Origin of the sequence: Pseudomonas sp. MWU12-2345, assembly GCF_023242385.1 — a bacterium.
Lineage (GTDB): Bacteria > Pseudomonadota > Gammaproteobacteria > Pseudomonadales > Pseudomonadaceae > Aquipseudomonas > Aquipseudomonas gingeri_D.
Window position 1 is genome coordinate 1 of sequence record NZ_JALLJA010000022.1, and the last position, 56,458, is coordinate 56,458.

At 61.9% G+C, this 56,458-nt stretch carries 51 protein-coding genes (1 of these 51 cut by a window edge); 30 read left to right on the plus strand and 21 right to left on the minus strand.

The window, feature by feature from the left end; translation table 11 throughout:
* Positions 1-136: 136 nt before the first annotated feature.
* From mgrA to M5C71_RS29375, 3 genes are read right to left on the minus strand one after another with little or no spacing between them, the layout of a single operon-like run.
* A complete protein-coding gene (gene mgrA, locus M5C71_RS29365; RefSeq protein WP_152741700.1) occupies positions 137-1,174 on the minus strand; it encodes an L-glyceraldehyde 3-phosphate reductase in 1,038 nt (345 codons plus the stop codon).
* A gap of 38 nt (positions 1,175-1,212) precedes the next feature.
* Positions 1,213-2,541 (minus strand): LLM class flavin-dependent oxidoreductase, encoded by a 1,329-nt coding sequence (locus M5C71_RS29370; RefSeq protein WP_103499047.1) that lies wholly within the window; start codon positions 2,539-2,541, stop codon positions 1,213-1,215.
* A 45-nt stretch (positions 2,542-2,586) separates the two neighbouring features.
* Positions 2,587-4,836, minus strand: a complete 2,250-nt coding sequence (locus M5C71_RS29375; protein ID WP_248769372.1) for a TonB-dependent receptor — start codon at positions 4,834-4,836, stop codon at positions 2,587-2,589.
* Positions 4,837-5,044: 208 nt separating this feature from the next.
* Between M5C71_RS29375 and M5C71_RS29380 the strand changes: the two genes are divergently transcribed.
* Positions 5,045-6,088 carry a LacI family DNA-binding transcriptional regulator gene (locus tag M5C71_RS29380; protein ID WP_248769373.1) on the plus strand — a complete coding sequence of 348 codons (1,044 nt, stop codon included), beginning with the start codon at positions 5,045-5,047 and terminating at the stop codon, positions 6,086-6,088.
* A 2-nt stretch (positions 6,089-6,090) separates the two neighbouring features.
* Here the strand turns inward: M5C71_RS29380 and M5C71_RS29385 are convergent, their stop codons facing one another.
* The gene (locus M5C71_RS29385; RefSeq protein ID WP_103499050.1) at positions 6,091-6,981 is read right to left on the minus strand and encodes a LysR family transcriptional regulator; all 891 of its coding nucleotides are present in this window, start codon (positions 6,979-6,981) and stop codon (positions 6,091-6,093) included.
* A 125-nt stretch (positions 6,982-7,106) separates the two neighbouring features.
* On the opposite strand from M5C71_RS29385, the gene M5C71_RS29390 reads away from it, so the two are divergent.
* Complete coding sequence (locus tag M5C71_RS29390; protein WP_248769374.1) at positions 7,107-7,847, plus strand: SDR family oxidoreductase; 741 nt, start codon at positions 7,107-7,109, stop codon at positions 7,845-7,847.
* Between the two features lie 428 nt (positions 7,848-8,275).
* Complete coding sequence (locus tag M5C71_RS29395; RefSeq protein WP_103499052.1) at positions 8,276-8,533, plus strand: hypothetical protein; 258 nt, start codon at positions 8,276-8,278, stop codon at positions 8,531-8,533.
* Positions 8,534-8,542: 9 nt separating this feature from the next.
* Here the strand turns inward: M5C71_RS29395 and betT are convergent, their stop codons facing one another.
* Together betT and epsC are read right to left on the minus strand one after the other, a co-directional pair.
* Positions 8,543-10,498 (minus strand): choline transporter BetT, encoded by a 1,956-nt coding sequence (gene betT, locus M5C71_RS29400; RefSeq protein ID WP_178129987.1) that lies wholly within the window; start codon positions 10,496-10,498, stop codon positions 8,543-8,545.
* A 390-nt stretch (positions 10,499-10,888) separates the two neighbouring features.
* Complete coding sequence (gene epsC / locus M5C71_RS29405) at positions 10,889-11,818, minus strand: serine O-acetyltransferase EpsC (RefSeq protein ID WP_103499054.1); 930 nt, start codon at positions 11,816-11,818, stop codon at positions 10,889-10,891.
* 190 nt (positions 11,819-12,008) lie between these two features.
* Between epsC and M5C71_RS29410 the strand changes: the two genes are divergently transcribed.
* The 13 genes from M5C71_RS29410 (at position 12,009) to M5C71_RS29470 (ending at position 25,676) form a co-directional block, all read left to right on the plus strand.
* Positions 12,009-13,001 carry a D-cysteine desulfhydrase gene (locus tag M5C71_RS29410; protein WP_103499055.1) on the plus strand — a complete coding sequence of 331 codons (993 nt, stop codon included), beginning with the start codon at positions 12,009-12,011 and terminating at the stop codon, positions 12,999-13,001.
* A 447-nt stretch (positions 13,002-13,448) separates the two neighbouring features.
* The gene (gene tcyJ, locus M5C71_RS29415) at positions 13,449-14,246 is read left to right on the plus strand and encodes a cystine ABC transporter substrate-binding protein (RefSeq protein WP_103498503.1); all 798 of its coding nucleotides are present in this window, start codon (positions 13,449-13,451) and stop codon (positions 14,244-14,246) included.
* Positions 14,246-14,911 carry a cystine ABC transporter permease gene (gene tcyL, locus M5C71_RS29420; RefSeq protein WP_103498504.1) on the plus strand — a complete coding sequence of 222 codons (666 nt, stop codon included), beginning with the start codon at positions 14,246-14,248 and terminating at the stop codon, positions 14,909-14,911. Before tcyJ ends, tcyL begins: the two co-directional genes overlap by 1 nt.
* 4 nt (positions 14,912-14,915) lie before the next feature.
* Complete coding sequence (gene tcyN / locus M5C71_RS29425) at positions 14,916-15,665, plus strand: L-cystine ABC transporter ATP-binding protein TcyN (protein ID WP_248769375.1); 750 nt, start codon at positions 14,916-14,918, stop codon at positions 15,663-15,665.
* A 411-nt stretch (positions 15,666-16,076) separates the two neighbouring features.
* On the plus strand, positions 16,077-16,832 hold the full coding sequence (locus tag M5C71_RS29430; protein ID WP_248769376.1) for a hypothetical protein: 756 nt from the start codon (positions 16,077-16,079) through the stop codon (positions 16,830-16,832).
* A gap of 211 nt (positions 16,833-17,043) precedes the next feature.
* Complete coding sequence (locus tag M5C71_RS29435) at positions 17,044-18,285, plus strand: SfnB family sulfur acquisition oxidoreductase (RefSeq protein ID WP_248769377.1); 1,242 nt, start codon at positions 17,044-17,046, stop codon at positions 18,283-18,285.
* 23 nt (positions 18,286-18,308) lie between these two features.
* On the plus strand, positions 18,309-19,502 hold the full coding sequence (locus M5C71_RS29440) for an SfnB family sulfur acquisition oxidoreductase (RefSeq protein WP_248769378.1): 1,194 nt from the start codon (positions 18,309-18,311) through the stop codon (positions 19,500-19,502).
* The gene (locus tag M5C71_RS29445; protein WP_177104339.1) at positions 19,502-20,857 is read left to right on the plus strand and encodes an LLM class flavin-dependent oxidoreductase; all 1,356 of its coding nucleotides are present in this window, start codon (positions 19,502-19,504) and stop codon (positions 20,855-20,857) included. Before M5C71_RS29440 ends, M5C71_RS29445 begins: the two co-directional genes overlap by 1 nt.
* Positions 20,858-21,034: 177 nt before the next feature.
* Positions 21,035-21,844 (plus strand): MetQ/NlpA family ABC transporter substrate-binding protein, encoded by an 810-nt coding sequence (locus M5C71_RS29450; RefSeq protein ID WP_248769379.1) that lies wholly within the window; start codon positions 21,035-21,037, stop codon positions 21,842-21,844.
* A 1-nt stretch (position 21,845) separates the two neighbouring features.
* A complete protein-coding gene (locus M5C71_RS29455; protein WP_248769380.1) occupies positions 21,846-22,967 on the plus strand; it encodes an ATP-binding cassette domain-containing protein in 1,122 nt (373 codons plus the stop codon).
* On the plus strand, positions 22,957-23,601 hold the full coding sequence (locus tag M5C71_RS29460; RefSeq protein ID WP_103498512.1) for a methionine ABC transporter permease: 645 nt from the start codon (positions 22,957-22,959) through the stop codon (positions 23,599-23,601). Before M5C71_RS29455 ends, M5C71_RS29460 begins: the two co-directional genes overlap by 11 nt.
* 109 nt (positions 23,602-23,710) lie before the next feature.
* Complete coding sequence (locus tag M5C71_RS29465; RefSeq protein ID WP_103498513.1) at positions 23,711-24,910, plus strand: ABC transporter permease; 1,200 nt, start codon at positions 23,711-23,713, stop codon at positions 24,908-24,910.
* Positions 24,911-25,049: 139 nt separating this feature from the next.
* Positions 25,050-25,676: a class I SAM-dependent methyltransferase gene (locus tag M5C71_RS29470; RefSeq protein ID WP_248769381.1), complete on the plus strand. Its 627-nt coding sequence runs from the start codon at positions 25,050-25,052 to the stop codon at positions 25,674-25,676.
* A 212-nt stretch (positions 25,677-25,888) separates the two neighbouring features.
* On the opposite strand, the gene M5C71_RS29475 is transcribed toward M5C71_RS29470, so the two are convergent.
* The 9 genes from M5C71_RS29475 to M5C71_RS29515 form a co-directional block, all read right to left on the minus strand.
* Positions 25,889-26,194, minus strand: coding sequence for a hypothetical protein (locus M5C71_RS29475; RefSeq protein WP_248769382.1), 306 nt, complete (start codon positions 26,192-26,194; stop codon positions 25,889-25,891).
* 577 nt (positions 26,195-26,771) lie between these two features.
* On the minus strand, positions 26,772-26,987 hold the full coding sequence (locus M5C71_RS29480; RefSeq protein WP_017125347.1) for a TOBE domain-containing protein: 216 nt from the start codon (positions 26,985-26,987) through the stop codon (positions 26,772-26,774).
* 41 nt (positions 26,988-27,028) lie between these two features.
* Positions 27,029-27,835: an aliphatic sulfonates ABC transporter ATP-binding protein gene (ssuB, locus tag M5C71_RS29485; protein WP_100942595.1), complete on the minus strand. Its 807-nt coding sequence runs from the start codon at positions 27,833-27,835 to the stop codon at positions 27,029-27,031.
* On the minus strand, positions 27,832-28,623 hold the full coding sequence (gene ssuC, locus M5C71_RS29490; RefSeq protein WP_248769383.1) for an aliphatic sulfonate ABC transporter permease SsuC: 792 nt from the start codon (positions 28,621-28,623) through the stop codon (positions 27,832-27,834). The genes ssuB and ssuC overlap by 4 nt, the downstream gene beginning before the upstream one ends.
* 8 nt (positions 28,624-28,631) lie before the next feature.
* Positions 28,632-29,780, minus strand: coding sequence for an FMNH2-dependent alkanesulfonate monooxygenase (ssuD, locus tag M5C71_RS29495; RefSeq protein ID WP_248769384.1), 1,149 nt, complete (start codon positions 29,778-29,780; stop codon positions 28,632-28,634).
* Between the two features lie 25 nt (positions 29,781-29,805).
* Positions 29,806-30,771, minus strand: a complete 966-nt coding sequence (locus M5C71_RS29500) for a sulfonate ABC transporter substrate-binding protein (RefSeq protein ID WP_103498915.1) — start codon at positions 30,769-30,771, stop codon at positions 29,806-29,808.
* A gap of 93 nt (positions 30,772-30,864) precedes the next feature.
* A complete protein-coding gene (gene ssuE, locus M5C71_RS29505) occupies positions 30,865-31,458 on the minus strand; it encodes an NADPH-dependent FMN reductase (RefSeq protein ID WP_248769385.1) in 594 nt (197 codons plus the stop codon).
* A 211-nt stretch (positions 31,459-31,669) separates the two neighbouring features.
* The gene (locus M5C71_RS29510; protein WP_103498913.1) at positions 31,670-32,308 is read right to left on the minus strand and encodes a peroxiredoxin; all 639 of its coding nucleotides are present in this window, start codon (positions 32,306-32,308) and stop codon (positions 31,670-31,672) included.
* A 317-nt stretch (positions 32,309-32,625) separates the two neighbouring features.
* Complete coding sequence (locus M5C71_RS29515) at positions 32,626-34,056, minus strand: OprD family porin (protein WP_248769386.1); 1,431 nt, start codon at positions 34,054-34,056, stop codon at positions 32,626-32,628.
* Between the two features lie 705 nt (positions 34,057-34,761).
* Between M5C71_RS29515 and tauA the strand changes: the two genes are divergently transcribed.
* Genes tauA through tauD form a run of 4 tightly spaced genes read left to right on the plus strand, consistent with a single transcriptional unit; the run spans position 34,762 to position 38,273 of the window.
* Positions 34,762-35,739: a taurine ABC transporter substrate-binding protein gene (gene tauA / locus M5C71_RS29520; RefSeq protein ID WP_248769387.1), complete on the plus strand. Its 978-nt coding sequence runs from the start codon at positions 34,762-34,764 to the stop codon at positions 35,737-35,739.
* A 21-nt stretch (positions 35,740-35,760) separates the two neighbouring features.
* Complete coding sequence (tauB, locus tag M5C71_RS29525; RefSeq protein WP_152741677.1) at positions 35,761-36,555, plus strand: taurine ABC transporter ATP-binding subunit; 795 nt, start codon at positions 35,761-35,763, stop codon at positions 36,553-36,555.
* Positions 36,552-37,382, plus strand: a complete 831-nt coding sequence (tauC, locus tag M5C71_RS29530) for a taurine ABC transporter permease TauC (protein WP_248769388.1) — start codon at positions 36,552-36,554, stop codon at positions 37,380-37,382. Before tauB ends, tauC begins: the two co-directional genes overlap by 4 nt.
* A 57-nt stretch (positions 37,383-37,439) precedes the next feature.
* On the plus strand, positions 37,440-38,273 hold the full coding sequence (tauD, locus tag M5C71_RS29535; RefSeq protein ID WP_248769389.1) for a taurine dioxygenase: 834 nt from the start codon (positions 37,440-37,442) through the stop codon (positions 38,271-38,273).
* 176 nt (positions 38,274-38,449) lie between these two features.
* Here the strand turns inward: tauD and M5C71_RS29540 are convergent, their stop codons facing one another.
* Together M5C71_RS29540 and M5C71_RS29545 are read right to left on the minus strand one after the other, a co-directional pair.
* Entirely contained in the window at positions 38,450-39,088 is a 639-nt protein-coding gene (locus M5C71_RS29540) for a TetR/AcrR family transcriptional regulator (protein WP_103495448.1), read from the minus strand.
* A gap of 140 nt (positions 39,089-39,228) precedes the next feature.
* Positions 39,229-40,605, minus strand: coding sequence for a glutamine synthetase family protein (locus M5C71_RS29545; RefSeq protein WP_103495447.1), 1,377 nt, complete (start codon positions 40,603-40,605; stop codon positions 39,229-39,231).
* Positions 40,606-40,883: 278 nt separating this feature from the next.
* Between M5C71_RS29545 and M5C71_RS29550 the strand changes: the two genes are divergently transcribed.
* From M5C71_RS29550 to M5C71_RS29585, 8 genes are all read left to right on the plus strand, one after another.
* A complete protein-coding gene (locus M5C71_RS29550) occupies positions 40,884-41,660 on the plus strand; it encodes a gamma-glutamyl-gamma-aminobutyrate hydrolase family protein (protein WP_248745444.1) in 777 nt (258 codons plus the stop codon).
* A 39-nt stretch (positions 41,661-41,699) separates the two neighbouring features.
* Positions 41,700-43,058 (plus strand): glutamine synthetase family protein, encoded by a 1,359-nt coding sequence (locus M5C71_RS29555; RefSeq protein WP_103495445.1) that lies wholly within the window; start codon positions 41,700-41,702, stop codon positions 43,056-43,058.
* Between the two features lie 54 nt (positions 43,059-43,112).
* Entirely contained in the window at positions 43,113-44,477 is a 1,365-nt protein-coding gene (locus tag M5C71_RS29560) for an aspartate aminotransferase family protein (protein ID WP_100942580.1), read from the plus strand.
* Between the two features lie 176 nt (positions 44,478-44,653).
* Positions 44,654-45,763: a polyamine ABC transporter substrate-binding protein gene (locus M5C71_RS29565; RefSeq protein ID WP_248769390.1), complete on the plus strand. Its 1,110-nt coding sequence runs from the start codon at positions 44,654-44,656 to the stop codon at positions 45,761-45,763.
* 71 nt (positions 45,764-45,834) lie between these two features.
* Positions 45,835-46,929, plus strand: a complete 1,095-nt coding sequence (locus M5C71_RS29570) for a polyamine ABC transporter substrate-binding protein (protein ID WP_103495442.1) — start codon at positions 45,835-45,837, stop codon at positions 46,927-46,929.
* Positions 46,930-47,001: 72 nt separating this feature from the next.
* A complete protein-coding gene (gene potA, locus M5C71_RS29575; protein ID WP_103495441.1) occupies positions 47,002-48,144 on the plus strand; it encodes a polyamine ABC transporter ATP-binding protein in 1,143 nt (380 codons plus the stop codon).
* Complete coding sequence (locus M5C71_RS29580; protein ID WP_103495440.1) at positions 48,141-49,052, plus strand: ABC transporter permease subunit; 912 nt, start codon at positions 48,141-48,143, stop codon at positions 49,050-49,052. Before potA ends, M5C71_RS29580 begins: the two co-directional genes overlap by 4 nt.
* Positions 49,049-49,939 carry an ABC transporter permease subunit gene (locus M5C71_RS29585; protein WP_248769391.1) on the plus strand — a complete coding sequence of 297 codons (891 nt, stop codon included), beginning with the start codon at positions 49,049-49,051 and terminating at the stop codon, positions 49,937-49,939. The genes M5C71_RS29580 and M5C71_RS29585 overlap by 4 nt, the downstream gene beginning before the upstream one ends.
* Before the next feature lie 155 nt (positions 49,940-50,094).
* On the opposite strand, the gene M5C71_RS29590 is transcribed toward M5C71_RS29585, so the two are convergent.
* Positions 50,095-50,736 (minus strand): HD domain-containing protein, encoded by a 642-nt coding sequence (locus tag M5C71_RS29590; RefSeq protein WP_103495438.1) that lies wholly within the window; start codon positions 50,734-50,736, stop codon positions 50,095-50,097.
* A gap of 204 nt (positions 50,737-50,940) precedes the next feature.
* Between M5C71_RS29590 and M5C71_RS29595 the strand changes: the two genes are divergently transcribed.
* On the plus strand, positions 50,941-51,906 hold the full coding sequence (locus tag M5C71_RS29595; protein WP_248769392.1) for a helix-turn-helix domain-containing protein: 966 nt from the start codon (positions 50,941-50,943) through the stop codon (positions 51,904-51,906).
* Positions 51,907-52,067: 161 nt separating this feature from the next.
* Here M5C71_RS29595 and M5C71_RS29600 read toward each other — a convergent pair whose 3' ends face one another.
* Positions 52,068-52,409 (minus strand): carboxymuconolactone decarboxylase family protein, encoded by a 342-nt coding sequence (locus tag M5C71_RS29600; RefSeq protein ID WP_100944057.1) that lies wholly within the window; start codon positions 52,407-52,409, stop codon positions 52,068-52,070.
* Between the two features lie 114 nt (positions 52,410-52,523).
* Between M5C71_RS29600 and M5C71_RS29605 the strand changes: the two genes are divergently transcribed.
* On the plus strand, positions 52,524-53,432 hold the full coding sequence (locus M5C71_RS29605; protein WP_248769393.1) for an AraC family transcriptional regulator: 909 nt from the start codon (positions 52,524-52,526) through the stop codon (positions 53,430-53,432).
* Between the two features lie 4 nt (positions 53,433-53,436).
* On the opposite strand, the gene M5C71_RS29610 is transcribed toward M5C71_RS29605, so the two are convergent.
* Positions 53,437-55,803 carry a penicillin acylase family protein gene (locus M5C71_RS29610; RefSeq protein WP_248769394.1) on the minus strand — a complete coding sequence of 789 codons (2,367 nt, stop codon included), beginning with the start codon at positions 55,801-55,803 and terminating at the stop codon, positions 53,437-53,439.
* 106 nt (positions 55,804-55,909) lie between these two features.
* On the minus strand, positions 55,910-56,458 hold the 3' portion of the coding sequence (locus M5C71_RS29615) for a DUF6436 domain-containing protein (protein WP_247263352.1). The gene runs 27 nt beyond the window's last position; 549 of the gene's 576 nt are visible here — the last part of the coding sequence; the start codon falls outside the window, past its right edge; it ends in the stop codon at positions 55,910-55,912.

A 56,458-nucleotide genomic window follows, 5' to 3' on the forward strand; every position in this document is an offset into this window, starting at 1 on the left:
AGGCCAGTGAGCCTTGCATCGCCTGACCGGACGCCATCGCCAGCAAGCCGGCTCCCACAGGTTTTGCGCCGTACTCAAGATTTGAGTACGACTCGAACATTGTGGGAGCGGAGCTTGCCCGCGAAGGGGCCAGTGATCACTCCGCCGTCGACGGCTTCTCCCACAAATTGATCCCGCCTTCCTGGGCAAAGCGATCGATCTCCGCCAGTTCTTCCTGGGTGAAACTCAGGTTCTTCAGCGCACCGACGTTCTCGATGATCTGCTCCGGCCGGCTGGCGCCGATCAGGGCCGAGGTCACCCGTGGATCGCGCAAGGTCCAGGCCAAGGCCAATTGCGCCAGGCTCTGACCACGACGCTGGGCGATCTCGTTCAACGCCCGCACGTGGGCGATATTCGCCTCGGACAAGTGCGAGGCCTGCAACGAACCACCGCCCGGACGGTTGACCCGCGCATCCTTCGGCACGCCATTGAGGTATTTATCGGTCAGCAGACCTTGCGCCAATGGGGTAAAGGCAATCACCCCTGTACCCAGCTCGTCGACGGTGTCCAGCAGGTCCTTTTCCACCCAGCGATTGAGCAGGTTATAGGCCGGTTGGTGAATCAGCAGCGGGACTTTCCATTCTTTCAGCAGCGCGGCGATCTCGCGGGTTTTCACCCCGGAATACGACGAGATGCCGATATACAGCGCCTTGCCCTGCTGCACGGCGGTAGCCAGTGCGCTGGCGGTTTCTTCCAGCGGGGTGTCCGGGTCGAAGCGGTGCGAATAGAAGATATCCACATAGTCCAGGCCCAGGCGTTGCAGGCTCTGGTCGAGGCTGGCGAGTACGTATTTGCGCGAGCCGCCACCCTGGCCGTAAGGGCCGGGCCACATGTCCCAGCCAGCTTTGCTGGAGATGATCAGCTCGTCGCGGTACTGCTTGAAGTCTTCGCGCAGCAGGCGGCCGAAGTTGATCTCGGCGCTGCCGTAGGGCGGGCCGTAGTTGTTCGCCAGGTCGAAGTGGTTGATGCCCAGGTCGAAGGCGGTGCGCAACAGGGCGCGCTGGGTGTCGATCGGCGTGCTGTCGCCGAAGTTGTGCCACAGTCCCAGGGACAGCGCCGGCAGCACCAGCCCGCTGCGTCCGACGCGGCGGTAGGGAATGGAGTCGTAGCGGTTTTCGGCAGCTTGGTAAGTCATCGAATCCTCTCTCGTTTGGCAGTCAATACAAGTTGTCGCTATAAAAATCGGTTGGCCGGCCGCGCCAGCCCCAGGTGCTCGCGCAGCGTCTTGCCTTGGTACTCTGTTCTGAACAGCCCGCGGCGTTGCAGTTCCGGAACGACGCCAGCGGCAAAGTCTTCCAGCCCGCCCGGCAGATGCGGCACCAGCACGTTGAAGCCGTCCGCCGCCCCGTGTTCGAACCAGGCCTGCAGCTCGTCGGCAATCTGCGTCGGCGTGCCGATCAGGCTGTAGTGCCCACGTCCGCCAGCGATGCGCCGTCCCAGTTGCGCCAGCGTCAGGTTTTCCGCGCCGGCCAGTTCGGTCAACAGTTGCTGACGGCTTTGCTGGCCGCTGTCGGTCAACGGCAGCTCCGGCAGTGGCCCGTCCAGCGGGTATCCAGACAGATCGAAGTTGCCCAGCATACGCCCAAGTAGCGCGACGCCAACTTCGGGTTCGACCCATTGCTGAAACGATTCATATTTTTCCTGGGCCTCGGCCTCGCTCTGGCCGACCACGACAAAGACCCCCGGCATGATTTTCAGTGAGTCGGTCGAACGTCCGAACTTTGCCAGGCGGCCTTTGAGATCGGCATAAAACGCCTGGGCCTTGCTCAACGACGTCTGCGCGGTGAACACCACTTCGGCGGTTTGCGCCGCCAGATCACGGCCGAGCTCCGAGGCGCCGGCCTGGACGATCACCGGCTGGCCCTGGGGCGAGCGGGCGACGTTCAGCGGGCCCTTGACCTTGAAGTGTTCGCCGCTGTGATTCAACACATGCAACCGGGCCGGGTCGTAGTACTGGCCGCTGGATTTGTCGCGGGTAAAGGCGTCGTCTTCCCAGCTGTCCCACAGCCCTGTGACCACCTGGTGAAATTCCCGCGCCCGGCTGTAGCGTTCGGCGTGGCCGATATGTTCGGCGCGCCCGAAGTTCAGGGCCTCGGCGGCGTTGTCCGAGGTCACCAGGTTCCAGCCGGCGCGCCCGCCGGACAGATGATCCAGCGAAGCGAACTTGCGGGCCACATGGTACGGCTCGTTGTAGCTGGTGGTGGCGGTGGCGATCAGGCCTATGTGATCGGTCACCGCGCTTAACGCCGACAGCAAGGTCAGCGGTTCGAAGTGTTCCGAGCGGGCCATGCGGCTGGCGATTTCAGCGCTGGGCGCGGCGACGCTGTCAGCGACGAACAGGGCATCGAATTTCGCCGCCTCGGCGACGCGGGCCAGGTGTTTGTAGTGGGCGAAATCCAGCCCGGCATTGGCCGGCACATCCGGGTGGCGCCAGGCTGCGACGTGGTGCCCGGTGGCCATCAGGAAGGCGCCGAGTTTCAGCTGGCGCGGGGTGTGGGTCATGACAGAGTCCTTGGCGATCTATTGAGGGTTGGTGCACGCAACGGCTCAAAAATCCTTGCGCAACTGGATGCCGAAGTAGCGCTGGTCATCCCGTGGCACGGCGCGGTAGATGTAGTTGCCGCCGCTGGCCAGCAAGGGTGAATAGGATTTGTCGGCGAGGTTTTTCCCCAGCAGAGCGACCCGCCAGCCCTGGCTGTAATCGGCCAGGGCAATGCTCGCGTTCCAGATCCCATAGGCGCCTTGCACGGTGTCGGGGTTCTGGCTGATGTCGTACTGCACCTGGCTCTGCCAACTGAAGTCGGTACCCAGTTCGACATCCAGGCCGTTGTCCAGGGGGATGCTGTAGTCGGCGCGCACGTAGCTCTTCCAGTCCGGGCTGAACGGCAGCGGCTTGCCGTTGACGTTGCAGCTGGCCGCCGCCCCCGGCGGGCAGGAGAATTCGTCGATCCGCGCCTTGGTGTAGGCCAGTGCACCGGAGAACTTGAGGTTACGGGTGGCCTGCAAGGCGTAATCGGCTTCCACGCCTTCGGTGCTGACGCTGCCGGCGTTGATCAGGCGCGTCACCACTTGCCCGGCGACGGTGTCGAAGAAGTTCGCCTGGTAGTTGCTGTAGTCGCTGTGGAACACCGCCAGGTTGGTGGTCAGGCGATTGTTCCAGCTGGTGGCCTTGATCCCGGCTTCCCAGGTGTTGGAGGTTTCCGGTTTCAGCGCGTCGGTGTCCCGTGGCTGCATATTGAAGAACACGTTGTAGGCCGGGCCTTTGTAGCCGCGCGAATAGGTCAGGTAGGTGGTCACCGCATCGCTCAGGTCGTACTGCACGCCGAGACGCCCGGACCAACCGTCTTCGGCCACCGAACCGCTGCTGCTGGTGGCGGGCTGGATGCCGCTGACGGTGGTGGCGGAGGTGGAGACCCGACGATGGTCGTAGGACAGGTCGTCGTGGGTCCAGCGCAGGCCGGCGATGCCGCGAAATGCCGAAGTGAAGTTGAGGGTGGTTTCGCCGAACGCCGAGTAGCTGTCGCTGGTGGTGCCGTAGTGGGCGACGCCGCGATTGACGCTGCCGGGCGCGGTCAGGGTGCGTTGATAGGTTTCTTCGTCCTTGCCATGCAGGTAGAACAGGCCGCCGACGTATTCCAGGAATTGGCCCTTGGGCGAGGCCAGGCGCAGTTCCTGGGAGTACTGGTTGAAGTCCAGCGCGCCCTGGTCGGCGGTGCCGGGGAAGGCGGCCGTGATGGTGCTCAGGCGATCGGCGTCCTGGCTCTGGTGGTTGCTCCAGCCGCGCCAGGCGGTGATCGAGGTCAGGGTGTAGTCGCCCAGGTTCCAGTCCAGCTGGCCGGACAGGCCCTTGTTGATATCGTCGACCTCGGTGCGGGTATCGGTGTTGATATCGCGGTTGTCGCTGGAGGCCCGGACCGGGTTCAACGCATTGGCGAAGGCCGGGGTCTGGGACTTGCTGACCACGCCGTTGGGCGCGTTGTCGTGGGACTCCATGTAGTCGGCGGCGAAGGTGAATTTCACGTCCTCGTTGGGGGTGAACTCCAGCTTGCCGCGTACGCCCTTGTGGTTGTAGCCGTTGACTTCCTGGCCGTTGGCCTTGTTCTCGACGTTGCCGTCATAGCTGCCGAACAGGGTGGTCAGCGAGCCTTTCAGGGTCTCGGGGATCAGGCTGCCGCCGATGCCGAAACGGGTACGGCTTTCGTTGCCGCTGTAGTACGACTGGTCGATATAGCCGTGGGTCTCGGCGGTCGGGGCCTTGGTGACGATGTTCAGCACGCCGGCCGAGGCATTCTTGCCGAACAGCGTGCCTTGCGGGCCGCGCAGCACTTCGATGCGGTCGAGGTCGAGCAGGTCGAGGGTGGCTTGGCCTGGACGGCTGTAGACCACGCCGTCGATCACTGTGGCCACGGTGGGCTCGACCCCCGGCGAGGTGGAAATGGTGCCCACGCCACGGATGAACAGCGAGGTGTCCTTGTTCGAGGCGCCGGTGCGGAAGTTCAGCGTCGGCACTTGCTGGACGATGCTGGCGACGCCGTTGCGACTGTCGCGCTCCAGCTGTTCGCCCTCGACCACCGAGACCGCCACCGGGACTTTCTGCAACGATTCCTCGCGCCGCGTGGCGGTGACGGTGACGGGCTTCAGTGTCGGCTCCTGGTCGCTGCCGGTGTCGGCGGCAAACACCGCGGATGACGGCAGGGCGGCGAGCCCGGCGAGCAGCCAGCCCAGGTGTGGACGACGTGGTGTGGTGGCGCGAATCGACTGCGCCAGTGTGCGTTGAACCCCAAGTGTGTTGTGCATGTGTTGCCCGCTCGAAAAATGGCCCTGAACTGCTGTCGCTCTGCGTCGACGGCGCCTGAAATTTGTCTTGGGGCATTCGCTCGAGCGAGTAGCAGACAAAGCACTTTGTTAGCGCTAACATCACCAGTATCGGAAAGGTCGACATAGACCGTCCAATACTGAAAAATTACTTTTATATTCCTTTTGGTTTTTTTAGACGGGCCGCACTTTGACTGCTGAAAAATCGCCAGGCCGCAAACGTCGGGGCGCCGGACGCGTCACCCTGAGCACGGTGGCCCAGGAGGCCGGGGTCTCGGCGATCACCGTGTCGCGGTATTTCAACAACCCGGAGCAGGTCTCGCCCGAGCGTCGTGAGCGGATCGCGGCGGTGGTCGCGGCCCTCGGTTATGTACCGAATCTGGTGGCCGGCGGCCTGGCCTCGGCGCGGGGGCGGATCGTGGCGATGGTGATCCCGAATATCTCCGGGCCGATTTTCGCCAATACCATTCAGGGTTTCAGTGACACCCTCAGTCGGCATGGCTATCAGTTGCTGCTGGCGTCGAGCTACTTCTCGGCGGAGCAGGAGGAGAGTGCGGTCCGCGCCTTTCTCGGCTGGTCACCGGCGGCCCTGGTACTGACCAGTCATTTCCATAGTGCGGGCACGGAAAAAATGCTCGCCGAGGCGGATATCCCGGTGATCGAGACCTGGGATTACCAGCCGCAGCGCGAACCGATGCAGATCGGTTTTTCCCACCATGAGGTCGGCGTGACCGCTGCGCGTTACCTGCATGGCAAGGGTTATCGACGGATCGCCTTTGTGCAGAACAGCGCCCCGGGGGACTTCAGCGCCCTGGAGCGTCGAGACGGTTATGCAGCGACCGTTCGGGAGCTGGGGCTGGAGCCCTGGGTGTTTGCCCCGGATGCTGACCTCGCACCGTTCGAGGCCGGCAAGCAGGCGATGCAGGCGCTGATGAGTGGCGCGTCGAAACCGGATGCGATCATCTTCGCCAATGACAACCTGGCCGCCGGTGGCCTGCTGGCCGGGCAGCGGGCGGGGTTGACGATCCCCGAGGACTGCGCGGTACTGGGCTTCGGCGACTATCCGTTTGCCGAAATGCTCCTGCCGAGCCTGAGCACCATCAAACCGCCGGCCCTGGAGATTGGCGTGCTGGCGGCGACCCGAGTGTTGGAGAGCCTCGGGGTGTTGCCGGTGGACGAGGTGCAACGCTTGAACCTGCTGACCTGCCAGTTGATCGAGCGGGAAAGTGCCTGACTTCAAACGGCCTTGGCGAAAACCTCGCTGATCCAGTCGACGAATACCCGCACCCGTGGCGACATATGCCGGTTCTGCGGGTAGAGCACCGACACCGGCATGGGCGGCGGCGGATGGTTCGGCAGGACTTCCTTGAGCAAGCCCTGGCCGATCTGCTCCGCCACCCGGTAATGCGGCACCTGGATCAGTCCCAGTCCAGAGACGGCCGAAGCGGCATAGATCTCGGCGCCGAACACCGACACCCGGCCCGCCAGGGGCACTTCCCGTAGCTCGCCGGCTTCGGTGAACTCGAACGGGAAGAGTTTGCCGGTGACCCTGGAAACATAGTTCACGCCCTGGTGTTGGCTCAGGTCCGAGAGACTTTGCGGTTCACCGTATTTGCGCAGGTAGGCCGGGCTGGCGCAGGTCACCTGGCGCAGGTTGGCAACGCGCCGGCCGACCAGCGAGGAGTCGCCGAGATTGCCCGAACGCAGCACGCAGTCCACGCCCTCGGCGATCAGGTCGATAAAGTGGCTGGCCTCGCTCATCGAGATCTCGATATCCGGGTAGCGCTCGAGAAACGCCGGCAGCGCCGGGACCACGAAGTACCTGGCCAGCGTCCCCTGCAAATCCACCCGCAAACGCCCCTTGGGCGCCACCGAACGGAAGGCCAGTTCGGCTTCTTCCAGCTCCGCCAGCAACTGCACGCAACGGCGGTAATAAGCCTCGCCATCCAGGGTCGGGCGCACGCGTCGGGTACTACGCTCCAACAGCCGGGTGCCGAGCCAGGCCTCGAACTGATTCAGGGTGTGGGTCAGGGTCGCGCGGGGCAGGTTCAGGTCTTCGGCGGCCAGGGTGAAGCTGCTGCGCTCGTAGATCCGTACAAAAGCCTTCATGGCCTTGACCTGGTCCATGGGCGCTCCGTTGCGATTGATTGTTGGCGATTATTGAATAGTAAAGCCAACTATCGAGTATTTATCACCCTGGGTAAACATGTGAAATTGGCGCCACACCCAACCCACGCCCCAGGAGATTCGACATGACTACCCAGACTCGGAAAGTGGCCATCGTTACCGGCGCTTCACGCGGCATCGGCGCGGTTATCGCCCGTCAGCTCGCTTCGGAAGGTTTTGCCGTCGCCATCAACTACGCCAATAGCGCCAACGAGGCTTCGGCACTGGTGGTGGAACTGCGCCAGGCCGGCCACCAGGCCATCGCGATCAAGGCCGATGTCGCCAGCTCCGCCGACGTTGCCCGCCTGTTCGATGAGACCGAGCAGCAACTGGGCAAGGTCGATGTGCTGGTCAACAACGCCGGGATTCTCAAGGTCTTGCCGTTGGCCCAGCACAGCGACGAGCTGTTCGAGCAGACCTTCGCCATCAACACCCGTGGCACCTTCAACACCCTGCGCGAGGCCGCGACGCGGATGAATGACGGCGGTCGTATCGTCAACTTCTCCAGCAGCACCGTGGGCCTGAACCTGCCGGGTTACGCGGTGTATATCGCCAGCAAGGCGGCGGTGGAGTCCTTGACCCACGTTTTCTCCAAGGAGCTGCGCGGCCGCCAGATCACCGTCAACGCGGTGGCCCCGGGTCCGGTGGCGACTGAACTGTTCCTCCACGGCAAGAGCGAAGAGCAGATCCAGACCTTCGCCAAGATGCCACCGCTGGAGCGTCTCGGTCAGCCGGAAGATATCGCCAGCGTGGTGTCCTTCCTGGTCAGCCCGGCTGCCGCCTGGGTCAACGGCCAGATCCTGCGGGCCAATGGTGGCCTGGTCTGATCAGCACATCACCTTCTGAATGATCACCCGGTTCGCGGGCGGTCAGGCGCGTGCGCTTGAATACACCGAGGGGCCCTACGTAGGAGTGGTGCATCAGGCACTGCAAGGCCTTGTGGTGCTGGAGCCGGCGGATGCGGATGTCGCCGAGGTGGTCAATGCCATGGCCGATCGGGGTAGGGGATTTGTTATGGGTCAGTGGCCAGTGAGAGGGCGGGTTTCGATCTACAGTGTTTAGTAAGGGATGAGCGTCTGAATTAAGTCATGTGCGGCGTTCAAAATGGCTTTCGCGGGCAAGCTCCGCTCCCACGGGTTCCGAGTCGTGTCCAAACTTGGCGTACGACAGGGGACCTGTGGGAGCGGAGCTTGTCGGGACGCCGCACCGCCGCGAAGGCGGAATCACAGGCAACACAGCTCCCGGAGGCCAACCCATGCACACCGCCATCATCCTCGCCATCGGCCTGATCCTGCTCGGCTGCACGCTGTTCTTCGGTCAGCGCCTGGGCATCAGCCGGCAGATCCTCGGCGCCGGCTTTCTCGGTATGTGGCTGCTGGCGACCATCGTCAACGGCGCCATCGGCGTGATCACCGCCCACCAGAGCCTCCTTTCGGAGTTGATGATCGGGCTGGCGGTGTTCGGCCTGCCGGCCATCGCCATGGCCTTGTTCATGGTGCTGGACCAGACCTGATCCCAGGCTTCAACGGACCAGATGCAGGAACTGCATATGCCGTTCGTACTGGTCGAGGATGTCGTTGATGATCTGCTCCTTGCTGTAGCCCATCAGGTCATAGTCCTGGCTGCCTTCGCGCAGGTGCACTTCGGCGCGGTAGTAGCGGCGGTTGCGCAGTTCCTTGGGGCCCATGCCGCCACGGGCGAAGGACGGCGTGAAGTAGCCGCGCATCTGCACCTGGTAGATGAACGGATGCTGGTCGTCATGGCCGATTTCCAGGCTGACGCTGTCATTCGCCGGGTCCGGCTGCGTGACCACGTTCAGGCCCTTCTCGACAAAAACCGCACTGACTTCCTCGATGGCCGGACGCACCGTCTGGTCGAGGAAGCGATACACCTCGTCCCGCGACGGAAAGTGCACCGCCTGGCTCAGGCGCTGGCGCCAGCCGCTGCGTCGTGAGCTGGATAGCGGCGCGAGGGAGTGCAATTGGGCGATCTGCTTCTGCGACTCCAGGTAGAACGCCTTGTGCAATCCCCACATCATCAACAGCAGGATCAACGAGAACGGCAGCGAGGTCAGCACCACCGCCGACTTCAGCGCATCGATGCTGCCGGAGAACAGCAGCGCACTGGTGATCAGCGCGGTCATCGCGCCCCAGAACACCCGCAGCCATTTCGGCCCGTCTTCGTCGGCGCTGCCGCCACGGGCGGACAAGGTCGAGAGCACCACGGTGCCGGAGTCGGCCGAGGTGACGAAGAACACGAAACTGATAAACACCGTGATCGCAATCACGGTCCTGCTCCAGGGATAGGTTTCCAGTAGCAGGTACAGGGTCCGCGACGGGTCGTCGATGGCCGACTGGCCGAGGGCGCTCATGCCGTGGTTGAGCACCTGGTCGATGGCGCTGTTGCCGAAGATCGACATCCACGCCAGGGTGAAACCCAGCGGAATCAGCAGCACGCCGAAGACGAACTCGCGAATGGTCCGACCGCGGGAAATCCGCGCGATAAACAGGCCCACGAACGGCGACCAGGCAATCCACCAGGCCCAGTAGAACACCGTCCAGCCACCCAGCCAGTCACTCGGTTTGTCATAGGCGTAGAGATCGAAACTCTTGGTCGGCAGGGCCCCGAGGTAGTCGCCGACGTTCTGGATCAGGGTGTTGAGCAGGTGCTGGGTGGGCCCGGCGAACAGCACGAACAGCAGCAGCGCGCAGGCCAGCAGCATGTTGATGTCGGACATCACCCGCACGCCCTTGTCGACACCGGCGACCGCGACGGCGATGGCCGCGCCCATCATCAGGGTGATCAGCCCGACCTGGATCCACTGGGTATGGGGCACGTGGAACAGGTAGTCCAGGCCCGAGTTCAGGTGCAACACGCCAAAGCCCATGTCGGCGCCGAGGCCGAACACCGTGGCGATAATGCCGAAGCCATCCACGGCATAACCGATGGGCCCGTTGATGCGTTTGCCGATCAGCGGGTAGAGCGCCGAGCGCAGGGCCAGCGGCAGGTTATGCCGGTAGGCGAAATAGGCCAGGGCCATGCCGACGAAGGCGAACACGCCCCAGCCGTGCAGGCCCCAGTGCAGAAACAGGATCTGCATGGCCTGGCGCGCGGCGGCCTGGGTCCCGGCCTCGCCCTGGGGCGGTTGCAGCAGGTGGGTCAGGGGTTCGGAGACGCAGAAGAAGAACAGCGTGATGCTGATCCCGGCGGCGAACAGCATGCCGGCCCAGGACAGATAACTGAACTCGGGTTCGTCGTGGTCGGCACCGAGCTTGATCTTGCCGTAGCCGGACAAGGCGGTGACCACCACGAAGACCAGGTACAGGGTCATCGCCAGCATGTAGTACCAGCCGACCGTATTGGCCGCCCAGTTCTGCGCCGCCAGCAGCCATTGGCCGGCCGCTTCGGGCAGGGCCATGACCACCAGGCCGAACAGCAGGATAAAGCTCGCGGCGAAGTAGAACACCGGCGGGTTCATGCGGATCAGGCCGCTGGTGGGGAGTGGGGAAGTGCTCATGAAACGGGCACCTCAATGATATGAAACGTGGCTGGACATCTCGGACTCAGCAAAGGCAAGCCTCCTGTTGTGAGCGGGCAGCGAACCGCCGGTTTAACTTGAACGAACGGTCAAGTTAAACACGGATAGGGCGTTCAGGACTAATCGCAGGGCTCGGTGGTGCTTTTCTTACGTGGGCTTTAGGCGGGATGTATGACGCTTGTTATGAGGAAATCGTTCGGGCCTCTTCGCTGGCAAGCCAAGCTCCTACAGGTTTGTTGTCGTACGCGAAATCTAGGTACGACGCAAAACCTGTAGGAGCTTGGCTTGCCAGCGAAGGCGGCCTGACAGGCGATAAAGTTGTGCCTGGACTCAGCGCTGCGTCCCTTCCTCATGCTGCTGCAGATTCGCCTGGGTCAGGTTGCAGCCCGCCGGCACGCTGCGGGTCAGCCAGACATTGCCGCCGATGGTGGCGCCGCGGCCGATGGTGATCCGCCCGAGGATGGTCGCCCCGGCATAGATCACCACGTCGTCCTCGACAATCGGGTGACGCGGATGGCCCTTCTGCAACTGCCCATCCTCGTCCGCCGGGAAGCGCTTGGCACCCAGGGTCACCGCCTGGTAGATGCGCACCCGTTCGCCGATGATCGCGGTTTCGCCGATCACCACGCCCGTCCCATGGTCGATAAAGAAACTGCCGCCGATCTGCGCCCCGGGATGAATGTCGATGCCGGTGGCCGAGTGGGCAATCTCCGAGCTGATCCGCGCCAGCAACGGCAATCCGGCGCGGTACAGGTGATGGGCCAGGCGATGGTGGATCACCGCGAGAATCCCCGGGTAGCACAGCAACACTTCGTCGACGCTGCGCGCCGCCGGGTCGCCGTGGTAGGCCGCGAGGACATCGGTGTCGAGCAACCGGCGCAGCTCCGGCAGGGCCATGGCGAAGTCCTGGATCAGTTGTACGGCTTTGCTCTGGACCTCGGCGTCCGACTCGCCGCCATGTCGCGCCACGTAACGCAACTCCAGGCGGGCCTGGGCCAGCAAGGCATTGAGGGCGGCATCGAGGGTATGGCCGACGTAGAAGTCCTCGCTTTCCTCACGCAGGTCCACCGGCCCCAGGCGCATGGGAAACAGCGCGCCGCAGAGCGATTCGAGAATCTCGACCATGGCCTGGCGCGACGGCAGCTCGCGGCCGCCCTGTTCATCGCTGACCCGGCCATTACGGCTGCGCCACTCATCCCGGGCGCTACGCAACTGGCCGACGATGGTCTGTAGTTGCCAATGGCTGGAACGCTCGCTCACGATCAAATCTCCGACGGGACGACCGGCCCATCGGGTCGCCTTAATGACTTCCACTTTACGGCACCGACACAAACGGTAATTAAGAACGAATGGTGCTTTCCTCAGAACTTTCCGACATAAGCGAATGACAGTTGCCTGGGGAAAAGCCGCTGCCTATAGTCCAGGCATCTCCTACAGCCAGCTCGGACCCATGATCAAACAACAGCTTGCCCGTTTTAACCGCCTGGAACTTTTGGCCCAGGCCACTCCCCTGGAAAAGCTCGAACGCCTGTCGGCGTGGGTGGGCCGCGATATCTACATCAAGCGCGATGACCTGACGCCCCTGGCCCTGGGCGGCAACAAGCTGCGCAAGCTGGAATACCTGGGGGCCGATGCCCTCGCGGTCGGCGCCGACACGCTGATCACCGCCGGCGCCATCCAGTCCAACCATGTGCGCCAGACCGCGGCCCTGGCGGCCCGCCTCGGGTTGGGCTGCGTGGCCTTGTTGGAAAACCCCATCGGCACCAGGGACGCCAACTACCTGGGCAACGGCAACCGCCTGTTGCTCGACCTGTTCGACGCCCGGGTCGAGCTGGTGGACAACCTGGACAATGCCGACGAGCAGTTGCAGGCCCTGGCCGAGCGCCTGCGCAGCAACGGCAAGAAGCCGTATCTGGTGCCGATCGGTGGCTCCAATGCATTGGGCGCGCTGGGTTATGTGCGGGCCGGCTTCGAGCTGGCGGCGCAGATCGAAGACAGCGGACTGGAATTTGCCGCGGTGGTGCTGGCCTCCGGCAGTGCCGGGACCCACAGCGGCCTGGGCCTGGCCTTGAGCGAAGCGCTGCCGGGGTTGCCGGTGGTCGGCGTGACGGTGTCCCGTAGCGACGAGGCGCAGCGGCCGAAGGTGCAGGGCTTGGCTGAACGTACGGCCGAGTTGCTCGGTGTACCGCTGCCGGCCAGTTTCAAGGTCGAGTTGTGGGACGAGTATTTCGCTCCCCGTTATGGCGAGCCGAACGCCGGGACCCTGGCGGCGGTCAAGCTGCTGGCCAGCCAGGAAGGCATCCTGCTCGACCCGGTCTACACCGGCAAGGCCATGGCCGGGCTGCTCGACGGCATCGGCCGCCAGCGCTTCGAGGACGGTCCGATCATCTTCCTGCACACCGGCGGGGCGCCAGCATTGTTCGCCTACAACGCTATGCTGTAACCCGATCCTGAGCGTGAGGCGAGTACGGCCTCTGTAGGAGTCCGGCTTGCCGGCGATGAGGTCCGCGAGACCGCTAAAAGCTTCGCGGGCAAGCCCTGCTCCTACAGCTTTGCGTCGAGCACAAAATAGGTGAACGACAGAAGACTGTAGGAGCAGGGCTTGCCCGCGAAGAGGCCCGTGAGCCTTGCATCGCCTGATCGGCCTCATCGCTGGCAAGCCAGGCTCCTACAAGAGGCGGGCAGCCCGGCATCAATTGGGGACCAATGGGTAATAAAATAGAATATACAAATAGTTTTTTATTATTTTATAGAATATTAAGCGCTCGCTATAGTCGCGGCGCAGGCGATTTGGCGCGAGACGCCGGCGCCGCTTTAAGGCAGGATTGACGCTGCTCTCCAGAGCGTCAGTTTCGCGTTCCTTCCCATAAGAAAACACACGGGGCTCGTCATGAATATTTCCGCATTTCGCAAGCGTCTGCTGGTCGGCAGCCTGGGATTGGTACTCGGTGCCGGACTGCTCGGCCAGGCCTTTGCCGGTGAGCAACTGGACAAAATCAAGAAAGACGGCGTTATCAACGTCGGCCTGGAAGGCACCTACCCGCCGTTCAGCTTTATCGGTGCCGACGGCAAGCTGGCCGGTTTCGAGGTCGAGTTCTCCGAAGCCCTGGCGAAAAAACTGGGGGTGAAGGTCAAGCTGCAACCGACCAAGTGGGACGGGATTCTCGCCGCCCTGGAGTCCAAGCGCCTGGACGCTGTGATCAACCAGGTGACCATCTCCGAAGAGCGCAAGAAGAAGTATGACTTCTCCGAGCCTTATACCGTTTCCGGTATCCAGGCCCTGGTGCAGAAGAAGGACGCCGACAAGTTCAAGACCGCCCAGGATCTGGCGGGCCACAAGGTCGGTGTCGGCCTGGGCACCAACTATGAACAGTGGCTCAAGGACAATGTGCCGAAAGCCGTCATCAAGACCTACGACGATGATCCGACCAAGTACCAGGACCTGCGCGTAGGCCGTATCGACGCGATTCTGGTGGACCGTCTGGCAGCCTTTGAACTGATCAATAAAACCAACGGCACCCTGGCCGTTTCCGGTGAGCCGTTCTCCCGTCAGGAAGCCGGTATCGCCCTGCGTAAAGGCGAACCCGAGTTGCTGGCCGCGGTAAACAAGGCCATCGACGAACTGCGCGCTGATGGCACCTTGAAAAAGCTGTCGGAAAAATACTTCAACGCTGACGTCACTCAATAATGGAAGCAGCTTTTCAGCTTGCGTTGGACTCCGCGCCCTTTCTGCTCCAGGGCGCGTACTACACGGTCATCCTCAGCCTGGGTGGAATGTTCTTCGGTTTGCTGCTGGGTTTCGGCCTGGCCTTGATGCGCCTGTCGCGCTTCAAGACGGTGAGCTGGATCGCCAGGGTCTATGTGTCGTTCTTTCGCGGCACACCCCTGCTGGTCCAGCTGTTCGTGATCTATTACGGACTGCCGCAGATGGGCATCGAGCTGGATCCGCTGCCCGCCGCGTTGATCGGTTTCTCGCTGAACATGGCGGCCTACGCCTGTGAAATCCTGCGGGCCGCCATCAGCTCCATCGAGCGCGGCCAGTGGGAAGCGGCGGCGAGCATCGGCATGTCGCGGGCGCAGACCCTGCGCCGGGCGATCCTGCCGCAAGCCGCGCGCACGGCTTTGCCGCCGTTGGGCAACAGTTTCATTTCCCTGGTCAAGGACACGGCATTGGCCGCGACCATCCAGGTGCCGGAACTGTTCCGCCAGGCCCAGCTGATTACCGCCCGGACCTTTGAAATTTTCACCATGTATCTTGCCGCCGCCCTGATCTACTGGGTCCTTGCCAGCCTGCTCGCGCACTTGCAGAACCGTCTGGAAGAGCGGGTCAATCGGCATGACCAGGAGTCTTGACAGCATGATTGTGGTTGAAAAACTGACCAAGCAATTCAAGGGGCAGACCGTGCTCAACGGTATCGACCTGACGGTCGAGGCCGGTGAGGTGATCGCTATCATCGGCCCCAGCGGTTCCGGCAAGACCACCTTCCTGCGTTGCCTGAACTTCCTCGAGGAACCCACCAGCGGCCGGATCAAGGTCGGCGACATCGAAATCGATGGCAGTCGTCCGTTGAACCAGCAGTTGGGCCTGGTGCGCAAGCTGCGCCAGCAGGTCGGCTTCGTGTTCCAGAACTTCAACCTGTTTCCCCACCGCACGGCGCTGGAGAACGTTGTCGAAGGCCCGCTGGTGGTCAAGAAGATGCCGCGCGACCAGGCCCTCGTCCTGGGCCGCAAGCTGCTGGCCAAGGTTGGTCTGGCGGGCAAGGAAGACGCCTATCCGCGCAGGCTTTCCGGTGGTCAGCAACAACGGGTGGCCATTGCCCGGGCGCTGGCGATGGAGCCGCAGGTGATCCTGTTCGACGAGCCGACTTCGGCCCTTGATCCGGAACTGGTGGGTGAAGTGCTGGCAACCATTCGTGGCCTGGCCGAAGAAAAACGCACCATGGTCATCGTCACCCACGAAATGAGCTTTGCCCGGGATGTGGCCAATCGGGTGATCTTTTTCGACAAGGGCGTGATCGTCGAACAGGGTGAAGCCAAGGCGCTGTTTGCCAATCCCAAGGAAGAACGCACCCGGCAGTTTCTCAGCAAGTTTCTCGGTAATACGTAGGACACTTCTTGACTGAATAAGGCGTACTCAGGGAATGAGTACGACGGTTTCGAAAAGTTGCTTTCCCGCCTATCCGGCAATAATTGTTTACTACCGCCTTTCCCCGGCTTCTTCTTTCACACGAACGACTGCGAAAGTAGGAAGTGTCCGAATTCCCGAGCGATCCCCGCCCTGACGGCTTAATGGCTTGACACCTTCCCGGCAAAACTCTTAGCTGCACTTCACAACCTGCACGACGTTATCAGGACTGTATGCACCTTTCGGCCAACTGTTCGCCGGACTGCGCGTGCGCCTTCCAGAATGTTCGACGGTAAGGACGCCTATTAAGGTTCAAGGACAACGGTTGTTTATGCGGCCCAGGCCTGCGCCTGCACGTTGGACTTTTCGTTACCCTACAAAAAGGATTTTTGCATGACTCATTTTCAGGAAACCCTGCGGCTGGCTCCGCCTGTCGTCCCCCAGGCCCATGGACGTGGTATTGGCCTGTTGGCCGCCGCGCAGTTGTCGATTGTCATCCGGCCCTATGTCGGCATGGATGAGGGCGACCTGATCGAGTTGTTCTGGGACGATTGTTATGTGACGGCGCGGCAGGTGTCGGCCGATGACGTGGGCCAGTCGCTGAGTTTGCGGGTGCCGGAAAGCTTCGTCCTGGACGGGCTGGCGCGGGTTCACTATCGGGTGCTGCGGGTGGGCAGCGCCGGCACCTGTTCGCGTCGGCTCGAGGTGCCGGTCAAGCTCGCTTGCCCGGGTGGCCAGCCCTTCGGTGAGGAAAACCAGGGCTTGGCGCCGCTGATCATTCCCGCGCCGATCCAGCGCTACGGGGTCAACCCCAGTCAGATGCGCCGAGGCGTGCCGCTGACCCTGGCGCCGTATCTGAACATGGCCGCCGAGGACGAAATCACCCTGCTCTGGGGCGATGTGCGCCTCGACCTGCCCAAGCTCGCCGGCGAGGACGTCGGCAAGCCGGTCAGGGTCTTCGTGCCGCCGGCGGTGATCCAGGAAGCCGGTGAAGACAGTGGCCTGGACCTCACCTACTGCGTGATCGACCGGGTCGGCAACAACTCCCGTTGGGCGCCGGCGCGGCGGCTCCGGGTGGGCAGCGCCCGGCATTACATCAGGGCCCCGCGCCCGGTTTTCCCCAAACTCGCCCAACCCTGCCGAGGCTGAGAAGCTGACCTTCTATGTATATTCCCCAAAGTTAGTTTATTTAATTTTTATACGCGCTTAGGGTATATGCACCGGACCACCGGACTTGTTTGATTTCGCTGGCGTCGCGCTTTCGCGACGCCTCCAAAGAGAGATGAGGACGGTATGGTCAGGAACACAATCACCCTTGTGCGGATCGCCAGGGCATTGCGCACGCCACGGAGTGGCGTTGATGTCTAATTTGCATGAAGCACAGGTCCGGAGCGACCTGGATATTGCCCCGTTGTTGCTCCCGGCCCGGGTGCTGCGCAACGACGCCGAAGCCCTGCAGGCCGCCCGTGAGCTGGCCGAGGCTGCCCGTTTGCAGGCCGCGCGCCGCGACCGTCAGCGCAAGCTGCCCTGGGCCGAGATCGAGCAGTTCACCCGCAGCGGCCTGGGCAGCATCACCATTCCCCGCGAGTACGGCGGCCCGCAGGTTTCATTCGTGACCGTGGCCGAGGTCTTCGCGATCATTTCCGCCGCCGACCCGGCGCTCGGGCAGATCCCGCAGAACCAGTTCGGCATTCTCCAGTTGCTGCAAGGCACCGCCACCGAGCGCCAGAAAAAGCAGCTGTTCCTGAGCGTGCTGGAAGGCTGGCGCATCGGCAATGCCGGGCCGGAACGCGGCACGAAAAACACCCTGGAACTCAAGACCCGGATCACCGCCGACGGTGACGGTTTTGTCATCAGCGGCCAGAAGTTCTATTCCACCGGCGCCCTGTTTGCCCACTGGGTGGCGGTCAAGGCGATCAACGACGAAGGGCGGCAGGTCATGGCCTTCGTGCGGCGCGGCACCCCGGGCTTGCGCATCGTCGACGACTGGTCGGGCTTCGGCCAGCGCACCACCGCCAGCGGCACCGTGTTGCTGAATCAGGTGCGGGTGGAAGCGGAAGACGTCGTCGACAACTGGCGCCAGGGCGAGGTGCCGAATATCCAGGGCGCCTACTCGCAACTGATCCAGGCCGCCATCGACGCGGGCATTGCCCGTGGGGCCATCGATGACAGCATCGCCTTTGTCCGCGAGCGTTCGCGGCCGTGGGTCGATGCCAAGGTCGAGCGCGCCAGTGACGACCTCTACGTGATTGCCGATATCGGCAAATTGAAAATCGAACTGCACGCCGCCGAGGCGCTGTTGCGCAAGGCCGGGCAGGTGCTCGATCAGGTCGGCGCCAGGCCGGTGGATGCGGCCTCTGCCGCGCGTGCCTCGATTGCGGTGGCCGAGGCCAAGGTCCTCACCACCGAAATCGCCCTGCTGGCCAGCGAGAAACTGTTCGAGCTGGCCGGCAGCCGCGCCACCCTGGCCGAATTCAACCTCGACCGACACTGGCGCAACGCCCGGGTGCACACCCTGCACGACCCGGTGCGCTGGAAATACCACGCCGTGGGCGCCTATCACCTGAACGGCAGTTTGCCGGCCCGGCATTCCTGGATTTGACGACCAGACCTCTGGAGAAGCACATGACTTTTTCCCAACGCGTCGCGGTCATCAGCAGCGACGAGCAAGCCCTGATCGTGGCCAGCGACCTGGCCGAAGACTTCAAGCGCGACAGCATTCTGCGCGACCGTGAACGGCGCCTGCCGCTGGCCGAGCTGGAGGTGTTTTCCCGCTCCGGCCTCTGGGGCATCAGCGTGCCGAAAGCCTACGGCGGTGCCGGCGTGTCCAACGTGACCCTGGCCAAGGTCACGCAACTGATCGCCGAGGCCGATGCCTCTCTGGGACAGATTCCGCAGAACCATTTCTATGCCCTGGAAGTGCTGCGGGTCAACGGCAGCGAGGCACAGAAACAGCGCCTGTATGCTGAGGTGCTCGCGGGGCGGCGCTTTGGCAATGCCCTGGCCGAACTGGGCACCAAGACCGCCCATGACCGTGTCACCAGCCTGCGCCGGGACGGCGACGGTTACCGCATCAACGGTCGCAAGTTCTACGCCACGGGGGCCTTGTATGCCCAGCGCATTCCGACTTCGGTGGTGGATGAACAGGGTGTCCAGCAACTGGCCTTTGTGCCCCGTGACAGCGCCGGCCTGAATGTGATCGACGACTGGAGCGGCTTTGGCCAGCGCACCACCGGCAGCGGTTCAGTGGTGTTCGAGGACGTGTATGTCGCCGCCGAAGATGTGATCCCTTTTCAGACGGCATTCGAACGTCCGACCCCGGTCGGCCCGCTGGCGCAGATTCTCCATGCGGCCATCGACACCGGTATTGCCCGCGCGGCCTATGAAGACACCTTGCACTTTGTCCGCACCCGCACGCGGCCCTGGATCGATGCCGGCAGCGACAAGGCCACTGAAGATCCCTTGATCCTCAAGAGCATCGGCCACCTGAGCATTCGCCTGCACGCCGCCGAGGCCTTGCTGGAGCGGGCCGGTGAATACCTCGACCGGGCCCAGGCCGAGACCAACGCCGAAACCGTGGCGGCGGCTTCGATTGCCGTTGCCGAAGCGCGGGCCATCAGCACCGAAATCTCCCTGGCGGCCGGCAGCAGCCTGTTCGAACTGGCCGGCAGCCAGGCGACCCTGGCCGAACACGGGCTGGATCGCCACTGGCGCAATGCGCGGGTGCACACCCTGCACGACCCGGTGCGCTGGAAGTACCACGCGGTGGGCAACTACTACCTCAATGCGCAAAACCCACCGCTGCGGGGGACGATCTGATGGCGAAGAAAAAGATCCTGCTCAACGCCTTCAACATGAATTGCATCGGGCATATCAACCACGGCTTGTGGACCCATCCGCGGGACAACTCGACCCAGTACAAGACGTTGGAGTACTGGACCGAGCTGGCGCAGCTGCTGGAGCGCGGTTTGTTCGACGGTCTGTTTATCGCCGATATCGTCGGGGTCTACGACGTCTATCAGGGATCGGTGGAGGTGCCGCTGCGGGAGTCGATCCAGTTGCCGGTCAACGATCCGCTGCTGCTGGTTTCGGCCATGGCGGCGGTGACGAAAAACCTGGGTTTCGGCCTGACCGCGAACCTCACCTACGAGGCGCCGTACCTGTTCGCCCGACGTATGTCGACGCTCGATCATCTGAGCCGTGGGCGGGTCGGCTGGAATATCGTCACCGGTTATCTCGATAGCGCCGCCCGGGCCATGGGCCTGAAGGAGCAGGTCGAGCATGACCGACGCTACGACCAGGCCGACGAGTACCTGGAGGTGCTCTACAAACTCTGGGAAGGCAGCTGGGAAAACGACGCGGTGCTCAATGATCCGACCCGGCGGATCTACGCCCAGCCGGAGAAAGTGCACAAGGTGCAACACGCCGGCGAGTTCTATCAGGTGGAGGGCTATCACCTTTGTGAGCCGTCACCGCAGCGTACGCCGGTGCTGTTCCAGGCCGGCAGTTCGGAGCGTGGCCTGGAGTTCGCCGGGCGACATGCCGAGTGCGTGTTTATCAGCGGGCAGAACAAGGCCGCGACCAAGGTCCAGGTGGACAAGGTGCGGGCCAGTGCGGTGGCGGCGGGGCGTGATCCCGATGGCATCAAGGTATTCATGGGCTTGAACGTGATCGTCGGCGAGACCGAGGAAGCGGCCTGGGCCAAGCATGCCGAGTATCTGGGGTATGCCAGCGCGGAGGCTGGGGTGGCGCATTTTTCCGCGTCCACCGCGATCGATTTTTCCGAGTACGAGCTGGATGAGCCGATCCAGTATGTGAAGAGCAACGCGATCCAGTCGGCGACCAGGAACCTGCAGAACAACGACTGGACCCGGCGCAAGTTGCTTGAGCAGCACGCGTTGGGTGGGCGCTATTTCACTGTGGTCGGCTCGCCCGGGCAGGTGGCTGATGAGCTGGAATCGTGGATCGCCGAAACCGGGCTGGATGGTTTCAACCTGACCCGCATTGTCACTCCGGAAAGCTATGTGGATTTTATCGAGCTGGTGATTCCGGAGTTGCAGCGGCGCGGCTCGTACAAGACCGCTTATGACAGTGGGACATTGCGCGAAAAGCTGTTTCACGGTGAGGCGCATTTGCCGCAGCAACATGCTGGGGCGGGTTATCGCCGGTCCTGAGAGCCTGAGTCACCCTTTGATGTTGCTGTGCCTGTTCCGCCGTCTTCGCGGGCAAGCCCTGCTCCTACAGTTTCGAGTCGTACCCGAATCTTGTGTACGACCACAAAACTGTAGGAGCAGGGCTTGCCCGCGAATAGGCCCGCCCAGACACCCCAAACCTATGACTGGAAACCCATCATGAAAACAACACGCCTCTCTCAACCAGTCAAAGCACTGGTCCTGGCCCTCGGCCTCTTCAGCGCTATCGCTCACGCCGCCGACGCCCCACTCAAGGTCGGCACCACCGCCGCCTTCGCCATCCCCCTGGAAGCCGCTGTCGAAGAAGCCGGCAAACAGGGCCTGAAAGTCGAGCTGGTGGAATTCACCGACTGGATCGCGCCCAATGTCAGCCTCGCCGCCGGCGATATCGACGTGAACTACTTCCAGCATATTCCCTTCCTGGAAAACGCCAAGGCCGCCGCCGGTTTCGACCTGGTGCCCTTTGCCCCGGGGATCATCAACAACGTCGGCCTCTACTCGAAGAAATACAAAAGCTTCGACGAGCTGCCACAAGGCGCCACCGTGGCCATCGCCAACGATCCGATCAACAGCGGTCGTGGCCTGCAACTGCTGGCCAAGGCCGGCTTGATCACCCTGAAACCCGGCGTCGGCTACAAGGCCACCGAAGACGACATCGTCAACAACCCGAAAAAGATCAAGATCCTCCAGGTTGAAGCCGTGCAACTGGTGCGCGCCTACGATGACGCCGATCTGGTCCAGGGCTACCCGGCCTATATCCGCCTGGCGAAGACCTTCGATGCCGGCTCCGCGCTGCTGTTCGACGGTCTCGATCACAAGGAATACGTGATCCAGTTCGTGATCCAGCCGAAAGAAAAAACCGACCCGCGGCTGATCAAGTTCGTCGATATCTACCAGCACTCGCCGGTGGTCCGCGCCGCCCTGGATAAAGCCCACGGCAAGCTGTACCAGGCCGGTTGGGAAGGCTGACATGAGTGTCGTCAACCTCCAGCACCCGCGTGAGGAAACGCCGCGCAGTGCCGAGCAAACCGAACTGCACCCCGAACTCAATCGTGCCCATGTGCGTTTTATTGGCCTGGGCAAGACCTACGAAGGCCGCCAGGGCCCGGTGCATGCCTTGCAAGGCATCGACCTGGCGATCCAGCGTGGCGAGGTGTTCGGCATCATCGGCCGCAGCGGCGCCGGCAAGTCGTCTTTGATCCGCACCATCAATCGCCTGGAACAACCCAGTGCGGGGCGGGTGCTGATCGACCAGGTCGATATCGGTGAGTTCGACGAAAACCGCCTGGTGGAACTGCGTCGGCGCATCGGCATGATTTTCCAGCACTTCAATCTGATGTCGGCCAAGACGGTCTGGCAGAACGTCGAACTGCCGCTGAAGGTGGCCGGGGTGCCGAAGCTGCAACGGGAGCAGAAGGTTCGCGAGCTGCTGGATCTGGTCGGCCTGCGGGACAAATACAAGGCCTACCCGGCGCAGTTGTCCGGCGGGCAGAAACAGCGGGTGGGGATTGCCCGTGCGCTGGTCCATGACCCGGCGATCCTGCTGTGTGACGAGGCCACCTCGGCGCTGGACCCGGAAACCACCCAATCGATCCTTGGCTTGCTGCGCGAGATCAATCAGCGCCTGGGCCTGACCATTGTCCTGATCACCCACGAGATGGCGGTGATCCGCGAGATCTGTGATCGGGTGGTGGTGCTGGAGCATGGTCGGGTGGTGGAACAGGGGCCGGTCTGGCAGGTGTTCGGTGATCCACAGCACGAGGTCAGCCGGACCTTGCTGGCGCCGTTGCAACACGCCTTGCCGGCGGAGCTGCAAGAGCGTTTGCAGGCGCGGCCCGAGTCAGCGGCATCGGCGGTGGTGTTGCGTCTGCAATTGACCGGCAGCGCTGCCGACGAACCGGACCTGGCGGCGTTGTTCAGCGCCCTCGGTGGGCGGGTGCGCTTGCTACAGGGCGGTGTCGAACGAATCCAGGGGCATGTGCTGGGGCAGTTGCTGTTGTCGGTGAGCGGTTCGTCCCTGGGAGCCGAGGAACTGCGCCAGCGCGCCGGGCGTTGGGCGCAACAGGTGGAGGTGCTGGGTTATGTGGCTTGATCGGTTATGGCAGGGAGTGATCGACACCTTCCTGATGGTTGGCGTGTCGTCGCTGATCGCCTTGCTGCTGGGCATTCCGCTGGCGGTGATCCTGGTCACCAGCGACAAGGGCGGGATCTATGAAGCGCCGGTGGTGAACCGGGTGCTGGGGGCGTTCGTGAACCTGTTCCGTTCGATCCCGTTCCTGATCCTGATGGTGGCGTTGATTCCCTTTACCCGGCTGATCGTCGGCACCACCTATGGGGTGTGGGCCGCCGTGGTGCCGCTGACCATCGCGGCCACGCCATTCTTTGCGCGGATTGCCGAGGTGAGTCTGCGGGAGGTCGATCATGGTCTGATCGAAGCGGCCCAGGCCATGGGCTGCCGGCGTTGGCATATCGTCTGGCATGTGCTGTTGCCCGAGGCGTTGCCGGGGATTGTCGGCGGTTTCACCATCACCTTGGTGACCATGATCAACTCCTCGGCCATGGCCGGCGCCATTGGCGCGGGCGGGTTGGGGGATATCGCCTATCGGTATGGCTACCAGCGTTTCGACAGCCAGGTGATGCTGACGGTGATCGTGTTGCTGGTGATCCTGGTGGCGGTGATCCAGTTGGGTGGGGATCGGTTGGCGAAGGTGCTCAACAAACGCTGAGCATTAAGTTATTCTCCGCGCCGATTGATCTGCGGCAGTCGGTGCGGATTCACAGGGAATCAAGGAATTAGCCAGTTGGCATGGAGCTTTATTATTCAGATTCTCTGTAATGGATGAAGAGAGAGGCCCATCGCTGGCACACGCCTTTGCCGAAGCCGTTCGTGGGCTGAGAGTACTCGGTCGCAAATCCTTGCTGGCGCTGTTTGGGATTGCCGTAGGCTGTGCCGCTATCATCGCCCTGCTCAACATCGGGCATAACGCGGAAATTGAAGCGATCAGTGCATTCCAGAACATGGGCATTGATACCTTGGTTGCTTCATTTCCGGGTTCCACTTCGCAACAAAGTATCGCTCCCGAAGCGCTTGATTTCGCCAGGCTTCGCCAGAAGCTACCGAATATATCCTACGCCGCCCCCATGGCGATTTATGCGACAGACATCCGCTACAACGGTCGCTCCACCGGTGCCACTGTCGTCGGCAGCACAAGTGATTTGTCGGTGGCGCTGAAGTTCAATGTCTTCAGTGGGAGGCTCTTGTCGGATTTCGACCGACATGCCACCTATGCCGTCGTCGGCAGCCAAGTGGCGCGCGCGCTCAGCCAGCCTTCCGACGAACTGTTGATTGGGCGTCAGTTGCAAATTGAAGGTTATATCTTTCAAGTGGTGGGTGTGCTTGAGGATCAGTTCGATAATCCGCTGATTCCGATACAAATAAATAATTCGATATTTGTTCCGATCGAAGGAATGAAAAGGCTGACCTCCAGCCCGCAGGTCAGTGCGATTGTTATCAAGGAACGGGATACCGCGGATATGGAACGCCATGCCAAGTCGCTGCGAGAGTACCTGGTCGGTGTCCTGGGTGAACGTAATATCCTGATTCAAATACCTCAGCAACTGCTGGACAGCATCAAACAGCAGACGAGGACTTTTTCCAATCTGCTGGCAGGGCTGGGTGCGATTTCGCTGCTGGTGGGCGGTGCGGGCGTGATGAACGTGATGCTTTCAAATGTCACGGAGCGCCGTAGAGAGATTGGCATTCGGATGGCCTTGGGCGCGCGCCGTCGAGACATTCTTAATTTATTCTTGATGGAAGCCGTTTGTCTTTCTATCAGCGGTGCGTTGATAGGCGCCGTGCTCGGTCTGGTCGGCACGCTGATTTTTGTATCTTTGTCTGGCTGGACCTTTGCCCTGTCTATTGTTTCTGTGCCGATGGGCATTGGCAGTTCAGTGTTGATCGGCCTTTTCTTTGGCATTTACCCAGCTGTTTCGGCGGCTAGATTGGAGCCGATAAAAGCCTTGCGCGATGATTGAGCGCACAGGCGAGTGGGCAACATAAGCGTGGCCGGCTTGCTTTGGCAGCGTCGGCCTCTTGCTTCCCCATGATTTGGGCTCGCTGCTTTTCGGGTGCCAAGCGTATAGTCGTTGCATCTCAGTCTTGCATGCCGCTGCCATGAAACTTGCTCCCGACGCTCTCGTTACCATCACCGCCACCACGCTCGGCCATTACAACCGCACGGCCGAAGGTTTTCGTGAAGGCACCCGCGATCACGATGTGAGCCAGAACATCGATGCGTTGTTGCGGCATATCCAGGGTGAGGCACCGTTTACCGTGCTGGATTTCGGTTGCGGACCGGGTCGTGATCTCAAGACCTTCACCCGCATGGGCCATATCGCGGTCGGTCTCGACGGCTCCGAGCGCTTTGCGCAGATGGCTCGCGAGGACAGTGGTTGCGAGGTGCTACAGCAGAACTTCCTTGAGCTCGAGTTGCCGTCTGAGCGCTTCGATGGAATCTTCGCCAATGCCGTGTTGTTCCATATTCCGCGCCAGGAATTGCCGCGAGTGCTGGGGCAATTGCACGGTGCCTTGAAACCCGATGGCGTGTTGTTCAGTTCCAATCCGCGTGGAGAAAATCAGGAGGGTTGGAATGGCGAGCGTTATGGCTCGTACCACGACCTGGAGGCCTGGCGGGAGTTGCTGACGGCGGCGGGTTTTGTCGAGTTGGAACACTATTACCGCCCCGCCGGACTGCCGCGCGAGCAGCAGCCTTGGTTGGCGAGCGTCTGGCGCAAGGTCTGACGCCAGATACCGCCCCCTGTAGGCGCCGGCTTGCTGGCGGTGGCGTCTGCATAGGTGGCGCAAGGCTCCGGGGCCTCTTCGCGGGCAAGCCCTGCTCCTACAGTTTTGTGCCCTACACAAAATCGGTGAACGACGGAAGACTGTAGGAGCAGGGCTTGCCCGCGAAGCTTTTGGCTGCCTTCAGGCCTCCAGAAAGGGACCTGTCCAGCGCCTCAGTGTCGTTGTGCGAGCAAGTCATCCACCTGGCTCTGCGCCAGTTCGATCAGATGCACCGAGGCCATCGCCAGTTGGCGAGGCGTGCCGCTCAGATGATCGGCGGACTCATACGCCGTCGCGGCGGCCGAACGCAGGATCGAGTCGAGATTGTTCAGGGTGTCTTCGGGGTTCGGAAGGGGCGATTTGCGCACTGGATGACGTGGCAATTCATAGTGAGCGAAAGCGCGTTCGGCCGCCGCCTTGAAAGCCGGATCGTTCTTTTCCAGCGATTGAACAGGCGGGTTGGGCGTGACTTTGAACATGGTGATTCTCCTGACATATTGAGAACCCATCACTTTCGTGGCCAAACGAAAGGTGGCGGGCGGTACGCAGGTTGGCCAACCGGGATGTCAGGCACCCGGCGCACCCGAAGGTGCCCCGCGCACAGCCCACCATAAAGCGACAGACACAAAAAAGCGCCTGAGACCGTAGTGGCGCTGGTGCGCCTGACATTGGGCGGGTGACCAAACCCGATCACTGTGTTTTGCAGTGACAGGTCCAAGCCTAGGTCCCGAGAATCGCAGGCGCAAGCCGAAAGGATTTTCTAGGAAAGTTCATGCAAGGGAAAGGGAATAGTCCTCGGACGGTGCGTGGAACACCCTCTTTGTGGCGAGCGGGCAAGTGTGTATTCAGCCGTCGCGGTATGTTGACATCAATCTCGTCTGTGGCACCCTTGGCGGACCACTCAACCCCGTACGCAGCGATTCAGTTCACTGGCCGTTGGGGTAAAAAAAACCGGCCCTGCGCCGGTTTTTTCGATCAAGGGACGGCATCTGTCCCTCTCGCCAAAAAAGAAAATCCCGAAGGGCCAAGCCCTTCGGGGCTATAGGTATCCATCGCTTACAGCTTGGCGATGGACACCTCGGTGGATTTCACAAAGGCAATCACTTCACTGCCGATCTGCAGTTCCAGCTCTTTCACCGAACGGGTGGTGATCACCGAGGTGACGATCCCCGAAGCGGTCTGTACGTCGATTTCCGAGAGCACGTCGCCGGTGACGATTTCCTTGATGGTGCCCTTGAACTGGTTGCGAACGTTGATGGCTTTGATGGTCATGGCATTGATTCCTGTCGTGGATTGAGTAGGCAAGGCATGGGTCACAGCGCCCAACGCAACTGCGTGGGCAAGGGCGATACAGGTTCCGGCTCGGGCGGTACGCCCGGCAGCGACAACACCCGGTTCAACACTTCGGTCTCCAGCGCCGCCAGGCGATGGGAGCCACGCGCCCGTGGACGCGGCAGTTCGACGTGCAAGTCCAGGCCGACCTGGCCGTCTTCGATCAGGATCACCCGATCGGCAATGGCCACGGCTTCACTGACGTCGTGGGTCACCAGCAACACGGTAAAACCATGCTGCTGCCAGAGACGTTCGATCAGCTGCTGCATTTCGATCCGGGTCAGGGCATCCAGGGCCCCCAGCGGCTCGTCCAGCAACAGCAGACGCGGTTTGTGGATCAGGGCGCGGGCCAGGGCCACGCGCTGCTTCTGGCCGCCGGACAGGGCCGCCGGCCATTCATGGGCGCGGTCCGCCAGGCCGACGGCTTCCAGCGCTTCCAGCGCCTGCGGTCGCCAGTTGCCCTTGAGACCCAGGCCGACGTTGTCGATCACCTTTTTCCAGGGCAGCAAACGCGCTTCTTGGAACATCAGCCGGGTATCTTCGCGGGCCTCGCTCAGCGCGGCGGAACCGGCCAGCAATTCACCACCGCTAGGTTGGTCGAGACCGGCCAGCAGGCGCAGCAGGGTGCTTTTACCGCACCCGCTGCGACCGACCACGGCGACGAATTGCCCGGCCGGGATATGCAGGTCGATCTCCCGCAGCACCTGGCGTTGGCCGAAAGTCTTTTGCAGGTTGCGCACCGCCAGCGGAATACCCCGCAGCAGGCGTGGAGGTTGTTGAGCCGTCATTGCACACCGCCCTTGCTCACTTGATAGGCCGGATGCCAGCGCAGCCAGACCCGCTCCAGGCCGCGGGCCGCGAGGTCCGCCAGTTTGCCGAGGACGGCGTAGAGAACGATGGCCAGCACCACCACGTCGGTCTGCAGGAACTCCCGGGCATTCATCGCCAGGTAGCCGATGCCGGAACTGGCGGAAATGGTTTCCGCGACGATCAGCGTCAGCCACATGAATCCGAGGGCAAAGCGCACACCCACCAGGATCGAGGGCAGGGCGCCTGGCAGGATCACCTGGCGAAACAGGCTGAAACCGGACAGGCCGTAGCTGCGAGCCATTTCCACCAGCGCCGGGTCGACGTTGCGGATGCCGTGATAAGTGTTGAGGTAGATCGGGAACAGGGTGCCCAGGGCCACCAGGAAAATCTTCGCCGACTCGTCGATGCCGAACCACAGGATCACCAGCGGGATCAGCGCCAGGTGCGGCACGTTGCGGATCATCTGTACCGAACTGTCGAGCAGGCGTTCACCCCATTTCGACAGGCCGGTGATAAAGCCCAGGGCCAGGCCGATGCCGCCGCCGATGGCAAAGCCGATACCGGCGCGCCAGCCACTGATGGCCAAGTGTTTCCAGAGATCGCCGCTCTTCACCAGGGCGATGCCGGCTTCGACCACGGCGCTCGGCGCGGGCAGGATCCGGGTCGACAGCCAACCGGCCGACACCGACAGTTGCCACACCGCCAGCAACAGCACCGGCAGGGCCCAGGGCGCGAGTTTGTGGGTAAGTCTGGTCAAGGTCGTCATGGCCGGCCTCAGCTCTGGGACACGGCTTTGGGCAGGATGTCGTTGGCGACCATCTCACCGAAGGGGCTGACGTAACCGGCGCTTTTCGGCAGTTCCGGACGTTCGATATCCAGGTGCGGGAACAGCAGTTCGGCGACTCGGTATGACTCTTCCAGGTGGGGGTAACCGGAGAAGATAAAGGTGTCGATACCCAGATCGGCGTATTCCTTGACCCGCGCGGCCACGGTCGGGCCGTCGCCCACCAGCGCCGTGCCGGCACCGCCACGGACCAGACCGACACCGGCCCAGAGGTTGGGGCTGACTTCCAGGTTGTCGCGGCTGCCGCCGTGCAGGGCGGCCATGCGTTGCTGGCCGACGGAATCGAAGCGTGCCAGGGATTTCTGCGCGCGGGCGATGGTCTCGTCGTCCAGATGGGAGATCAGTTTGTCCGCCGCTTGCCAGGCCTCGGCATTGGTTTCACGGACAATCACATGCAGGCGAATGCCGAAGCGCACAGTACGACCGAGCTTGGCGGCCTTGGCCCGCACCTGCTCGATTTTCTCGGCAACGGCGGTAGGCGGTTCGCCCCAGGTCAGGACCATTTCCACCTGTTCGGCGGCGAGATCCTGGGCGGCTTCCGACGAGCCGCCGAAGTACAGCGGCGGACGCGGTTGCTGGATCGGCGGATAGAGCAGCTTGGCGCCTTTGACGCTGATGTGCTGGCCGTCATAGTCGACGGTTTCGCCTTCCAGCACACGACGCCAGATACGGGTGAATTCCACCGAGGCCTGGTAGCGCTCTTCGTGGCTGAGGAACAGGCCGTCGCCGGCCAGTTCGTCCGGGTCGCCGCCGGTCACCAGGTTGAACAGCGCCCGCCCGCCGGACAGCCGGTCGAGGGTTGCGGCCTGGCGCGCCGCCACTGTCGGGGAGATGATTCCGGGGCGCAGGGCGACCAGGAATTTCAGGCGCTGGGTCACCGGGATCAGCGAAGCGGCCACCAGCCAGGAGTCCTCGCAGGAACGTCCGGTGGGGATCAGCACGCCACCGAAACCGAGACGGTCGGCAGCCTGGGCCACCTGCTGCAGGTAACCGTGGTCAACGGCGCGAGCGCCTTCGGCGGTGCCAAGGTAATGGCCGTCGCCGTGGGTAGGCAGGAACCAGAAAATATTGAGGCTCATGGAGTGGTCTCCTAAGGAATACGGTTCAAAGTGCTTTGGCAACGGCCGCCGGCGGGGTCCAGATCACGTCCTTGATGCTCAGCGGTTTGGGAATCAATTTGAGCTGGTAGAAGCTGTCGGCGATTTTCTGTTGCGCCGCGATCACTTCCGGGGTGAGGAACTGCGCGCCATAGCCCTGGCGTTTCACCGAGATCCGGGTGATGTCGGCGGGCAAGCCGAGCAGCGGTGCCACCTGGGTGGTGACTTCCTCGGGATTGGCCTTGGACCAGTCGCCTACTGCGCGGACTTCTTCCACCAGGGCCTTGATCACCTCGGGATGTTTTTCGGCATAGGGGCGGGTTGCGAGGTAGAACTGGTTGTTGTCCACCAGGCCGGTACCGTCACGCAGGGTGCGGGCCTTGAGCTGTTGCTCGGCGGCGGCCTGGTAGGGGTCCCAGATGACCCAGGCGTCGACGCTGCCACGCTCGAAGGCGGCGCGGGCATCGGCCGGCGCGAGGAACACGGTCTGGATATCGCTGTATTTCAGGCCGGCGTCTTCGAGGGCGCGGACCAGCAGGTAATGGACGTTGGAGCCTTTGTTGAGGACCACCTTCTTGCCCTTGAGCTCTTGCACCGATTTGATCGGCGAGTCCTTGGGCACCAGGATTGCTTCACTGGTGGGCGCCGGTGGTTCGGAGGCGACGTAGAGCAGGTCGGCACCGGCGGCCTGGGCGAAGACCGGCGGTGTTTCGCCGGTCACGCCGAAGTCGATGGAACCGACGTTCAGCCCTTCGAGCAGTTGCGGGCCGCCGGGGAACTCGGTCCATTGCACTTGCACGCCCTGGGCCGCGAGGCGTTTTTCCAGGGTGCCCTTGGCCTTGAGCAGCACCAGGGTGCCGTATTTCTGATAACCGATCCGAAGTGTCTCGGCTTGAGCTTGAGTAATGGCGCCGAAGGTGACAGCCGCAGCAAACAGAGCGACCAGACCGCGACGCAAAATGACAGTGCGCATGGCGCTCTCCTTTTTGCGGTGAGGGTTTTGGCTGCACCTGCTTGCCCGTTGGCGGGCGAGTAAGGCCAGTACATCGATGTCGGGTAAAGCGGTTCAGATGCTCCAGCGAGCCGTGAGCAGGCGTTCGTTGAGCAGTGTCGGGTCCAGGGGCTTGGGACGTCGCGCCAGGGCGCTGTGGAACTGTTCCAGGGCCTCGTTCAGGCGTTGTGCCAGGGCCGGTGCCAGCTGCGCCAGGGCGCTGCCTTCGCCATAGGCGATCTGGTTGTCTTCGGCGAAGATGCCGTGGAGCATTTCCTGGGCCTTGAGCGCCGACAGCACCGGCTTGAGGGCGTAATCCACCGCGAGCATATGGGCGATGCTGCCGCCGGTGGCCATGGGCAGCACCACTTTGTGGCTCAGGGCGCGTTCGGGCAGCAGGTCGAGCACGGTTTTCAGGGCGCCGGAGAATGAGGCCTTGTACACCGGTGTGGCGATGACCAGGCCGTCGGCCTGTTCGATCTGTTGCAGCAGGTCGATGATCTGCGGGCTGCCGAAGCGTGCGTGCAGCAGGTCTTCGGCCGGGAAGTCGCGGACCTGGTAACTCACCACTTCCACGCCTTGTTCGATCAACCAGCGCCTGGCCTGGTCCAGCAGTACCCCGGAGCGTGATCGCTGGCTGGGGCTTCCTCCAAGTGTGACGACCAGCATGTGGCTAATTCCTTAAGCGTTTGTCGGCGATTCGCGGGCTGCGATCTCACCGGGATGGACAGACCATATCAGCTGATTTATATATCTATAAATCTCATTTTTTCATTTGTTTATTCTTTAAATGAATATGCGGATGGCTTTCTTCCAGGCAAAAAAACAGGCCGTCGAAACGGCCTGAAACCCCTGCATCGTGAGTCGGTAAAAATCGGTTTCAGCGGTTGGGCTGTGGTGTCAGGCGCAGGTACGGCTTCACCGCGCGGTAGCCTTTGGGGAAGCGTTTCTTGATTTCGTCTTCGTCCTTGAGCGATGGCACGATCACCACCTCGTCACCGTCCTGCCAGTTGGCCGGGGTGGCCACCTTGTAGTTATCGGTGAGCTGCAAGGAGTCGATCACCCGCAGGATCTCGTGGAAATTGCGCCCGGTGCTGGCCGGGTAGGTGATGGTCAGCCGCACCTTCTTGTTCGGATCGATCACGAACAGCGAGCGTACGGTGAGGGTGTCGTTGGCATTCGGGTGGATCAGGTCGTAGAGATCGGACACCTTGCGGTCGGCATCGGCCAGGATCGGGAAGTTGACCACGGTGTGCTGGGTCTCGTTGATGTCCTCGATCCACTTGTGGTGCGAATCCACCGGGTCCACCGACAGGGCGATGGCCTTGACGCCGCGCCGGGCGAATTCGTCCTTGAGCTTGGCGGTAAAGCCAAGTTCCGTGGTGCACACCGGGGTGAAGTCCGCCGGGTGGGAGAACAGCACGCCCCAGCTGTCGCCGAGCCACTCGTGGAAACGAATCGTGCCGGCGCTGGAATCCTGTTCGAAGTCGGGGGCGATGTCGCCGAGTCTTAGGCTCATGGTGCTGCTCCTGGTGAGTGCGTGATGAGCCTACTGTGCCTGCTGCAGGGTTTATTTAAAAAGAATAAATATCGATTTATCTAGATCGAAATTGAATATTAAAAACTTCTTCATTGGACGCCGGACGGGCGCAGGAGCAACCTTGTCCACAGCTTGTGAGAGGGCTAAGGGGATGTAACTCAGTGGGGTGCCGGGCGCCGTGATGTCGAAGGTTGGCGTTCGAGTCGAAGCTGAGAGGTAGTGTTAAGCGGTACGTGAAGCACTCAGCCCGGCATTGCGCCGGGCTGAGTGTGGATCTCGACTTTAAACGATCACGCTTACAGCAGCGGGATCGAGTAGCTGACGATCAGGCGGTTTTCGTCTTGTTCGCGTTGGCCGATGATGTCGTTACGCCACATGGCGTTTTTCCAGGCAACACCGAGGTTCTTGAAAGTACCTTCCGGTACCACGTAGGCAACGGTGATATCGCGTTCCCACTCGGAGCGGCCAGTGCCCAGTGCGGCGGGAGCGACTTGGCTCGTGTATTCTTTAGCCACGGTGTCGACGTTGTTGCCGCGCAGGTAGATGATACCTGCGGTCAGGCCTGGGACACCGACCTTGGCGAAGTCATAGGCGTAGCGCGCCTGCCACGTACGTTCGCCGGCGTGGGCGAATTTCTGGATCTGCATGTCGGTGATAGTGCTGTTCGACGAGCCGTCACCCTGGTTCAACCATGGGAAGTCGCTTTCACCATTGCTGTACTGATAGCCAGCACCGAAGGTGTGACCGGCAATCGAGTACAGTGCCAGGTAGCTGTACAGGTTGTTGTCGACCTTACCCTTGGCGCGAGCGCTGAGGGGGGTGTTGTCAGGGTAGTAGCCAGAGGTGAAGTAGGTAGAAGTGTTGCCGTTGGCACCGTCGTCGCGGCTACGGTAGTAGCGCAGGTCGCTTTTCAGCACGCCAGGACCGATAGCCCAGTTGTGCACCAGACCCAGGAAGTTCTGCGAGTAGAAATCTTTCAGCTCGCCATAGTAGTACGAAGCGACCAGATCCTTGGTGACCTTGTAGTCGGCACCTGCGTACTGGAACTTGTTGCTGAACTTGCCAGTAGTCCCCTGGGAGAAGTTGGAACTGCCGTTGGCACCGGCGATCGACAGGTCGTCATCGTTGCTCGAGTTACGGCCCTTGGCCTTCTCGACTTGGCCGAGGGTCAGGGTCAGGTCCTTGATCTCGTTTGAAGTGATCTGGCCACCGGTGAAGGTTTGTGGCAGCAGACGACCGTCGTTGTACTTGATCACCGGGTTGTTCGGCAGCAGGGTACCGATCTTCAGTTCGGTCTGCGAAACGCGGACTTTACCGGTCAGGCCCAGGCTGCTGACGTCATTGACCGACTTGGCGTTTTTGCCGCCGGTGGCTTCGGCTGGGAACAGCGTGCTACCAGAGGAAGTTGTGGTCGCGCCGTTGGAACCGCCACCGGTGTCCAGCCGGATACCTGTCAGGGCGATAACATCAAGGCCGAAACCCACGGTGCCTTGGGTGTAACCAGAGTTGAAGCGCAGATCGAAACCTTGGCCCCATTCCGAGTTCAGGCTCTGACCGGCTTTGCCAGCATCACGGTCGCGGTTATCGGTGTTGATGTAGAAGTTACGCAGACCCAGGGTCGACGTAGCGCCTTCGATAAAACCTTTGGCATCCGCTTGCCCATCGGCATATGCGTGTTGCGCCAAAACGCCTACGGCCACTGCTAGGGCCAAGGTGGACTTCTTCATGGTACAGCTCCTCTCATTTCTAATTTTTGTGTGTCCTGGCCTGGGATCTAGCGTCCCTTTGTAGCCACAGATGCGCGATTAGCACCAGATCGTGACTGGCAAGTCAATCGTAACAAACCACGTCTAGACTTTGGTCTAACTCGCTGTGAATTTGGTCCCTGCAGGGTAATGAAACTCTTCATAAACCCAAAAAGAACTATTTCGTCCTTTTTAATACGATTCAGGAATAAATCGCCTGGGAATTCACCCTGGTCTGAAGCTTTTGTCGGCCTCCAGACTTATTTCTGAAAAGTATTTGTAGCAGCTTTTTTCGAGCAATCCGTATTTGAGAGCGGTTCTCAGGGACAGGAAAGTTCACAAAAGCGACGCAATCATGGCTAAACGCTGCCACTCCCGTCAATTTATTACAGCATTTGGCTGATTAAGCCGGACCGCTGACATGTTGCTGTGCCAAGAACCATAGAAGAAAAAACGCGGAACGCACCTTCATTCGTCGGGTTTAGTTATTTTGCGGATTTTCCGCTGAGCGTCTGATGGTACGGCGTCCCGCAGACACGAGCCGGCGCTGCAAGCGCCGGCCGCCGGCTGTCGCGTGTCATATTTTGACTCATAAGCTAATGCAAATAAGTTATTTATTTTAAGATTCTTAGATCATTTAGTCTCTCTACATGCCGATTCCCGGTCGCCTGTCGAGGAACTTGTCCCATGAAACTCCCTGCTCCGCTCCGCCTTCTGGCGGCCTTGTCCCTGGCCGGGGCCAGTTGGTTTGCCCAGGCTGCCGATGTGACCGTGGCCTACCAGACCACCGTCGATCCGGCGAAAGTCGCCCAGGCTGATGGCGCTTATGAAAAAGCCACGCATGCAAAGATCGACTGGCGCAAATTCGATAACGGCGCCGATATCATCGCCGCCATCGCTTCGGGCGATGTGCAGATCGGCTACCTCGGCTCGAGCCCGCTGACCGCGGCCATCACCCGCAAGGTGCCGGTGGAAACCTTCCTGATCGCCACCCAGATCGGCGGTGCCGAAGCCCTGGTGGCCCGTGACGGCTCCGGGATCAAATCGCCCCAGGACCTGATCGGCAAGAAAGTCGCCGTGCCTTTTGTTTCCACCGGGCACTACAGCCTGCTGGCCGCGCTGAAGCACTGGAACATCGACCCTTCGAAAGTACAGATTCTCAACCTCGCGCCACCGGCCATCATCGCCGCCTGGAAACGCGGTGATATCGACGCCACCTACGTCTGGGACCCGGCCCTGGGCGTGGCCAAGGAAAACGGCAAGGTGCTGATCACGTCTGGCGAGCTGGCCAAGTTCGGTGCGCCGACCTTCGATGCCTGGATCGTGCGCAAGGACTTCGCCGAGAAGCACCCGGAGATCGTCACGGCCTTCGCCAAGGTCACTCTGGATGCCTACGCCCAGTACCGCAAGGACCCGCAAGCCTGGCTGGCGACCCAGGGCAATGTCGACAAGCTGGTGAAGCTCTCTGGCGCCAAGGCGTCTGATATTCCCCTGCTGCTGCAAGGCAACGTCTACCCGTTGGCGGCTGACCAGGTCACCGTTCTCGGCAAGCCGACCGCCCAGGCCATCACCGACACCGCCGCGTTCCTGAAAGAACAGGGCAAGGTCGATGCGGTGCTGCCGGACTACGCCCCTTATGTCAGCGCCAAGTTCATCACCAACTGATTCCGCCGAGGAGCCGCCGTCATGGCCTTGTTACAGCTGGAGCGCATCAGCGCACAGTACCCCGGCGCGGCCGAGCCGGTGCTGGCGGACATCTCCCTCAGCCTCGGCCCCCGGCAACTGCTGGTGGCCCTCGGGCCTTCGGGGAGTGGCAAGACCTCGCTGTTGAACCTGATCGCCGGCTTCGTCGAGCCGAGCGCCGGGCGCATCACCCTCGACGGCGTGCCTGTCAAAGGCCCGAGTGCCGAGCGTGGCGTGGTGTTCCAGGATGACGCGCTATTGCCCTGGCAGGATGTACTGGCCAATGTCGGCTTCGGTCTGGAGCTGGCGGGTGTGCCCCGGCCGCAACGTGAAAGCCGCGCCCGGGAGATGCTCGCCCTGGTGGACCTGGCCGGTTTCGACAAGCGTCGGATCTGGCAATTGTCCGGTGGTCAGAAACAGCGTGTCGGCCTGGCCCGTGCCCTGGCGGCGGACCCTCGGGTGCTGCTGATGGACGAGCCCTTCGGCGCCCTCGATGCCTTTACCCGCGAGCAGATGCAGGAGCTGTTGCTGCAGGTCTGGCGCCGCACCGCCAAGCCGGTGTTCCTGATTACCCACGATATAGAAGAGGCGGTTTTTCTCGCCACCGACCTGATTCTGCTGGCGCCGAATCCGGGGCAGATCGTCGAACGCCTGAGCCTGGATTTCGGCCAACGCTACAGCGCCGGTGAGTCGGCCCGGGCGATCAAGTCCGACCCGCGTTTTATCGAAACCCGCGAGCACGTGCTGGCCCGTGTGTTCTCCCAACGCAGCGCCGCCCAGCGGCAGGAGTTCGTATGAGCAGCTATGAATTGCCGGTGGCGCTGGCGGGCAAACCGAAAGTCATACCGGTTCGCCGCAGCCTGAGTACGCGCTGGATCAGCGTGCTGACCCTGTTGACCTTGGTCCTGCTCTGGTGGGCGGTGACCGCCGCGGGCCTTATCGAACCATTGTTTCTACCGCCACCTGGAGCTGTGCTGGAAAAAGGCTGGTTGCTGGCAACCAAGGGCTACATGGACTCGACCCTCTGGCAGCACCTGGGCGCGAGCCTTGGGCGTATCGGCCTGGGCCTCGGTTTTGCGGTGTTGACCGCGATTCCCGTGGGCATCGCCATCGGCCACAACCGCATCGCCCGGGGTATTTTCGACCCGCTGATCGAGTTCTACCGGCCCATTCCACCGTTGGCCTATCTGCCCCTGATCGTGATCTGGTGCGGGATCGGTGAGCTGTCGAAAGTGCTGCTGATCTACCTGGCGATTTTCGCCCCGATCGCCATCTCCACGGCCACCGGCGTACGGACTGTCGATCCGGCCAAGCTGCGGGCCGCGCAATCCCTGGGGGCCACCCGTGCCCAGCTGATTCGCCATGTGATCCTGCCCAGCGCCTTGCCGGACATTCTCACCGGTGTGCGTATCGGCCTCGGTGTCGGCTGGTCGACCCTGGTGGCCGCCGAACTGATCGCCGCCACCAGCGGCCTGGGCTTTATGGTGCAGTCGGCGGCACAGTTCCTGGTGACCGATGTGGTGGTGCTGGGGATCCTGGTGATCGCCTTCATCGCCTTTGCCATGGAGATGGGCCTGCGCGCCCTGCAGCGCAAGCTGGTGCCGTGGCACGGCCTGGCTCACTGACAGACCGCAAGGTATTGACCACGCCGACAGCCCGGCGCGTATTTGAAGAGAACGATCATGAGCCTGACCATTACTCCCCTGAGCGCCGCCCTGGGCGCGCAGATCGACGGCGTGACCTTGAGCCGGCCGTTGAGCGTCGAGCACCGCGATGCCATCCAGCAGGCCCTGCTCAAGTATCAGGTGCTGTTCTTCCGTAACCAGCCGTTGAACCCGGTGCAGCAGGCGACCTTTGCGGCGTATTTCGGCGACCTGCATATTCATCCGATCTACCCGAACGTGCCGGAGCAGCCCGAAGTGCTGATCCTCGACACGGCGGTGACCGACGTGCGCGACAACGCGGTCTGGCACACCGACGTGACCTTCCTGCCGACCCCGGCGTTGGGCGCGGTGCTCAGCGCCAAGCAGCTGCCAGCGTTTGGTGGCGACACCCTGTGGGCCAGTGGCATCGCGGCGTTTGAAGCCTTGTCGGCGCCGTTGCGGCAGTTGCTGGACGGGCTGACGGCGACGCACAACTTCATCAAGTCGTTTCCTGTCGAGCGTTTCGGCAATACGCCCGAGGACCTGGCGCGCTGGGAGGAGACCCGCAGGAAGAACCCGCCGCTGTCGCATCCGGTGATCCGCACGCACCCGGTGAGCGGACGCAAGGCGTTGTTCGTCAACGAGGGTTTCACCACCCGGATCAACGAGCTGGAGGAGGCCGAGAGCGAGGCGATTCTCAAGTTGCTGTTCGCCCATGCGACGCGCCCGGAGTTCACCATTCGTTGGCGCTGGCAGGAGCATGACGTGGCATTCTGGGACAACCGCGTGACCCAGCATTACGCGGTGGACGATTACCGGCCGAATCGGCGGGTGATGCATCGGGCGACCATTCTGGGTGATGCGCCGTTCTGAGTGCTTGTATGAGTGAGGCCAGGCTCAAGGGCCTCTTCGCGGCGGTGCGGCGTCCCGACAAGCCCTGCTCCTACAGGTTTGTGTCGTGCACAAAATCCGTGATCGACACCGTACTGTAGGAGCAGGGCTTGCCCGCGAAGAGGCCGGATCAAGCGACGCAGGGTTCGCGACAGCCTTCAGAGCGGGCTTTCGCGCCGAGGCAGATACGGCGGCAAATACAGCCCCAGGTAGGCATCGAACACCCGCATGCCTTCCTCCGCCATGCGCGGCGTGATCTGGTCGTGCAACTGCACCGAGCGCGCATAGACCCGATCCCCCAGCTCCATCGCCAGGGCGAACACATCGACTTCCTTGGGCAGTGTCGGCAATTCGAAATGCCGGATAAACAGCTTGTGCATCAGGTCGCCGAGTTCGATGTCGTGCTGGCGGTCAGCTTGGGTCACTTCGGTCAGGCCGTGCTGCGCAAGGATCAACTGACGCGCCGCCGCATCCTCCTCGTAGATATTCAGCATCCGCTGCTCCACCAACCGTGACAGGTCGCGCCAACTGGTGAGGGCCTGGTGGTCGATGGGCGCCTGCAGGGTGGCGCGGAAGGCCGCGTGGACATCGTTGGTCAGGGCTTCGAGCAGGGCCGGGACGCTGGCGAAGAAGTGATAGACCGAGGACGGCGGGATCTCGGCCCGTTCCGCCACGCTGTAGATCGACAGACTGGCCACGCCTTCGGCGGCAAGCAAGGTGCGCGCGGCGTCGAGGATCGAGTCGATCCGGGCCTGGCTGCGTGCGCGGGGTTTGCGAGCGGTGGCGGGGCGGGTCATGGGGTTCTCCGGCAAGGGCAGCGGGCATTGTACGCGAGGACGCTTGTGTGGTGTCTGTGAGTCCGCATCGCTGGCAGGCGGGCATAAAAAAACGCCGCAGGCCCAAGGCCGGCGGCGTTCTTTTTTATTGCTTCAAGCGCTTACACGGTATGCAGGTACCAGTTGTACTCGAGGTCGGAGATGGAGTGTTCGAACTCCTCCAGCTCGCTCTCTTTACAGGCGACGAAGATATCGATGTATTTCGGATCGATATATTTGGCCATGATCTCGCTGTCATCCAACTCACGCAGGGCATCACGCAGGTTGTTCGGCAGGCTCTGCTCGTTCTGCTCGTAGCTGTTGCCTTCCACCGGAGCGCCCGGCTCGATCTTGTTGGTCAGGCCGTGGTGCACGCCTGCCAGGACCGAAGCCATCAACAGATACGGGTTGGCATCGGCACCGGCGACGCGGTGTTCGATACGTACCGCGTCGGACGAGCCGGTCGGTACGCGAATCGCCACCGTCCGGTTGTCCAGGCCCCAGCACGGCGAGTTCGGCACGTAGAACTGTGCGCCGAAACGCCGGTAGGAGTTGACGTTCGGGCAGAGGAAGGCCATCTGTGCCGGTAGGGTCTCGAGCACACCGCCGATCGCGTGACGTAGCGCGGCGTTCTGCTCGGGATCCTCACTGGCAAAGATGTTCTTGCCTTCCTTGTCGAGAATCGAGATATGGACGTGCAGTCCGTTGCCCGCCTGGCCCGGGTAAGGCTTGGCCATGAAGGTGGTGTCCATCTCATGGTCGTAGGCGATGTTCTTGATCAGGCGCTTGAGCAATACCGCGTAGTCGCAGGCCTTGATCGGATCGGCCACGTGGTGCAGGTTCACTTCGAACTGCGCCGGGGCACTTTCCTTGACGATGGCGTCGGCCGGGATGCCTTGCTCTTTCGCACCTTCCAGGATGTCCTGGAGGCAGTCGACGTATTCGTCGAGGTCGTCGATCAGGTAGACCTGTGTCGAGTGCGGGCGTTTGCCGGAGATCGGCGAGCGGGGCGGTTGCGGGCGACCGTTCACGTTCTCCTGGTCGATCAGGTAGAACTCCAGCTCGAACGCGGCGCAGATGGTCAGGCCGAGTTCGTCGAACTTGCTCACGACTTGCCGCAGGACTTCGCGAGGGTCGGCGAAGAAAGGTTCACCTTCGAGTTCGTGCATGGTCATCAGCAGCTGCGCGGTCGGGCGCTTTTGCCAAGGTTCATTGCACAGGGTGTCGGGGATCGGATAACAGATTCGGTCAGCATCACCGATATCCAGACCCAGGCCGGTGCTTTCCACCGTCGAGCCGTTGATATCCAGGGCAAATAGAGAGGCAGGCAGGTTGATGCCTTTCTCGTAAACCTTGTGGAGGCTGGTGCGTTCGATGCGCTTGCCGCGCACCACACCATTCATATCCGCAATTAGAAGGTCTACGTACAGAACCTCAGGATGATCCTTAAGGAACGCGTTCGCTTCGTTAAGCTGAACGGCACGCGGGGGTACCGACATGATGCAACACCTTTGTTGTTAAAAATATCAATCATTGATCTTTTCTGGTTTCAGTCAACCCGAACGGCATGCCGAAGTCAAGCGAGGCCTTTTTTGCCCTGAAAAAGCGCTCAGGGGGCTTTTTTGCGGCCTTTTGGGGCAATTTTTTGCACCGGACGCTCTCCGGCACCGCGGGCTTGAGCGGGCCGTGTTGTATTTTTTACGGGGGTGTTGTGTAAAAAAATGAACAAGGCTAAGCTCGATTGAAACCCATAACAGCAATAATACCGGGGTGCTACATGTCTCGCCTGCCGTTGATCGGCGTTACCGCATGCTCCAAACAGATCGGTTTGCATGCTTATCACATCAGTGGCGACAAGTATGTCCGTGCTGTCGCCGTCGCAGCCAAAGGGCTGCCGCTGATTCTTCCGGCCCTGGCCGAGCTGTTCGAGCCGTCCGATATTCTCGACGGCCTGGATGGAATCCTGTTTACCGGCTCTCCGTCCAACGTCGAACCGCATTTGTACGGCGGTCCGGCGAGCGCGCCGGGCACTGCTCATGATTCTGCACGCGACCGCACCACCCTCCCGCTGATCCGTGCCGCTGTCGCCGCGGGCATTCCCGTGCTCGGTATTTGCCGGGGCTTCCAGGAAATGAACGTGGCCTTCGGCGGCAGCCTGCATCAAAAGGTTCATGAGGTTGGAACCTTCCTGGATCATCGTGAAGACGAGTCCCAGCCACTGGACGTACAGTACGGTCCGGCCCATGCCATGCAGGTTCAACCCGGCGGCGTACTGGCGGGGCTCGGGCTGCCGACGCAATTCCAGGTCAACTCGATTCACAGTCAGGGCGTGGACCGCCTGGCACCGGGGTTGCGCGTCGAAGCCACGGCACCGGACGGCCTGATCGAGGCGGTCTCGGTGGTCGAAGGCAAGGCTTTTGCTTTAGGGGTGCAATGGCACCCGGAATGGCAGGTCACGAGCAACCCGGTCTACCTGGCGATCTTCCAGGCTTTCGGCGATGCCTGTCGAAAGCGGGTTTTACAGCGCGAAGTCGATACGTCCAGGAACGCCTGACCGATAATAGACGTCAGGAACCCCAACCCAGAGGCACTTATGAGTAACAACCTCGACCAGCTCACCGATTGGTTGAAAGACCACAAGATCACAGAAGTCGAATGCATGATTGCCGACCTCACCGGCATCACCCGGGGCAAGATCTCGCCGACCAACAAGTTCATCGCCGAAAAAGGCATGCGTCTGCCTGAGAGTGTGCTGTTGCAGACGGTGACCGGCGACTACGTCGAAGACGACATCTATTACGAACTGCTCGACCCGGCCGACATCGACATGATCTGCCGCCCCGACAGCAATGCGGTGTATGTGGTGCCCTGGGCCATTGAGCCCACCGCCCAGGTGATCCACGACACCTACGACAAGCAGGGCAACCCCATCGAGCTGTCGCCGCGCAACGTGCTCAAGAAGGTCCTGGCACTCTATGCCGAAAAGGGCTGGCAGCCGATCGTGGCGCCGGAAATGGAGTTCTACCTGACCAAGCGCAGCGACGACCCGGACTATCCGTTGCAGCCGCCGGTCGGCCGTTCCGGCCGCCCGGAAACCGGTCGCCAGTCCTTCTCCATTGAAGCGGCCAACGAATTCGACCCGTTGTTCGAAGACGTCTACGACTGGTGCGAACTGCAGGAGCTGGACCTCGACACGCTGATCCACGAGGACGGCACGGCGCAGATGGAGATCAACTTCCGGCATGGCGACGCCTTGTCCCTGGCGGACCAGATCCTGGTGTTCAAGCGCACCATGCGCGAAGCGGCGCTCAAGCACGACGTGGCGGCGACCTTCATGGCCAAACCCATGACCGGCGAGCCGGGCAGTGCCATGCACCTGCACCAGAGCATCATCGACATCGCCACCGGCAAGAACGTCTTCTCCAATGAAGACGGGAGCATGAGCGAGCTGTTCCTGCATCACATCGGCGGCCTGCAGAAGCTGATTCCCGAGCTGTTGCCGCTGTTCGCGCCGAACGTCAACTCGTTCCGCCGCTTCCTGCCGGACACCTCGGCCCCGGTGAACGTCGAATGGGGCGAAGAGAACCGCACCGTCGGCCTGCGGGTCCCGGATGCCGGCCCGCAGAACCGCCGTGTGGAAAACCGCCTGCCGGGCGCCGACGCCAACCCTTACCTGGCGATTGCGGCAAGCCTGCTGTGTGGCTACATCGGTATGGTCGAAGGCCTCAACCCGAGCGCGCCGGTGGTCGGTCGTGGTTATGAACGCCGCAACCTGCGCCTGCCGCTGACCATCGAAGACGCCCTGGAGCGGATGGAAAACAGCAAGACCATCGAGAAATACCTGGGCAAGAAATTCATCACAGGCTACGTCGCGGTCAAGCGGGCCGAGCATGAAAACTTCAAGCGCGTCATCAGTTCGTGGGAGCGGGAATTCCTGCTCTTCGCCGTCTGATGCGCCGGGCGCGGTAGATAAAGACCGCGCCCTTACTGGAACTAGGAGATCCGTATGACCAGCAACAACCCGCAAACCCGTGAGTGGCAAGCCCTCAGCAGTGATCACCACCTGGCCCCTTTCAGTGACTTCAAGCAGCTGAAAGAGAAAGGCCCGCGTATCATCACCCACGCCAAGGGCGTCTACCTCTGGGACAGCGAGGGCCATCAGATCCTCGACGGCATGGCCGGCCTCTGGTGCGTGGCCATCGGCTATGGTCGCGATGAGCTGGCCGACGCCGCCAGCAAACAGATGCGTGAGCTGCCCTATTACAACCTGTTCTTCCAGACCGCCCACCCACCGGTGCTGGAACTGGCCAAGGCCATTTCCGAGATCGCGCCGGAAGGCATGAACCACGTGTTCTTCACCGGTTCCGGCTCCGAAGGCAACGACACCATGCTGCGCATGGTCCGCCACTACTGGGCGATCAAGGGCCAGCCGAACAAGAAGGTCATCATCAGCCGCAAGAACGGTTATCACGGCTCCACCGTGGCCGGCGCGAGCCTGGGCGGCATGACCTATATGCACGAGCAGGGCGACTTGCCGATCCCGGGCATCGTCCATATCCCGCAGCCTTACTGGTTCGCCGAAGGCGGCGATATGAGCGCGGAAGAGTTCGGGGTCTGGGCCGCGAACCAACTGGAAGAGAAGATCCTCGAGCTGGGCGTGGATAATGTCGGCGCCTTTATCGCCGAGCCGATCCAGGGCGCGGGCGGTGTGATCGTGCCGCCGGACAGCTACTGGCCGCGCATCAAGGAAATCCTCGCCAAGTACGACATCCTCTTCGTCGCCGACGAAGTGATCTGTGGTTTCGGTCGCACCGGTGAGTGGTTCGGCAGCGATTTCTACGGCCTCAAGCCCGACATGATGACCATCGCCAAGGGCCTGACCTCCGGCTATATCCCCATGGGTGGCCTGATCGTGCGGGACGAAGTGGTCGCAGTGCTCAACGAAGGCGGCGATTTCAACCACGGTTTCACCTATTCCGGCCATCCGGTGGCCGCGGCCGTTGCCCTGGAAAACATCCGTATCCTGCGCGAAGAAAAAATTATCGAGCGCGTCCAGAGTGAAACGGCACCCTATTTGCAGAAACGTCTGCGGGAACTGAACGATCATCCGTTGGTGGGTGAAGTTCGCGGTGTGGGCCTGTTGGGCGCCATCGAACTGGTCAAGGACAAGGCCACCCGTGCGCGGTATGAAGGTAAGGGCGTCGGCATGATCTGCCGGCAGTTCTGCTTCGATAATGGACTGATCATGCGTGCCGTTGGCGACACCATGATCATTGCGCCGCCACTGGTGATCAGCAAAACCGAGATCGACGAGTTGGTGGCCAAGGCACGCAAGTGCCTGGATCTGACCCTGAGTGCGTTGCAGGGCTAAGTGCTAGGCTCTGAGCCGGAAGTACGGTGTAGGTGCTTTCGCTCAGAGCAATCAGAAAGGGTGGTCTTTCCTTGAAAGGCTGCCTTGGATCTTGCCAGACTACCCCCACTGTTTCGAGTTGCCCGGGAATCGGCCGCCGAACAGCGGGTTAAAAAGAACAAATTGGAGCATGACGCATGAAGGCATTAGGTAAGAACGTAGCCGGCAAGACTCTCCTCGCCCTGTCCCTGGCAGGTGCATTGGCCGGTGCCGCTCACGCGGACGACAAGGTGCTGCACGTTTACAACTGGTCCGACTACATCGCGCCGGACACCGTTGCCAACTTTGAAAAAGAGTCTGGCATCAAGGTGGTTTACGACGTCTTCGACAGTAACGAAACCCTGGAAGCCAAGTTGCTGGCCGGTAAGTCCGGTTACGATATTGTTGTGCCATCCAACAACTTCCTGGCCAAGCAGATCAAGGCCGGTGTCTACCAGGAACTGGACAAGTCGAAACTGTCCAACTACGGCAACCTGAACCAGTCGCTGCTCAAGGCCGTCTCGGTCAGCGACCCGGGCAACAAGCACGCCTTCCCGTACATGTGGGGTTCGATCGGCATCGGCTACAACCCGGAGAAGGTCAAGGCCGCGCTGGGCGTGGACAAGATCGATTCCTGGGACGCGGTGCTCAAGCCCGAGAACCTCGCCAAGCTGAAGAGCTGCGGCGTGAGCTTCCTCGATTCGCCGACCGAAATGCTGCCGGTGGCCCTGCACTACCTGGGTCTGCCGACCGACACCCAGAAGAAGGAAGATCTGAAGAAAGCCGAAGACCTGTTCCTCAAACTGCGTCCTTCGATTGCCTACTTCCACTCGTCCAAGTACATCTCTGACCTGGCCAACGGCAACATCTGTGTCGCCATCGGTTACTCGGGTGATGTCCAGCAGGCCAAGTCCCGTGCCGCCGAAGCCGGTGACAAGGTCAAAGTCGCCTACAGCATTCCGAAAGAAGGGGCTGGCAGCTTCTACGACATGGTGTCTATCCCTAAAGATGCGGAAAACACCGAAGCGGCCTACAAGTTCATGAACTACCTGCTCAAGCCGGAAGTCATGGCGGCGATCACCGACAGCGTGCGTTTCCCTAACGGTAACGACAAGGCGACCGCACTGGTTGACAAGAGCATCACCAGCGACCCGGGCATCTACCCGCCAGCGGATGTGCAGGCCAAGCTGTATGCCATCGCCGACTTGCCGGCGGCGACCCAGCGCGAAATGACCCGCAGCTGGACCAAGATCAAATCGGGTAAATAAGCCGATTTGAGACAACCTGCGGGAGTTGCGCAGCCTTTGGCAGCTCCCGCGGATTTCCAGAGGACCTCCCCTTGTCTATTTCTTTCTTTCGCAAAGCCATGCTGGCGGGCGCGTGCCTGACCTTGGCGGTCAGTGTGCAAGCAGCACCGACCGTGCATGTTTATAACTGGTCGGATTATATCGGGCAGACCACCCTGGCGGACTTCCAGAAAGCCACCGGTATTGTGCCGGTCTATGACGTCTTCGATTCCAATGAAACCCTGGAAGGCAAGTTGCTGGCCGGCCACACCGGTTATGACGTGGTGGTGCCGTCCAACCATTTCCTCGGCAAGCAGATCAAGGCGGGCGCGTTCCAGAAGCTCGACAAGGCGCAATTGCCCAACTACGCGAACCTCGACCCGGCGTTGATGAAACGCCTGGAAAAGAACGACCCGGGCAACCAGTACGCCGTGCCTTATCTGTGGGGCACCAACGGCATCGGCTACAACGTCGAGAAGGTCAAGGCGGCGCTGGGCGTCGACAAGATCGACTCCTGGGCGGTGCTGTTCGAGCCGGAGAACCTGAAGAAGCTCTCCAGCTGCGGCGTGGCGTTCCTCGACTCCGCCGATGAAATGCTTCCGGCGGTGCTCAACTACATGGGCCTGAGCCCCAACAGCACCAATGAAAAAGACTACAAGTTGGCCGAAGAGAAGCTGCTGAAGGTCCGTCCTTACGTCACCTACTTCAACTCGTCCAAGTACATTTCCGATCTGGCCAACGGCGAGATCTGCGTGGCGGCCGGGTTCTCCGGCGATATCTTCCAAGCGAAGAAGCGCGCCGAAGAAGCCAAGAAAGGCGTGAACATCGCCTATGTGATTCCCAAGGAAGGCGGCAACCTCTGGTTCGACATGCTGGCGATCCCCAGGGACGCCGGCAACGTCAAGGAGGCGCACGCCTTTATCAATTATCTGCTGCAGCCTGAAGCGATTGCCCAGGTCAGCGATTATGTCGGTTATGCCAACCCGAACCCAAAGGCTGGCGCTCTGATGGATCAGTCCGTGCGTACCGATGAAGCGGTTTACCCACCGCAGGCAGTCTTGGACAAGTTGTATGTCAATTCTGAACTACCCCCGAAAATCCAACGTTTGATGACCCGCAGCTGGACCAAGGTCAAGTCGGGCAAATAGTGCCCGTGGGTCGAACCATCCAAAGCCGGGTCACCCAGGCCCGGCGGCTAAATCTTGTTGGGAGTTTTACAAATGGCAGTTGCCTCCGGCGCCTATAAGAAAGCCCTCGAGGGCGACCAGACACCTAAACAGGTGCTGGTCAAAATCGACAGGGTCACCAAGAAGTTCGATGAGACGATTGCCGTGGACGATGTGTCCCTGGAAATCAAGAAGGGCGAGATCTTCGCCCTGCTCGGCGGATCGGGTTCGGGTAAATCCACCTTGCTGCGCATGCTTGCCGGCTTCGAGCGCCCGACCGAAGGTCGGATTTACCTCGACGGTGTCGATATCACCGACCTGCCGCCCTATGAGCGGCCGATCAACATGATGTTCCAGTCCTACGCCTTGTTCCCGCACATGACCGTGGCGCAGAACATTGCTTTCGGCCTGCAACAGGACAAGATCCCCAAGGCCGAGATCGACGCCCGGGTGGCCGAGATGCTCAAGCTGGTGCAGATGAGCCAGTACGCCAAGCGCAAGCCGCACCAGCTCTCCGGCGGTCAGCGCCAGCGCGTGGCCCTGGCCCGTTCCCTGGCCAAGCGGCCGAAGCTGTTGTTGCTCGACGAGCCCATGGGTGCTCTGGACAAGAAGCTGCGTTCGCAAATGCAGCTTGAGCTTGTCGAGATCATCGAGCGCGTCGGCGTGACCTGCGTCATGGTGACCCACGACCAGGAAGAGGCCATGACCATGGCCGAACGGATCGCCATCATGCACCTGGGCTGGATCGCCCAGATCGGCAGCCCGATCGACATCTATGAAACCCCGACCAGCCGCCTGGTCTGCGAGTTCATCGGCAACGTCAATATCTTCGAAGGCGAGGTGGTGGACGACGCCGAAGGTTACGCGCGGATCGCCAGCCCGGAACTGGAGCGCGACATCTACGTGGGCCACGGCGTCACCACCTCGGTCCAGGACAAGCGTGTCACCTACGCGATTCGCCCGGAAAAACTGTTGGTGACCCCGGTGCCGCCGACCTGCGAATACAACTGGTCGCGGGGCAAGGTCCACGACATCGCCTACCTGGGCGGCCACTCGGTGTTCTACGTCGAGCTGCCGTGCGGCAAGCTGGTGCAGTCGTTTGTCGCCAACGCCGAGCGCCAGGGCCAGCGTCCGACCTGGGGCGATGAAGTCTACGTCTGGTGGGAAGACGACAGCGGCGTGGTACTGCGCTCATGAACCTCAAATCCCTGGTGCGGCGAATAACCCCCAGTGGCCGCCATGCGGTCATCGGGATTCCTTTCCTCTGGCTGTTCCTGTTCTTCATGCTGCCGTTCTTCATCGTCCTGAAGATCAGCTTTGCCGAAGCGGACGTGGCGATTCCGCCTTACACCCAGATCTACACCTTCGTCGAACAGAAGCTGCAGATCATCCTCAACCTCGGCAACTACACGATGCTGGGGGACGACGACCTGTACCTGGCGGCCTACCTCGGCTCGTTGAAGATGGCGTTCTTCAGCACGCTGCTGTGCCTGTTGATCGGCTACCCGATGGCCTATGCCATTGCTAGCGCGCGCAAGGAATTGCAGACCGTGCTGGTGCTGTTGATCATGATGCCGACCTGGACCGCGATCCTGATCCGCGTCTACGCCTGGATGGGGATCCTCAGCAACAACGGGTTGTTGAATGGGTTCCTGCTGTGGACCGGACTGATCAGCGAGCCGTTGCAGATCCTCAATACCAACCTCGCGGTGTATATCGGTGTGGTCTATTCGTATCTGCCGTTCATGATCCTGCCGCTCTACGCCAACCTGGTGAAGCACGACCAGAGCCTGCTGGAAGCCGCCTCGGACCTGGGTTCGAGCACCTTCAACAGCTTCTGGAAGATCACCGTGCCGCTGTCGAAGAACGGCATCATTGCCGGCTGCATGCTGGTGTTTATCCCGGTGGTGGGCGAGTTCGTGATCCCCGAGCTGCTCGGCGGCCCGGAAACCCTGATGATCGGTAAAGTGCTGTGGCAAGAGTTCTTCAACAACCGTGACTGGCCGGTGGCGTCCGCGCTGGCGGTGGTGATGCTGGCGATCCTGATTGTGCCGATCATTCTGTTCAACCGTAGTCAGGCCAAAGAAATGGAGGGCAAGGAATGAAGCGCTTCAGTTTTTCCAACCTGATGCTGGTGCTGGGTCTGCTGTTCATCTACCTGCCGATGCTGATCCTGGTGATCTACTCGTTCAACGCCTCCAAGCTGGTGACGGTGTGGGGCGGCTGGTCGGTGAAGTGGTACGTGGGTTTGCTGGACAACACCCAACTGATGGGCTCGGTGGCCCGCTCGCTGGAAATCGCCTGCTACACCGCGGTGGCCGCAGTGGCGCTGGGGACCCTGGCGGCGTTTGTCCTGACCCGCGTCACCCGTTTCAAGGGCCGCACGCTGTTCGGCGGCCTGGTGACAGCGCCGTTGGTGATGCCGGAAGTGATCACCGGCCTGTCACTGTTGCTGCTGTTCGTGGCCATGGCGCAGTTGATCGGCTGGCCCCAGGAGCGTGGCATCGTCACCATCTGGATCGCCCACACGACGTTCTGCGCGGCCTATGTGGCGGTGGTGGTGTCGGCGCGTCTGCGTGAGCTGGACCTGTCCATCGAAGAGGCGGCCATGGACCTGGGCGCCAAACCGTGGAAGGTGTTTTTCCTGATCACCATCCCGATGATCGCGCCGTCGCTGGCGGCGGGGGGCATGATGTCCTTTGCGTTGTCCCTGGATGACCTGGTGCTGGCGAGCTTCGTGTCGGGGCCGGGTTCGACGACGTTGCCGATGGAAGTGTTCTCGGCGGTGCGCCTGGGCGTGAAGCCGGAGATCAACGCGGTGGCGAGCCTGATCCTGTTGGCGGTGTCGTTGGTGACCTTCCTGGTCTGGTACTTCAGCCGCCAGGCCGAAGAGCGCCGCAAGAAAGCCATCCAGTTGGCCATCGATGAAAGCGCGGCGGACTCCTGGAAACAGCCGGACGTGCGTCGGGCGAAGGTGGTGGAGACCGCGTAAGTCTCAAAAAGCTTCGCGGGCAAGCCCTGCTCCTACAGGTACGGCGTCGTTCACAAATTTTGTGTACGACCCAAACCTGTAGGAGCAGGGCTTGCCCGCGAAGAGTCCTCAAGACCGCCGACAACTCCGTGCGCTAGCCACGATGTTCCCGGGGTTTATTCAGCCCAAGGCGAACGCCGAATCACCTCGACAAAATTCATCGGCTTGAACGTCGCATCCTTGTCCTTCAGCACATCGGTCTTCACGTTGCCGAAAGTGGTCAACGGACGATGGCGCAGCCCCTCGGCGAACGCGCAGATGATGCACTCCTTGAACCCTTCCCCCCGTGGATGCGCATGCACCACCGCTTCGCGCTGGGCGCTCGGAAACGCCGCGTAGTCCATCCCCAGCACATCCATTTCCACCCCGGCCGTGACCAATGCCACCGTCGGCCGCAGATGTTGCGGCACCCCCGGTGTGGTATGCAGGGCAATCGACAGCCAGACCTGCTCGATATCGTCATCCGACAGCCCGTAAGGCTTCATGAACACCTTGGCCGCATTGGCGCCGTCGACTTCGAAACGTTCGTCATCGCTGCGGTGACCTTCCACCAGGCCGAGGTCGTGGAACATCGCGCCGACGTACAGCAACTCCGGATCGTAGGCCAGTTGCTTGCGTTCACCGCTCAGGGCACCGAACAGGAAGACCCGGCGCGAGTGGTGGTAGAGCAGATCGCTTTCCACATCGCGAATGTATTCGGTGGTGGCCTTGGCCAGGGTGCTGTCGGGGATCTTGATGCCGGCAATGGTGTTGCTCATGTCGAGACTTCCTCTGGGGGAGCGCCCGGTTGGCGCCGATGGGTTCAGTCTGGCGCCGGGGCGAGATGGCAACAATCGACACAAGGTGGTGAATCCAGCCATTCGGGGCGGGTTCCGTGCCAGCGTGTGCGCGTGATAGAAGCGGCTGTCGCATCGGCCGGAGGCATGCGTTACCGTAACGCTGACTTGCATCGAGACCCGCCCATGACTCGAACCCTTGCCATTGTGGTGTTCCCCGGCGTCCAGTCCCTGGACGTTACCGGGCCCATGGATGTCTTTGCCGAAGCCAACAGCTTTCTGCCCGCCGAGACCCAGTACCGGCTGGAAGTGATCGGTGTCGAGCGCGGTTGGCTGGCCTGTTCCAACGGCCTGGCGATCCAGGCGCATCGGCATTTCAGCGAGGCGCTGGAGCGTTATGACCTGTTGCTGTGCGCTGGCGGGCCGAGCCTGCTGGGGCTGGATTTCGGTGACGATTTTTATGCCTGGTTGCGCGCAGCCAGTGCCCGCGCCGAGCGCTTCGGTTCGATCTGCAACGGCGCCTTCATGCTGGCCCGGGCCGGATTGCTCGACGGGTGCACGGTGACCACCCACTGGAGTGATGCGTCGGCATTGGCGGCGTTGTGCCCGGCCGCGCGGGTCGAGGCCGATCGTTTGTATGTGCAGGACGATCGGCTGTTCACCTCGGCGGGGGTGACGGCGGGGATCGATTTGTCGTTGTACCTGCTGTCACAGGATCACGGTGCGCAGGTGGCGCTGAAGGTCGCCAAGCGGCTGGTGGTGTTCACCCAGCGTTCGGGCGGGCAGTCGCAGTTCAGCCCGTACCTGGCGCCCCACGCCGAGGCCTCGTCGCCGGTGGCCCAGGTGCAGCAATATGTGCTGGCGCACCTGACCGGGGACTTGAGCATTGCCGAGTTGGCGCGGGCGGCGAACATGAGTGTGCGGAATTTTTCCCGGGTTTTTGCCCGCGAGACCCAGGTGACCCCGGCGGAGTTTGTCGAACGGGCCAGGGTGGATGCGGCGCGGGTGATGCTGGAAAGCGCCGGGGCGCCATTGAAGACCGTGGCGTATGAGTGCGGTTTTCGTGATGCGCATCATATGCGCAGTGTGTTCCAGCGACGGTTGGGGGTGACGCCGCAGCAGTTCCGGCGGCATTTTGCGGGGTTGCTTTGAAGCTGGTGTTGTCTGGGAGTACGCATTCGCGGCGGTGCGCCGATCCGGCAAGCCCTGCTCCTACAGTGCGGTGTCGTATACAGATTTTGCGTACGACCTGAACTTGTAGGAGCAGGGCTTGCCCGCGAAGAGGCCAGTCGCCTTTGCGCAAATCGAAAGCCTCAGGACTTCAGGCTGTCGTAAGCCTCCAGCGCATGCAGCGAGTAGATGTACGCTGCACCGGCATTCAGCGAAATCGCCGTGGCCAGGGCGGCGGCCACTTCTTCGCGAGTCGCCCCGGCCTTGATTGCTGCATCGGTATGGGCGCCGATGCAACCGTCACAACGGGTGGAAATCGCCACGGCGATGGAAATCAGCTCGCGGGTCTTGGCATCCAGCACATTGTTTTCCGCCGCGGCCTCGCCCAGCTTCATATAAGCCTGGACCATCTTCGGATTGGATTTGCCCAGGGCACCAAAGGCATTCTTGATGGTTGGCAGCAGTTCGGACCAATTGAGAAACATAGTAGTAACTCCTGAAAGGGTAAGCGTAGAGTGGCTTGGCAACGAGCTCAGTCTCCTTTGTCCGGTGTCATCACTCTTGTTCGATTCACTCAAGGTTTTGTCCGAAACGCGCAAATGAATTCGATCGATAAACTCATCACCCTTGCCGGCGTCCGCGGCTGTCTTGACCTGCGTTGCCAGTTGCAGGGCGACTGGGCCATGGATCACGGGCAGGAAAGCGTCGGGGTCGCGCCTTATCATCTGGTGCTGTCCGGCGATTGCCTGGCCGAGTTGCCGGACGGTCGCTCCTTGCGCCTGCACGCCGGCGATATCCTGGTGCTGCCCGGTGGCGGCGGTCATCTGTTGCGCAGCCCGGGGCAACGGGTGGCGCCGACGGCGGCGCGGATCAGTCATGGCGGTCTGTTGCCGGTGCACCGGTTCGGCGTTGAAACGGCGGACCTGGACCTTCTCTGTGGCCGCTTCCACTACCAGCGCGAGTCGATGCTGTTCGCCGCGTTGCCCGGGTATTTGCTGATTTCTGGCCGCGAGCTGCAAGCCAACGGCCAATTGGCGGCGCTGGTGAGCTTGCTACGGCTGGAGGCTGATGGTGACCAGGCCGGGGCACGGTTTCTGGTGGATGCGCTGTCGTCGGCGTTGTTCACCTTGATCCTGCGGGCCTATCTGCAACAGCAGACGCCCGCCAGCGGGACCCTGGCGTTACTGGCCGACAAACGTTTGAGCCGGGCCTGGCAGGCGATGCTCGAGGAGCCGGCCCATGAGTGGACCATCGAGGCCCTGGCGGCGTTGGCGAATATGTCGCGGGCGACCTTTATGCGCGTGTTCGCCGCAGTGGCCGGAGCGTCGCCCTGGGTGTTGCTGACGCAGGCGCGGATGGAGCTGGCGTACAGCTTGCTGAGCCATTCGCACCTGGGCTTGAGCGATATCGCCGTCCAGGTCGGGTACCAATCCCAGGCGGCGTTCAGCAAGAAATTCAAGGAGATCTATGGCGAGGCGCCAGGGCGCCTCCGCCGGGCTGCACGTTGATCGATCACTTCCCGGGCAGCAGCTTCAGCACACTGCGAGTATTGGCCGACACCTCCACCTCATCCAGGCGCACCTGCTCATAGCCGCCTTCGATATAGGTCTCGGCCTGGTCGTCGTAATACTTGTCGAACAGCACCCCGCTTTGTCCCACCGGGTTGATGGTCAAGCTGTGCTCCGGATCGGCGAAGTCGATAAGACGGCGGGTCGAAGGCCCGTTGCTCACCGCCCAGGGCGCCGGGCCGATCTTCGCCGACAGGTTGTTCGGTACTTCATGGCTGCCCGGCGCATCGAACGGCCCGACATTGAACAACCGGTCCAGCGGCTTCTGCCGGCCCAGCGGATGCTCGTGGGTCAGGGTATGGGCCTTGCCCCAGACCCAACTGGCCGGGTCGTCGCCATAGAGCCCCTTGAGGTGGGCGATGCTCGCTTGCCAAGCGGTCTTGACCGTCTCGGCGCGGCCCTTGCCCCACCACGGCGAGTGCTCGTCGGCGGCCAGGCGCGGCAGGGCGGCGTCGACCACGCGAGTGCTCAGCAGCGCCTTGAAATAGTCGTCGCCCAGCTTGTCGTGCATCGCGGTATAGGTCAGGTCATAGAGGAACTGGTTGAACAGCGTGGCGCTGGTGGAACTCATTGGGTAGTCACCCTTCCACTGTGCCAACTGCTCCACCAGCTTCAGTTCCAACGGGTCTTTCACCACTTCGCGCAACACCGGCAGCAGCGGCTTGAGCAGGCGCGGGCCGTAATCGGTGGTGGTGCCCAGTTGCAGCTTCTGGCTGTTTTCCAAACTCCAGCGCACGCTGCTGTCGCTCAGTTGCCGATTCAACTGCTGGCCGCGATCGGGCAGGTTGTAGTAACCGGGAATCTCCATTCCGGTGGGGGATACCGGCTGGGCGTTGGCCGAGACGATATAGCCGCGCGTCGGGTTCTCTTCCTGGGGGTTGGCGCTGAACGGGTAGAAGCCGTCCTTGTCGGCATCGCCGGTGCTGCCGTCGAGGATAAAGCCCGGGTTGACCCCGGCCTGGCGCTTGGGCAGCAGCGCCGCCGCCCACCAGCCGATATCGCCCTTGGCATTGGCCCAGACCACGTTGAGGCCCGGGGCCTGGATTTTCGACGAGGCCGTGCGAGCCTTCTCCAGGGTGTCGGCGCGGTTGAGTTCGTAGAAAGCGTCGAGGATCGGGTCCGGGGTCTCGAGAAAGGCCCACCACATGGCAATCGGCTTGGTTCCACCGTTGGCACCGAGGGCGTCATTGACGATCGGACCGTGGGGCGAGCGACGCAGGGTAACGGTGACCGGCGCCTCGCCCTTGACGGCGATCTGCTGCTGGGTGCTGGTCATCTCGACCCATTGGCCGTGGTACCAGACCTGGTTAGGGTTGTCCGGGTTGACCTTCTCGGCGACCAGATCGAGGTCGTCGTTCTGGAACATGGTCAGGCTCCAGCCGAACGCCTGGTTATTGCCCAGGAAGGCGAAGGGCACCAGCGCCTGGTGATAGCCGTACAGTTCGAAGTTCGGCGCCGAGAGGTGCGCCTCGTACCAGACCGAGGGCGTCGAAAAGTGGATATGCGGGTCGCCCGCCAGCAGCGGTTTGCCGCTCTTGGTCCGGCTGCCGGACACCACCCAGGCATTACTGCCTTCGAACTGCGGCAGGCCGGCGTGTTCCAGGGCCTGGTCGCTCAGTTGGGCGAGGGCGCCGAGGCTCTTCCAGTCGGCATCCGCCAAGGGCGCCGGGGTGCCGAATGCGCCCTGGGGGCGCCATTGCAGGTCGAAGACCTTCAGGTAATCGGCGCCGAGTTTGTCGCGCACGTAGGTCAGCAGTGGCTCGGTACGAAAGGCGGCGGCGAAGCTGTAGGCCAGGTAGCCGGCGATGCTGATGGTGTCTTCGGCGGTGAACGGCCGCTTGTCGATGCCCAGCAGGTCGAACTCCACGGGTCTGGCGTGGCTCGCCTGATACTGGTTGATGCCGTCCAGGTAGGCTTGCAGGGCCTTCCAGCTGGGGGACTGCTTGTCGAGCTGGGCGACGTACTGGTCGGCCCGTTCGCGGATGCGCAGGCCTCGGAACAGCTTGTCGGTGTCCACCAGTTTGGGCCCGAGCACCTCGGCCAGTTCGCCGCGGGCCAGGCGGCGCATGATTTCCATCTGGAACAGCCGGTCCTGGGCTTGCACGTAACCCAGGGCGCGATAGAGATCGGCGTCGTTTTCGGCACGGATATGCGGCACGCCACGGTCGTCGTAGCGCACCGTGACCGGCCCTTGCAGGTTCTGCAGCGTGACCTGGCCCTGACGCATCGGCTGCTTGCTCTGGACGTACCACAGGCCACCCCCGGCAATGGCGGCGATCAGGACGGCGAGAACGGTCAGGCTGCGTTTCATGCATGAATCCTTGTGGCTACCGGGACTGGGCCGGGAAGGTTTAGCACAGGAGAGTATGGGGATGCATCGGCCGAATGGGCGATTACTGTAAAAAGTCCGGTTCGCCCTACGGGGACGACAGCCACGGGCAATAGCAGCCCACCGCCATGTTGTGGGTGGCATTCACCGCGCGTCCTTCGCTCAGCGCCTGGAGGATCGGCTCGATAAAGCTGTTGCTGGAATTACAAGTGGCGCCCTGGCTGTAGGGGCCAAAGTAAGCCAGCTTGCCGTCGCGGTCCCAGATCGCCACCGCCGGGCTGACCGTCAGGTGCTCGGCCCCCGGCAAGCCGGGCAGCGCCTTGATCGCACTCAAGGTGGCCGGCAACTGACCGTGGGTCCCAGGCTTCCGTACCGAGTAGAACTCAACGCCCAGCGGCGCGAACCGCTCGATCAGCTCCCCCAGGTGCTGCTGGTTGCCGACATTGCACGGGCAGGCCGGGTCCCAGAAGTGCACCAGGCGGATCGGCCCCGGCCCGGCCAGCTCAGCCGGCAGGCTCAGGTTGTCGCCGGCGAACAGTGCCGTCTGCTCGCTGAAGGCGCGGATATAACGACCCTGGAACCAGTCATAGGCGAACCACAGCCCCACCGCGCAGATCAAGGCGAGCAACCCGGCGAG

What these genes read in the sequence shown, in the direction of transcription:
- mgrA (WP_152741700.1), bottom strand. Translation starts at nt 1,174, where the DNA reads ATGACTTACCAAGCTGCCGAAAACCGCTACGACTCCATTCCCTACCGC.
- M5C71_RS29370 (WP_103499047.1), bottom strand. Translation starts at nt 2,541, where the DNA reads ATGACCCACACCCCGCGCCAGCTGAAACTCGGCGCCTTCCTGATGGCC.
- M5C71_RS29375 (WP_248769372.1), bottom strand. Translation starts at nt 4,836, where the DNA reads ATGCACAACACACTTGGGGTTCAACGCACACTGGCGCAGTCGATTCGC.
- M5C71_RS29385 (WP_103499050.1), bottom strand. Translation starts at nt 6,981, where the DNA reads ATGGACCAGGTCAAGGCCATGAAGGCTTTTGTACGGATCTACGAGCGC.
- M5C71_RS29390 (WP_248769374.1), top strand. Translation starts at nt 7,107, where the DNA reads ATGACTACCCAGACTCGGAAAGTGGCCATCGTTACCGGCGCTTCACGC.
- M5C71_RS29395 (WP_103499052.1), top strand. Translation starts at nt 8,276, where the DNA reads ATGCACACCGCCATCATCCTCGCCATCGGCCTGATCCTGCTCGGCTGC.
- betT (WP_178129987.1), bottom strand. Translation starts at nt 10,498, where the DNA reads ATGAACCCGCCGGTGTTCTACTTCGCCGCGAGCTTTATCCTGCTGTTC.
- M5C71_RS29410 (WP_103499055.1), top strand. Translation starts at nt 12,009, where the DNA reads ATGATCAAACAACAGCTTGCCCGTTTTAACCGCCTGGAACTTTTGGCC.
- tcyJ (WP_103498503.1), top strand. Translation starts at nt 13,449, where the DNA reads ATGAATATTTCCGCATTTCGCAAGCGTCTGCTGGTCGGCAGCCTGGGA.
- tcyL (WP_103498504.1), top strand. Translation starts at nt 14,246, where the DNA reads ATGGAAGCAGCTTTTCAGCTTGCGTTGGACTCCGCGCCCTTTCTGCTC.
- tcyN (WP_248769375.1), top strand. Translation starts at nt 14,916, where the DNA reads ATGATTGTGGTTGAAAAACTGACCAAGCAATTCAAGGGGCAGACCGTG.
- M5C71_RS29430 (WP_248769376.1), top strand. Translation starts at nt 16,077, where the DNA reads ATGACTCATTTTCAGGAAACCCTGCGGCTGGCTCCGCCTGTCGTCCCC.
- M5C71_RS29435 (WP_248769377.1), top strand. Translation starts at nt 17,044, where the DNA reads ATGTCTAATTTGCATGAAGCACAGGTCCGGAGCGACCTGGATATTGCC.
- M5C71_RS29440 (WP_248769378.1), top strand. Translation starts at nt 18,309, where the DNA reads ATGACTTTTTCCCAACGCGTCGCGGTCATCAGCAGCGACGAGCAAGCC.
- M5C71_RS29445 (WP_177104339.1), top strand. Translation starts at nt 19,502, where the DNA reads ATGGCGAAGAAAAAGATCCTGCTCAACGCCTTCAACATGAATTGCATC.
- M5C71_RS29450 (WP_248769379.1), top strand. Translation starts at nt 21,035, where the DNA reads ATGAAAACAACACGCCTCTCTCAACCAGTCAAAGCACTGGTCCTGGCC.
- M5C71_RS29455 (WP_248769380.1), top strand. Translation starts at nt 21,846, where the DNA reads ATGAGTGTCGTCAACCTCCAGCACCCGCGTGAGGAAACGCCGCGCAGT.
- M5C71_RS29460 (WP_103498512.1), top strand. Translation starts at nt 22,957, where the DNA reads ATGTGGCTTGATCGGTTATGGCAGGGAGTGATCGACACCTTCCTGATG.
- M5C71_RS29465 (WP_103498513.1), top strand. Translation starts at nt 23,711, where the DNA reads ATGGATGAAGAGAGAGGCCCATCGCTGGCACACGCCTTTGCCGAAGCC.
- M5C71_RS29470 (WP_248769381.1), top strand. Translation starts at nt 25,050, where the DNA reads ATGAAACTTGCTCCCGACGCTCTCGTTACCATCACCGCCACCACGCTC.
- M5C71_RS29475 (WP_248769382.1), bottom strand. Translation starts at nt 26,194, where the DNA reads ATGTTCAAAGTCACGCCCAACCCGCCTGTTCAATCGCTGGAAAAGAAC.
- M5C71_RS29480 (WP_017125347.1), bottom strand. Translation starts at nt 26,987, where the DNA reads ATGACCATCAAAGCCATCAACGTTCGCAACCAGTTCAAGGGCACCATC.
- ssuB (WP_100942595.1), bottom strand. Translation starts at nt 27,835, where the DNA reads ATGACGGCTCAACAACCTCCACGCCTGCTGCGGGGTATTCCGCTGGCG.
- ssuC (WP_248769383.1), bottom strand. Translation starts at nt 28,623, where the DNA reads ATGACGACCTTGACCAGACTTACCCACAAACTCGCGCCCTGGGCCCTG.
- ssuD (WP_248769384.1), bottom strand. Translation starts at nt 29,780, where the DNA reads ATGAGCCTCAATATTTTCTGGTTCCTGCCTACCCACGGCGACGGCCAT.
- M5C71_RS29500 (WP_103498915.1), bottom strand. Translation starts at nt 30,771, where the DNA reads ATGCGCACTGTCATTTTGCGTCGCGGTCTGGTCGCTCTGTTTGCTGCG.
- ssuE (WP_248769385.1), bottom strand. Translation starts at nt 31,458, where the DNA reads ATGCTGGTCGTCACACTTGGAGGAAGCCCCAGCCAGCGATCACGCTCC.
- M5C71_RS29510 (WP_103498913.1), bottom strand. Translation starts at nt 32,308, where the DNA reads ATGAGCCTAAGACTCGGCGACATCGCCCCCGACTTCGAACAGGATTCC.
- M5C71_RS29515 (WP_248769386.1), bottom strand. Translation starts at nt 34,056, where the DNA reads ATGAAGAAGTCCACCTTGGCCCTAGCAGTGGCCGTAGGCGTTTTGGCG.
- tauA (WP_248769387.1), top strand. Translation starts at nt 34,762, where the DNA reads ATGAAACTCCCTGCTCCGCTCCGCCTTCTGGCGGCCTTGTCCCTGGCC.
- tauB (WP_152741677.1), top strand. Translation starts at nt 35,761, where the DNA reads ATGGCCTTGTTACAGCTGGAGCGCATCAGCGCACAGTACCCCGGCGCG.
- tauC (WP_248769388.1), top strand. Translation starts at nt 36,552, where the DNA reads ATGAGCAGCTATGAATTGCCGGTGGCGCTGGCGGGCAAACCGAAAGTC.
- tauD (WP_248769389.1), top strand. Translation starts at nt 37,440, where the DNA reads ATGAGCCTGACCATTACTCCCCTGAGCGCCGCCCTGGGCGCGCAGATC.
- M5C71_RS29540 (WP_103495448.1), bottom strand. Translation starts at nt 39,088, where the DNA reads ATGACCCGCCCCGCCACCGCTCGCAAACCCCGCGCACGCAGCCAGGCC.
- M5C71_RS29545 (WP_103495447.1), bottom strand. Translation starts at nt 40,605, where the DNA reads ATGTCGGTACCCCCGCGTGCCGTTCAGCTTAACGAAGCGAACGCGTTC.
- M5C71_RS29550 (WP_248745444.1), top strand. Translation starts at nt 40,884, where the DNA reads ATGTCTCGCCTGCCGTTGATCGGCGTTACCGCATGCTCCAAACAGATC.
- M5C71_RS29555 (WP_103495445.1), top strand. Translation starts at nt 41,700, where the DNA reads ATGAGTAACAACCTCGACCAGCTCACCGATTGGTTGAAAGACCACAAG.
- M5C71_RS29560 (WP_100942580.1), top strand. Translation starts at nt 43,113, where the DNA reads ATGACCAGCAACAACCCGCAAACCCGTGAGTGGCAAGCCCTCAGCAGT.
- M5C71_RS29565 (WP_248769390.1), top strand. Translation starts at nt 44,654, where the DNA reads ATGAAGGCATTAGGTAAGAACGTAGCCGGCAAGACTCTCCTCGCCCTG.
- potA (WP_103495441.1), top strand. Translation starts at nt 47,002, where the DNA reads ATGGCAGTTGCCTCCGGCGCCTATAAGAAAGCCCTCGAGGGCGACCAG.
- M5C71_RS29580 (WP_103495440.1), top strand. Translation starts at nt 48,141, where the DNA reads ATGAACCTCAAATCCCTGGTGCGGCGAATAACCCCCAGTGGCCGCCAT.
- M5C71_RS29585 (WP_248769391.1), top strand. Translation starts at nt 49,049, where the DNA reads ATGAAGCGCTTCAGTTTTTCCAACCTGATGCTGGTGCTGGGTCTGCTG.
- M5C71_RS29590 (WP_103495438.1), bottom strand. Translation starts at nt 50,736, where the DNA reads ATGAGCAACACCATTGCCGGCATCAAGATCCCCGACAGCACCCTGGCC.
- M5C71_RS29595 (WP_248769392.1), top strand. Translation starts at nt 50,941, where the DNA reads ATGACTCGAACCCTTGCCATTGTGGTGTTCCCCGGCGTCCAGTCCCTG.
- M5C71_RS29600 (WP_100944057.1), bottom strand. Translation starts at nt 52,409, where the DNA reads ATGTTTCTCAATTGGTCCGAACTGCTGCCAACCATCAAGAATGCCTTT.
- M5C71_RS29605 (WP_248769393.1), top strand. Translation starts at nt 52,524, where the DNA reads ATGAATTCGATCGATAAACTCATCACCCTTGCCGGCGTCCGCGGCTGT.
- M5C71_RS29610 (WP_248769394.1), bottom strand. Translation starts at nt 55,803, where the DNA reads ATGAAACGCAGCCTGACCGTTCTCGCCGTCCTGATCGCCGCCATTGCC.